Source organism: Pseudomonas sp. PB120, from assembly GCF_009761815.1.
GTDB lineage: Bacteria > Pseudomonadota > Gammaproteobacteria > Pseudomonadales > Pseudomonadaceae > Aquipseudomonas.
On sequence record NZ_RWIN01000028.1, the window covers coordinates 1 to 57,294 of the forward strand.

Here is a 57,294-nt window from a genome sequence, read left to right on the forward strand (position 1 = left end):
CTCCCGCTGGGCTGCGAAGCGGCCCCAAAAAACGGGAGCGCTGCGCACTCCAGCGGGAGCAAGCTCCCTCGCCACAAAAGCCCGCTTTTAACGGGCTTTGTGTTGCTTAGTTGGTCTGGGCTCCCTGAACAATCCACGCGCCGATCAGGTCACGTTCCTGCTGGGTCATCTGGGTGATGTTGCCCAGCGGCATGATCTGGCTGGTGACCGCTTGCGCCTGAATGCGCGGGGCGTTCTGGCGGATCTGCTCGGGGGTGTCGAACATCACACCGGCCGGGGCTGCGCTGAATAGCGGGCTGGTCGGTTTCGCCGAATGGCAAACCGCGCAACGTTCCTGGATCACGCTGTGAACCTTGTCGAAGCCGGGACCTGCATTGGACGCCTGTGCCGGTGCGGCTGCGGGCGCTTCAGCGGGTTTGGCTTCAGCCGGTTTCAGACCGCCACCCACTGCTGTTTCCGGCAGCGGCTGGTATTCGATCTTCGCCGGAGCCTTGGCCACGTCCGGGCTGGTCATCGGCGCAGGACCGGTGACGTACGCCAGGCTGATCATGCCGACGGCTGCGACAGGCAGTGTCCAGGCAAACTTGTGGCTGTCGTGACGGGTGTTGAAGTAGTGACGCACCAACACCGCCAGCACCGCGATCCCGGCCAGGATCAGCCAGTTGTACTGGCTGCCGTAGGTGCTCGGGAAGTGGTTGCTGATCATGATGAACAGCACCGGCAAGGTGAAGTAGTTGTTGTGCCGCGAACGCAGCAAGCCTTTGGCCGGCAGCGCCGGATCGGGCGTGCGGTTCTCGGCAATCGCCGCCACCAGGGCGCGCTGTGCCGGCATGATGATGCGGAACACGTTGCCGACCATGATGGTGCCGATGATCGCGCCGACGTGCAGGTACGCACCCCGACCGCTGAACACTTTGCTGAAGCCGTACGCGGCGCCAATGATCAGCACGAACAGGATGAAACCCAGCAGGGCAGGGCGTTTGCCCAGAGCCGAGTCGCAGAGGAAGGAGTAGACGAACCAGCCGATGAACAGCGAGCCGATACCGATGGCCACGCCTTCAGGACCGCTCAGTGTGCTGCCGGGAGCCAGCAGGTAGAGCGTCGGGTTGGAGTAGAACACCACGCACAGCAGCGCGATCCCCGACATCCAGGTGAAGTAGGCTTCCCATTTGAACCAGTGCAGGTTATCCGGCATGGTCGGTGGAGCCAGTTTGTATTTTTCCAGGTGGTAGATACCGCCGCCGTGGATCGCCCACAGATCGCCCGCCAGACCGCTTTTCGGGTTGACCCGATTGAGGTTGTTTTCCAGCCAGACGAAATAGAACGACGCACCGATCCAGGCCACGCCAGTAATCATGTGAACCCAGCGCACGCTCAGGTTCAGCCATTCCAACAGATGTGCTTCCACAGTCTTTACCTCACGCCTGTCACTCTGTTGTCGAGTGATCAGACCTTCTCTTATTGGTGGGGGGCGAGGACCAAACGCTCATCCTCTTTGAAAAAATGCTCATCGCAGTTATTGCCTGTGCCACTGCGATCAACCACCAGGAAGTCATCCCGCTTTTCGATCGTCAGCACCGGGTGGTGCCAGACGCCGCGATGGTAATTAATGCCCTGCCTGCCGTTGGTGACGAAGGCGCGGACCAAGCCTGATACCGGTTCATCGCCAAGTGGCGCGACCACGATCAGAAAGGGGTTGCCGAGCAGCGGAATGAAAGCCTGGCTGCCCAGCGGATGACGCTCCAGCATGCTGACCGTCAGCGGCATGTCCTGCGCGTCGGCGCGGAAGATGCTGATGATCGCGTTGTCCTCTGGCGTGGCGGTTTCCACCGTCGCCAGTTTGTGAAAGCGCATGGTCGAACCGTTGTTGATCATGAAGTGATCGCTGCCATCGGTCTCGATCACGTCACCGAAAGGGGCGAAAGCTTCTTTGGTCAGCGGTTCAATCGTCAGTGTGCGCATGCTGGTCTTCTTATCCGGATTCTGTGTTGTTGGTTCTGCTTTTGTGGCGAGGGAGCTTGCTCCCGCTGGAGTGCGTAGCGCTCCTGTTGTTTTGGGGTCGCTTCGCAACCCAGCGGGAGCAAGCTCCCTCGCCACAGGTTCAGCGCTTATCTAGCGACCTTGCCCAAAACGCGCAGGCGACTCACACCACCGTCCGGGAACACGTTCAGGCGGATGTGGGTGATCGGGCCCAGCGCCTTGATCTGCTCGGCGAAGGTGTGTTCGGCGTGCATTTCCAGTTTCTGCGCCGGCAGCAATTCGCGCCAGAACAGCGATTGGGTTTCGATCTGGCTGTCGGTGCCGCCCTTCACGAAGGCGCCCTGGATCGAGCACGTGTCCGGATAGTTGCCCTTGAAGTGCAGGGTGTCGACGATGACTTTCTCGACTTCACCGGCATGACCCAGCGCGACGATGACCCAGTCATTGCCCGGCGTGCGACGACGTGCGGTTTCCCAGCCATCGCCCATGTTGATGCCACGGCCCGGGTTGAGGATGTTGCTCATGCGACCGAAGTGTTCGTCGGAGCAAGCGAGGGCGCGGCCACCGTTCAGGGCGGCGGCCAGGTCGATCTGTTCGTTGTCGCCCACGGCCGACCAGTCGCGATGTGGCACGCCGTACACGCGCAGACGGGCCACGCCGCCATCCGGGTAGATGTTGAAGCGCAAGTGGCTGAAAGCCTGGTCGTTATTGATTTCGTGGTAGTGGTGGCTGTTGCCTTGCAGTTCGACGGCCGACAGCACTTCAACCCACTGGGTGTTTTCAGTCGGTTCGCCTTCTGCCAGGAAGCACGCTTCCAGGGAGGCCGACGGCGGGAAGTTGCCGGTGAAGAATGAGGTGTCGATGTCCACGCCTTTGATCGAGCCCGCTACACCCAGGCGGATCACGGCGCTGTCATAGCCTTCGAAGCGCTTGCGGCGCGATTCCCAGCCGTCCATCCACTTGCCGTTGTCATCGAACACGCCTTCTTTCCACACAGCCGGGGTCGGCTGGAACAGGCGGTTGGCATCAGCGAACCAGTCATCGGTGACCGAGATGATTTTGGTGCCCAGGCGGGCGTCGGCCAGGTTGACGAACTTCTCGAAAGGTACGGCGTAAGCTTTCATTCTTCTTGTCTGCCTTTAATAAGTTGGCTTGGGATGCTTGCAGTGCCCTGGGCATTCTCGCGTTTTGAACACTCGGGCAAGGCTCGCTATAGGGTCAGTAATCGGAACAGGGCGATCTTGTTGATCTCCGCCAGCGCGCACTTGAACTCGGTGTCTGCCGGGTTGTGAATGCGCGTTTCGAACGCCGCGAGGATCTGATGCCGGTTGCTGCCTTTTACCGCCATGATGAAGGGAAACTTGAACTTGGCTTTGTAGGCGTCGTTCAGCTCGGTGAAGCGAGAAAACTCTTCGGCCGTGCATTGGTGAATACCGGCGCCAGCCTGTTCATTGGTGCTGGCTTCGGTGAGTTGGCCCTGGACGGCGGCTTTGCCGGCCAGGTCCGGGTGAGCGTTGATCAATGCCAGCTGGCTGGCGTGATCGGCGCTCAACAGGATGTCGCTCATGCGCTGGTGCAGGGTTTCGATCTGGTCGATCGAAGCGTCCAGGCCCAGGTCGAAGGCTTTTTCGGCCACCCATGGCGAATGTTCGTAGATGTCGGCGAAGGCGTTGACGAAGGCGTCGCGGCTCAGGGTCGAGGGTTTGACGGTTTGAAAGGTGCTCATTTGGCAGCCCCTTGGTACGGGTGGGTTTCGTGCCAGTGACGGGCGATGTCGACGCGCCGGCTGAACCACACCTGTTCATGACTTTTAGCGTATTCGATAAAGCGCTTGAGTGATGCCAGGCGCGCCGGACGGCCGATCAGGCGGCAGTGCAGGCCGATCGAGAGCATTTTCGGTGCATCGGCGCCTTCCGCGTAAAGCACGTCAAAAGCGTCTTTCAGGTATTCGAAGAAATCGTCGCCTTTGTTGAAACCCTGGACCTGGGTGAAGCGCATGTCGTTGGTGTCCAGCGTGTACGGGATCACCAAATGCGGCTTGCCGGTCGGGTTGTTCGGTTCCCAGTAGGGCAGGTCGTCGTCGTAGGTGTCGCTGTCATAGAGGAAACCGCCTTCTTCCATCACCAATCGGCGGGTGTTCGGGCCTGTGCGGCCGGTGTACCAGCCCAAAGGACGTTCGCCGGTAATTTCGGTGAGCACGCGGATCGCTTCGAGCATGTGCTCGCGTTCCTGCGCTTCGTCCATGTACTGGTAGTCGATCCAGCGGTAGCCGTGGCTGCAGATCTCGTGGCCGGCATCGACCATCGCGTGGATCACATCCGGGTGGCGCTGGGCGGCCATGGCGACGGCGAAGATGGTCAGCGGAATGTCGAATTCCTTGAACAGTTTCAGAATCCGCCAGACGCCGGCACGGCTGCCATACTCGTAAAGGGATTCCATGCTCATGTTGCGCTCGCCTTGCAGCGGCTGGGCCGAGACCATTTCCGAGAGGAAGGCTTCGGACTCTTTATCGCCGTGCAGGATGTTGCGCTCGCCGCCTTCCTCGTAATTGAGCACGAAGGACAGCGCGATGCGGGCATTGCCCGGCCAATGTGGGTGAGGAGGGTTACTGCCGTAACCGATCAGGTCGCGTGGGTAGTCAGCGCTCACTGCAGTCTTCCTTCTTGTTCGATGACAGATTGTGCGGCGGCCTGGCGGTGAGATGACAGGCTGGCGTCACAGCGATGGGCTGATTGTATACAACTTTATATTCACTTTGTAAGCCTGAATTTTCGCATTTTTGATGAGCTGTCATCTTTATGTGCTTTAGAAGCGGAGAGTGCAAGAAACCTGCCTGAATGGTCAGCTAATGGATGAGAGGTCCGCAGGTCGCATGGTTTGGCGCCAGATTCGCTGCCAAATCCCGTAAGGCGGGGCCTGATCGAAAAATGTCGTTTTTATTGTGTACAATTTTTTTGAAAAGTGTCTTAATCAATCGCTCGCCGCAACGTTTCGTGCTCCGAATCGGTGCGGTCTCCTTTTCAACTGACTTCGGGAGGCGCGAGGTCTGACTGCTCCACGCAGCAGGCGCGCAGAATCAATGGGACGTTTGACTACTCACGTTTTGGACGCTGCACATGGTTGCCCGGGCAGCTCGATCAAGGTCGAGTTGTACCGTGTTGAAGGTTCGCAGCTGGAATTGGTTGCCAGTGCGATCACCAACAGCGATGGCCGTGTCGATGCACCGCTGCTGCAAGGTGATGACTACCGTACCGGGGTCTATCAGGTTCAGTTTCATGCGGGTGATTACTACCGCGCTCGCGGCGTTCAGTTGCCGGAGCCTGCATTCCTGGATGTCGTGGTGCTGCGTTTCGGCATTTCTGCCGAGCAGGATCACTACCACGTGCCGTTGCTGATTTCGCCGTACAGCTATTCGACCTACAGAGGAAGCTAGGACTTTCCCCCCAAGAATCCTGCGCATAAAGCTTCTTTGGTCTTTCGCCCGCTCACACTGCGGGCTTTTTTTTGCCAAAAAATCCGCGTGGAGTCAGGCCGCTCCTGCTGCTACATCGCACTCGCCCCGCCAAAACAGGGGGTGGCCAGTCAATTCAGTTACGTATTGAGCAGGCAAAAAGCCAATTCATGTAGTATAACTACAAGCGTGCTACATCCCCGGCGCCTGCCCATAACAAAGAGTCCAGCCCCTTGAATCTGCTGCAACACATCGCCCAGTCTCGCCACCTGTTACGCAAGTCGGAACTGAAGGTTGCCGACCATGTTTTGCTTGATCCTGCCGCTGTGATGCACAGTTCCATGGCCGACCTGGCCCACAGCGTGGGCATCAGCGAACCGACCATCGTGCGTTTTTGCCGCGCCATCGGTTGTTCCGGGTTTCAGGACTTGAAGTTGAAGCTGGCGCAGAGCCTGGCGGCGGGCGCGAGTTTCGGGCAGTTCGCGATCCATGAAGACGATTCGGTCGCCGACTACAGCCTGAAAATCTTCGACACCACCCTGCACACCCTGATGGAGGTTCGGGAGAAGCTCGACCCGCTGGAACTGCAGCGGGCGGTGACGCTCATGTCTCAGGCGCAGCGTGTCGAGTTCTATGGCTTTGGAGCGTCGGGCGCAGTGGCGGCGGATGCCCAGCACAAATTCTTCCGCTTGCTGCTGACCGCCGCGGCGTATTCCGATCCGCACATGCAGGCGATGTCGGCGGTCACCCTGAAGCCGACCGACGTGGCGATCTGTATTTCCCAGTCCGGGCGCTCCAAGGACCTGTTGATCACCGCCAATCTGGTGCGCGAAAGCGGTGCATCGCTGATCACCTTGTGCCCGAGCCAGACGCCGCTGGCAGAGTTGTCGACCGTCAACCTTGCGATCGATGTGCATGAAGACACCGAAATCTACACCCCGCTGACCTCGCGCATCGCCCACCTGGTGGTGATCGATGTATTGGCGATGGGCGTCGCCATGGCCCGCGGCCCGAGCCTGGTCAATCACCTCAAGAGCGTCAAGCGCAGCCTGCGCAGCTTGCGGTTGTCGCCCAAGTCGGTCAAAGCCCTGGACGATTGAGGGTTCAGCACGAGTCCTGTGGCGAGGAGCTTTTGTGGCGAGGGGATTTATCCCCGTTGGGCTGCGAAGCGGCCCCCTGAGGTTATGACCACAGAAACCTATCCATCCTGTGCGATAGTTTTACGACTGCTTCGCAGCCGAACGGGGATAAATCCCCTCGCCACAGAGTAACTATCCACCACTGAGTAACCTTCACCCCAAAGCAACTTTCATCACTCTGTAACGTCCGAGCCGCCAAACCGTCATCCCCCGCGCCTATCTTGAAGCTCCCGCACTCGCCTTGGGAGACCTGAAATGGCCCAGCCCTACGAAGAACGCAACAGTGCTGTCAGAACCCGTCGTCAGCAAGAAGATCAGCGCCGCATGGAGTTTCGTCGCGCTATCGAAGATCGCTGCGAACGCCGTCAACTGCTCGCCGAGATTGGCGATTTTCCTGATGATCTGGAACTCAATTACTGGCAGGCAGCATCGGCAACTTCCCGTCGAAACGCTCAACCAGCGCGCTGATCTGCACCCGCTCGCTGCGGATAAACGCAAGGAACGCGTGAGCCACCGGTGACAGCCGTTTTGCCTTGGCTTGCACCAGGCACCAGCTGCGATACAGCGGCAACTCTTCGATCGGCAGCTCAACCAGCGCGCCGGTCGCCAGCTCCAGGTTCAGGGCGTGGCGCGTCAACAGCGCCAGGCCCAGACCCGCCAACACGCATTCACGCTGGGCTTCGGCCGAGGCAACTTCCTGAATCTGGGTGAAGTGCACGCGTTTCTCTTTGAAATACTCTTCACACGCCAGTCGTGTACCCGAACCTGGCTCGCGCAGCAGCAGCGTATAAGGCTCCAGATCCTGCAAGCGCAGCGGGCCCATGTGGCTCAACGGGTGATCCGGCGGCGCCACGGCCACGATCGGGTTGTTGAGAAAGGGCAGGAACTCCAGCCCCATGTCCTGCGGGACCATCGACATGATCACCAGGTCATCGCGGTTGTCCGACAGGCGCTTGATCACCTGTCCGCGGTTCACCACCGTCAGGTGCAGATTCACTTCGGGGTGTTGGCGCTTGAACGCCGCGAACAGATGCGGCACGAAATACTTGGCGCTGGATTCCACCGCCAGTTTCAGTTGGCCCTGTAGTGATCCCTGCATGTCCGACAGCTGCATGTCGAGGTTTTCCAGACGGCCGAAAATGTCTCGGCTGGCGCGCTGAAGCGCTTCCGCTGCCTCGGTCATATATAGCTTTTTGCCAACGTAATCGAATAAAGGCTGACCGATCAGCTCTTCGAGTTGACGAATTTGCAGGCTCACGGCAGGTTGTGTGAGGGACATTTCGTCCGCCGCACGGCTGTAGGACCTCAGATCGCAGACCTCGTTGAAGATCTGTAACTGACGTAATGTCATACGCATCAAGGACTTACGCATTTTATCGTGACTCTGTCCGCAGGCTGATGGATCAACTATAAGTCTTTACTAATGCCTAACCCAATTATTATTCATTTTTGTTAATCCCTTGTGGGCGCTAGTGTGGTGACGCGACTGAATTGAAACATTTGGTCACGCGTCGACCTGGTCTAGTCAGGTCGTGGGTACCACCGGCTCAAGGGAACCTCCAAGTGATAAAAAAGATCCTGATCGCCAACCGTGGTGAGATTGCCGTACGAATCGTGCGTGCCTGCGCCGAAATGGGCATTCGCTCGGTCGCGATCTATTCCGACGCCGACCGTCATGCCTTGCATGTAAAGCGCGCGGATGAAGCCCACAGCATCGGTGCCGAGCCACTGGCCGGTTACCTGAATGCGCGCAAGCTGGTGAATCTGGCGGTGGAAACCGGTTGTGATGCCCTGCATCCCGGTTACGGTTTCCTCTCGGAAAACGCGGAGCTGGCCGATATCTGCGCCGAACGCGGCATCAAGTTCATCGGCCCATCGGCTGAAGTGATTCGCCGCATGGGCGACAAAACTGAAGCCCGTCGCAGCATGATCAAGGCGGGCGTACCCGTCACCCCGGGCACCGAAGGCAACGTCGCAGACATTGCCGAAGCCTTGATCGAAGGCGATCGCATCGGTTATCCGGTGATGCTCAAGGCGACTTCCGGTGGTGGTGGTCGTGGTATCCGTCGCTGCGACAGCCGAGAAGAACTTGAACAAGCATTTCCTCGGGTCATTTCCGAAGCCACCAAGGCCTTCGGTTCGGCGGAAGTGTTCCTGGAAAAATGCATCGTCAATCCGAAACACATCGAAGCGCAGATCCTCGGTGACAGTTTTGGCAACGTCGTGCACCTGTTCGAGCGCGACTGCTCGATCCAGCGCCGCAACCAGAAGCTCATCGAGATCGCCCCGAGCCCGCAACTGACCCCGGAACAGCGTGCCTATATTGGTGACCTGTCGGTGCGTGCAGCCAAAGCCGTGGGTTACGAGAACGCCGGCACCGTGGAGTTCCTGCTCGCCGAGGGCGAGGTGTACTTCATGGAGATGAACACCCGGGTGCAGGTGGAACACACCATCACCGAAGAAATCACCGGCATCGACATCGTGCGTGAGCAGATCCGCATTGCGTCCGGCCTGCCGCTTTCGGTGAAACAGGAAGACATCCAGCACCGCGGTTTCGCGCTGCAATTCCGGATCAACGCCGAAGACCCGAAAAACAACTTCCTGCCGAGCTTCGGCAAGATCACCCGTTATTACGCACCCGGCGGCCCCGGTGTTCGAACCGACACGGCGATCTACACCGGCTACACCATTCCGCCGTTCTACGATTCCATGTGCCTGAAACTGGTGGTGTGGGCGTTGACCTGGGAAGAGGCGATGGACCGTGGCTTGCGTGCCCTCGACGACATGCGTCTGCAAGGGGTCAAGACCACCGCCGCGTACTACCAGGAAATCCTGCGTAACCCGGAATTCCGTAGCGGCCAGTTCAATACCAGCTTCGTTGAAAGCCACCCTGAACTGACCAACTACTCGATCAAGCGCAAACCCGAAGAGCTGGCCCTGGCCATCGCCGCCGCCATCGCCGCCCACGCAGGCCTGTGAGGAATAGAACAATGAGCAAACAAATCCACGTAACTGACACAATCCTGCGCGACGCCCACCAATCGCTGCTCGCGACCCGCATGCGCACCGAAGACATGCTGCCGATCTGCGACAAGCTCGACAAAGTCGGCTACTGGTCGCTGGAATGCTGGGGCGGCGCGACCTTCGACGCCTGCGTACGTTTCCTGAAAGAAGACCCGTGGGAGCGCCTGCGTCAACTGCGCGCCGCGCTGCCTAACACTCGTCTGCAAATGCTGCTGCGTGGCCAGAACCTGCTGGGCTACCGCCACTACAGCGACGACGTGGTCCGGGCCTTCGTCGCCAAGGCCGCGGTCAACGGCATCGACGTATTCCGCATTTTCGACGCCATGAACGACGTGCGTAACCTGCGTGTCGCCATCGAAGCCGTGAAAGCGGCGGGTAAACACGCCCAAGGCACCATCGCGTACACCACCAGCCCGGTGCACACCATCGACGCGTTTGTGGCACAAGCCAAACAAATGGAAGCCATGGGTTGCGACTCGGTGGCAATCAAGGACATGGCGGGCCTGCTGACGCCGTACGCGACTGGCGAACTGGTCAAGGCGTTGAAATCCGAGCAGTCGCTGCCGGTTTTCATTCACTCCCATGACACCGCGGGTCTGGCCGCGATGTGCCAACTCAAGGCCATCGAAAACGGTGCCGACCACATTGACACCGCGATCTCCAGCTTCGCCTGGGGCACCAGCCACCCAGGCACCGAATCGATGGTTGCCGCCCTCAAAGGCAGCGAATTCGACACCGGCCTGAACCTGGAACTGCTGCAGGAAATCGGTCTGTACTTCTACGCCGTGCGCAAGAAGTACCACCAGTTCGAAAGCGAATTCACCGCCGTCGACACTCGCGTACAGGTTAACCAGGTACCGGGCGGGATGATTTCCAACCTGGCCAACCAGCTGAAAGAGCAGGGCGCCCTGAATCGCATGAGCGAAGTGCTGGCCGAAATCCCGCGCGTTCGTGAAGACCTCGGCTTCCCGCCGCTGGTGACCCCGACCTCGCAGATCGTCGGCACCCAGGCATTCTTCAACGTGCTGGCCGGCGAGCGCTACAAGACCATCACCAACGAAGTGAAGCTCTACCTGCAAGGTGGCTACGGCAAGGCGCCTGGCACCGTGAACGAAAAACTGCGTCGCCAGGCCATCGGCAGCGAAGAGGTGATCGACGTTCGTCCAGCCGATTTGCTCAAGCCGGAAATGAGCAAGCTGCGTGCTGAAATCGGCTCGGTGGCCAAGTCTGAAGAAGACGTGCTGACCTACGCCATGTTCCCGGACATCGGCCGCAAGTTCCTCGAAGAACGTGCTGCCGGCACCCTGGCGCCGGAAGTGCTGTTGCCGATTCCGGAAGCAGGCGGCGTGGCATCGGCGGGTGGCGAAGGTGTACCGACCGAGTTCGTCATTGACGTCCACGGCGAAACCTACCGCGTCGACATCACCGGTGTCGGCGTCAAGGCGGAAGGCAAGCGCCACTTCTACCTCTCCATCGACGGCATGCCGGAAGAAGTGGTGTTCGAACCGCTCAATGAGTTCGTCAGCGGCGGCAGCAGCAAGCGCAAGCAAGCCACTGCCCCGGGCCACGTCAGCACCACCATGCCGGGCAACATTGTCGACGTGCTGGTCAAGGAAGGCGACACCGTCAAGGCAGGCCAGTCCGTGCTGATCACCGAAGCGATGAAGATGGAAACCGAAGTCCAATCGGCCATCGCCGGCAAAGTCACCGCCATTCACGTGGCCAAGGGCGACCGGGTGAATCCGGGCGAAATCCTGATCGAGATCGAAGGCTGACTTAACAGCCTAGATACACCGCTTTAAACCTCGGGGGGGCATGTGCTCCCCTTTTTTTTTGCCCCGGTTTCATGGCGCTTAGAAGCTCATCCGCCATTGGCCCATCACACCATGGGTTCGGCTGTCGGTCCCCATCTCACCGGTTACGCCAACTCCAAGTGTATGGTGTGCCGAAAGGCCCAGATCCAGGCCTGCGTCGACTTTCAGGCTGTTGCGATCCAGTGGCGCACTGTAAACACTGAAATCTTTGCCACCTGTCACTAAACGTTGGCGGGTTTCGGTATAGACCTCGCCGTAGTTGTGCTTCCAGCCCGCACTGAAACGAGGGGTCAAACGCAGGCCATTTTCCAGCGTATTGAGTTTCGCCAGTCGCAGTCCGAATGTGCTGCTGAGGTTTTCCTCGGTTTGACTGTGGACGTTCAGCGCCGCTGCACCGCCTTTTTCTGTGAAATTGTCACGCTGATAACGTTGGTAGCCCAGGCTGGCAAATGGCTCGATGCTGACGTTGCCGCGGCCCAGGTTGTATCCCGCTTCTGCAAAAACTTGCTGGGTGTTGGCATCGTATTGGCCTTTTGGGCGGTCACTGAACCCATAGAAGTCGACCCGGCGTTTGCTGGTTCCATCGTGGCTGTTGTAGGTCGCGCCCATGCGCAATGACATCGGTCCGTCCTGACGCAGGGCGTAGGCGCCCAGGTGCCAACTGTCCAGATCACCGTCGAGTTCGTTGCTGTTCTGGCGAGTCCGGGATTGTCCTCCCATCACGCCGATCCGCCATTGCTCATCGACGCGCCAGTCAGCACCCAATACCAGTCCTTGGGTTGAATGTTGCAAGGTGTCAAATTCGCGATCCAGTTTTCCGCTGTGCCCGAGCGCCTGGACCCAGACCCTGCCATCGGACTCATTTCCGGCAGCCACGCGTGGCGCGTTTTTCTGATGGCTGGACCCTGCGGTGGAATCGAGTTGGCGCATGGCCGAGAGCATGGTTTCGCTGACCGGGCCGTCACTGTTCAAGGTGGCCCTGGCGAGGTTGGCGTTGCTGTCGCCGGACAGTATTTCCAGCGCATAAGGGGCTGTGGTTGTGTTGGTGCCGAGGAGGGCGGTGATAGCGGCGTTGGTGGAATTTACATTTTCAAGACTGCGGGCAAGCTCTCGACTGTTGCCGTCAGTTGCGAATTTCTCGAAAGGTAACCCGTTGCGCGTGAAGGTCAGGCCGACAGCGTTGGGGTCTTCGTAGTGCAGCTCATATTCCATGTACGCCAGGTCATTCTCGACCCTACTGAATTCACCTTCAATCCTGTCGGCCTCGATAACGGTGTATCGAGTACTTTGCGGGTATCCAATCGTTGATGTGACAAGTTTGAGAGTTGCGTTGCCGAGTTTGGCCGTGCCCTCGACTTTGATCGTTTCTCCGCGACCGTCGGGCGCAACCTCATAGGCCAGTATGGCGGTTTCATGAAGTGTCAGGTCGCCTTTGACCGATGGGGCGCCGTGCGTTCTATCGACGTACAGCAGGCCATGCACCTCCAGCCCCCCGACCGTGCCTGAGCCCGCAAAAACACCGCCATCCTCGACGGTCACATGCCCCTTTATGTCGCCGTAGTTGAAAAACTTTCCGGCCGCAATTGCGCCGCCTTCGATTATTCCGTTATTGGTCAGAGTGGCGCCACTCAGCACGCCAACACCTACTTCTTTGAAATCTCCTGTACTTGTCAGCGTCCATTCACCTTGCGAAATATAAAGTCCGTCGAAATTGCGAGTGAGCTCCAGCGTACCGCCATCCGATGCATCCAGGTGAATGAAGTTCGTTCCACCACCACCATCGGCTTGACCTTTGATGCTGCCTCCGTTTTTGACGACGATGAGGTCGTTGACGCCTTTGCCTTTCACAGCTGTCTGCGGTTTGTTGATTACTTTTGGAACTGTGTCGCTAGCGTTTAAAAAGGCGGTAAACCTATCAAACGGATGAATTTCCGGTTGAGCAACGGGCTCGGTTATATCAGCGGACCCGGCGGGTTCGGTAGGAGCAGGCAGCGATTGAGCTGTTGTAAATTCAGCACAACCCAGCGCCAGCGCTATGGCCAAAGCCAGGTGATGTGGGCGGTTTTTATGTTTGACGGACATCGAGTACGGCCTCTGTTTTAAGGAGGCCAAACTCTAATTAGAAGGCTATGGCTGCCGATGTCAGCTGCTTCCGGCAGGATTGCAGGCGGCGTCAGATAGTTTTGAAGAAAATTGGCGACTACTTGGCCTCGGTCGTTTTTATCCGTGCGAACCGACGAACTTTCATACAACCCATCGAACCATCGCCTGCTATCAAAAGATCAGAAACTCATCTGCCACTGCCCAATCAACCCATGATTACGGCTGTTGCTCCCAATCTCCCCGCTGTACCCAACCCCCACCGAATGCCGTGCAGAGATCCCCAGGTCCAACCCCGCCTCTAGCACCAGGCTGTCGCGATCCAGTGAACTGCCATCGACGCTGAACGCCGTACCGCCCACCACGAACGCCTGTCGCGTTGAACTGCTGACATCGCCATACGTGTGCTTCCAGCCCGCAGTCATGCGCGGGGTCAGGCTCATGCCGTTTTCCAGCGAACTCAGGTGCGCCAGGCGCAGGCCGAAGGTGCTGCTGAAGTTGTCCTGGGTTTGTTCATCGACCTGCAGCGCAGCAGCGCCGCCTTTTTCGGTGTAGCTGTCGCGGTGATAACGCTGGTAGCCGAGGGTGGCGAACGGTTCGGCGCTGAGCCGGCCGCTGCCCATCGCGTAGCCGAGTTCAGCGAAAGCTTGTTGGCTGTCGGCGTCGTAATCACCTTTTGGGCGATCGCTGAAACCGTTGAAGGCGATGGTGCGTTTGCTTTCTCCCTGATGGCCGCTGTAGGCCGCGCCCAGGCGCAGGGCGAACGGGCCGCTTTGGCGCAGGGCATAGACACCGGCGTGCCAGCTCTCGACATTGCCATCGACACCCGTGGCATCCAGATCGGTCTTCGAGTAGCCGCCCAGCAGGCCGAGGCGCCATTGCGGATCCAGCGCCCAGTCGGCACCGATCACGCTGCCTTTGGTGCGTTGCTCCAGGCCGCTGCTGCCGTGCTCGCCGTCGAGTTTGCCGTAGCCGCCGATGGCTTGCAGCCAGAGTCGTCCCTGGGCGTTCGGGTCGTTGAGGTTGCGGGCTTCGGACGGAACGCCGTTGGATGCAAGCACCGGGGTGTCTCGTTGATCCAGGCCGACCAGCAAACCTGAAGTGCCCCCCATCTGCTGCATGGCCGACAGCATGCTGCCACCGACCTGGCTGCTTGCGCCGAGGGTGGCGCTGGTCAGGTTGGCGTTGCTGGTGCCGGCCAGTTGCTCGATGGCCGCGCCCGCCGACGTGGTCGTTGTGTTGAGCAGCGCGTTATACAGCGCATTGTTTTTGCCCAGGGAGGTGAGGCTGTTGGCGGCACTGTTGCCGTTGCCGGTGACCGCAAAATCATTGAAGGAAACGTCATTGCGCGTGTAAGTCAGGTCGACCTGGTTTGGGCTGTAGGCCAGGGTCGGCGTGATGAATGCGTAGTCGCTGGTGACCTTGCCAAAGGTGCCGTTGATGGTCGCCGCTTGTAATACGGTGTAGTGGCTCTGCCACGGATACGTGCCGCTGCCGGGGTTCACCGCCAGGGTTGCGCCATTCAGGTTGGCGACGCCGCCGACCTTGATCGGGGCGCTGCTGCCGTCGGCATTCACCCCATACGCCAGGGTTGAACCGCTGCCCATTGTCAAATCATGGGTGATGGTCGCGGTGCCGAGTCGGGTGTTGGTCTGCAACGTGCCGTTGACCAGCAAGTTGCCCACCGCACCGCCGCCGGCATACACACCGCCTGCGTCGACGGTCAGGTTGCCGGCGATCCCACCCTGGTTGATCAGCGTCGCGCCATTACGCACTGCGCCGCCGTCGCTGAAATCATCGCTGCCGTTCAGGGTCCAGGCGCCTTGCTTGACCTCCAGCCATTCGAAATTGCGGCTCGCCCCGAAGCTGCCGCCCGCCGCGTCGTCCATCACCACGCGGTCGTAACCGGTGCCACCGTCGACCACGCCGACAAAGCGGCTGCCATTGCGCAGCGTCAGGCTGTCGTTGCCGCCGCCCAGGTCGAGGGCCAACCCGTTACTGCCGGTGATTGTGCCGCCGTTGATCACGCTGTCGGCAAACTCGCCGACGAACTTCACGCCGAAACCGTCCAGGCCCTGGATCGTGCCGAAGTTTTCCAGTGTGGTCGCTGCAACGCCCGTTCCTCCACTGCCGTCATCCACGAGGATGGCGCTGTTGGCGCCGCTGATCAGCGCGCCCTTGGCGTTGAAAATGTAGCCACCGCCCAACGCGATGCCTTCGCTGCCATTGGCGAACCCGCCCTTGTCCACGCCACCTGCGCCGACACCCTGGATGATGCCGTAGTTTTCGATGTGGGCCAGCTTGTCGATGTCCACGCCATCGCCGTCGCCGTTCGGTTGCAGGCCCGAGTAGGCGCCAGTGATGGTGCCATGGTTGATCACCGTGCCGTCACCGTCGGAACCGAAACCTGAGCCGTTGCGGCCGGTGATTTGGCCGTAGTTGGTCAGGGTCGCGCCAAGGTCGGTGGTGATGCCATGACGGCCGCCGGAAATGCTGCCGTAGTTGGTGACCGTCACGCCGGTGGCGGTGTCGATGTCGATGCCGTCGAACTTGTCGTCGGCGGTTCTGGAATCACCGGTAGAAATCTCGCCGTAGTTGGTGATCGTCGCGTTGGCGCCGGTCTTCATGCCATCGCTGGCGTCCCCGCGAATCAAGCCACCCTCGCGGTTAATGATGGTGGTGGTGACGCCGGCACTGCGCAACGCATCCAGGTCCAGCCCCTGGCCGGTGGTGGAGCGGATGATGCCGCTGTTGTCGATCAACAGACTGCCGCTGGCGAAATTGCTGTTGATGCGCAGCGCATCGTTGGCGCCGAGGATCTGCCCATTGGCCCGGTTGTAAATGCGGTAGGTGCGCGCTTGGGTAATGTCCCCCGAACTGTCGATGGCCCGACCCGTGGTGGCGATAATCTTGCCCGAGTTGTCGATGACCACGCCGGCACCGCTGGTGCCGTCCTTCAGGTTCACGACCTTGTCCGTGTTGGTGATGCTGCCGGGCGCCGAGATCGTCAAGGAGTCGCTGCCGCCGAGGCTTTGCACGGTCGTCGTGGCGGTATCGACCTGCACGGTTTTCGCAGGGGCAGGGACGGCATTGGCGCTGGCGCTGCCAAGCAGGGCGATGGCAAGCGTCAGGCGCTGGGGCGTGAGGGACATGGGTGAACGGCCTTTTTGTTATAAGCGGGCCGTCTGGTATAGCGGAAGGTTTTTACAGAATGATGTATTTGGGAAGCCGTACGTTAACGATCACCAAAAGCTTCGCGGGCAAAACCTTGACCGCGAAGCTTCGATTCAGGCGCAGAAGACTAAACGCGGCACTCCGCCAACGTCTTCACCTGCCCCGACCCCGCCTGATTCTCATCGCTCAACCACCGCTCAAACCCGGCCCCGATCGCCGGCCATTCCGAGTCCAGAATCGAGTACCACGCGGTGTCGCGATTTTGACCTTTCACCATCATGTGCTGGCGAAACACGCCTTCAAAACTGAAGCCCAGCCGTTCGGCCGCGTACTTGGAGCGGGCGTTGCCGTTGTTGCATTTCCATTCCAGGCGGCGGTAGCCCAGGGCAAAGGATTCCTTGGCCAGCAGATAAACCGCCTCGGTGCTTTTCGGCGAACGCTGCATCGGTGCGCCGAATGTCACGTGGCCGATTTCGATGCGGCCCTGTGCCGGGACGATCGACATCAGGCTGAGGATGCCTTGTACGTCGCCGCTGGCACGGTCGATCACGCTGAAGAAATACGGGTCGCTGGCGGCGGCATGATTGTTCAGCCAGTCGTTGAAGGCACTGCGCTCCGGGAACGGGCCGTAAGGCAAGTAATCCCAGAGTTTCGGGTCCGCGCCGGGGCCTTGCAGGGCTTTGAACAAACCGTCGGCGTGACGCGCCGGGTCGAGTTTTTCCAGGCGGATGAAACGCCCTTCGATGGTTTGAACCGTCGGTGCGGGGACGCCTTTCCAGTCCGCGAGTGAAGTCGACATGGTGTTCTCCTTGAACGTTAGATGGATTTGCGAAACTGGATGAAACCGCCGCGTTCGGCGATGCGCTCGTAGAGCTGGATCGCGGTGGCGTTGGTTTCGTGAGTCAGCCAGTGAACCTTGCAGCAACCGTCCGCCTTGGCAGTGGCGTAGACGAATTCGATCAGTTTGCGCCCGATGCCGGTGCCACGGGTTTCAGGCGTTACCAGCAGGTCTTGAAGGTAGCAGGAGTTTTCGATGCTCCAGTTCGAACGATGGTAGATGAAGTTGACCATGCCCACCGCTTTGCCATCGACCCAGGCCAATGCCGAATGTGTCAGTTCGCTTGGGTCGAGCAGGCGCTGCCAGGTGCTTTGGGTGACGGCTTCTGGCAATTCGGTGTTGTAGAAGCGCAAGTAGGCTTGCCACAGCGGCAGCCACGCGGCGTGATCGTCGGCGGTGACCTGGCGAATGTCGATCTGACTCATGTTCATTCCTTAACGCATCAAGTGGGCGAGGGCCTGGTCGTGCACGTCGGGGCTGGCGGCCAGCCCTTCGCGCACGCCGGCGATGTCGGCGGTGTTGCGGTTTTGGCTGAGCTTGCGTTTGCCTTCCAGGCGCTGGATCGGCAAGGCAAAACCGACGATGGCCTTGAGCATGCCGTCGATGTAGTCGGCCGGTGCATCGGCCACTTTCCACGGTTGGGCGCGGCCGGCTTCATGGCGATCGGTGAGCGCGTTGACCAGGTTGCGCAGGCGCTCGGCGTCGGTGAACACCTCGGCGGTGCCATATGCGTGCACGGCGACGTAGTTCCAGGTCGGCACGACTTTGCCGTGCTCGGCTTTGCTCGGGTAAAACCCGGGGCTGACGTAGGCATCGGCACCGGCAAAAATGACCAGCGCTTCGGCGCCGTTCTGCAGTTCCTTCCATTGCGGATTGGCCTTGGCAAAATGGCCATACAGCGTGCCATTCGGACCTTCGTCCGTGTTCAGCAGCAAGGGCAAATGGCTGGCTTGCAGGCCTTGGTCGCCATGGGTGACGAGCAGGGCGAGGCGGGTGCCGAGTATCTGTTGCTGCAGTTCTTGCAAATCTTCGAGGGCAAAGGCGCTGGGCGTGTACATGGAAAATATTCCTTGGCGAATGCCTGCATCCTAGGCAGGCTATTGGTCTGTTGTAAGAGCCATTAACGACGATTTTTATAGGTCCATTGTCATGCAAGACGCGCCGCTGTCCCTGTCTTTCAATCCGGCGGGTATTGAACTTGATCGCCGCCAGGGTTTGAGCCGTCAGCTGTATCAGGCGTTGCGGGTTCGGGTGCTGGACGGGCGACTGGCCAGCGGAACGCGTTTACCGGCCAGTCGGGATCTGGCGGCGGCGTTGGCGATTTCCCGCAACAGCGTGGTGCGTGCCTACGATCAGCTCTACGCCGAAGGGTTTATCGAGGGGCGAGTGGGCGATGGCACCTACGTTGCGCAATTGCCGCAGGCGACGGCTTCTGTGAAAAAGCCATCGGCGAAAATACCCGCGAAGGATTCCACGATTGTGCCCGTAGTGCTGCCCACCAAGACCCTTTACAGCGGGGCGCTGGAACGGGTCGAAAAGAACCATTTGCCGACACCACCGAGCGGGCCGCCCCGGGCATTTCGGGTGGGTGTCCCGGCGTTCGATCTGTTTCCGTTCGAGGTGTGGGCCAAGCTGAATGCGGCGTTCTGGCGTAAACCGGATTTGCAGCAGCTGTGTTATGGCGCGCCGCAAGGTGACGAGCGTCTGCGCGGGATGATCGCGGCGTATTTGCGCAGTTCGCGCGGCATGCAATGCACGGCCGAGCAGATCGTGGTCACCAGTGGTGCGCAACAGGGCATCAGCCTGTGCGCGCAATTGCTGGTGGAACCGGGGGATGGGGTGGCGATTGAAAATCCGGGGTACCGCGCGGCCGGTCACGCGTTCGCCGTGGCCGGTGCGCGATTGCACGGGGTGGCGGTGGACAGCGAGGGTATCGATTGCAAGGCGTTGGCGGGGCTGGGCGATTGCCGTCTGGCCTATGTGACACCGTCGCACCAGTACCCGTCCGGGGTGGTGATGAGCCTGGCGCGGCGCCTCGAATTGCTGGCCTGGGCTGAGCGCGCCGACGGCTGGATCATCGAGGACGATTACGATGGCGAGTACCGTTACAGCGGAGCACCACTGGCGCCGCTGGCCGCGCTCGACCGGCAGGGGCGGGTGATTTACGTCGGCACGTTCGGCAAGGTGGCGTTCCCGGCGCTTCGCCTCGGGTATCTGGTGTTGCCGCCCGCGCTGGTGAATGCCTTCTCCCAGCGACGCGCGGTTGATGTCCGGCATTCCGAGGTCAGCACTCAAGCGGTGATGGCCGAGTTCATGGCTGCGGGGCACTTTCAGCGACACATCCGCCGCATGCGCCGCGCTGCACTGAGCCGACGCAACGCATTGTTGGCGGGTTGGCCGCAGGGCATCGCCGGTATCGGCAGCCTGCCAGTTGTCACGACAGGGCTGCACTTGACGGTCAGGGTCGATTCCCATGCCCGGGAGTGCGAGCTGGTCGAGCAAGCGGCCAGCGTCGATGTTGAGGTCAATGCGCTGAGCCGACATTGGTTGCCAGACTCGCCAACACCGCTGGACCAGCGTGCCGGGCTGGTCCTGGGGTTTGCGGCAGTACCCGAGGTGGACATCAGCGCAGCACTCGGGCGACTGGAAAAAGTCTGGCGCCGTTGAGTGGCTACTCAGGTTGTTCAGGCTGTGGCTCCAGGTCCAGAAAAAGTTTTCGTAGCGCAGGATCGTCAATCTTGCGCAACACGCCATCGATCGGCTCGACAATGTTCAAAACCCTTTGTTGCTCCAGCGCCAGGGTTTTCAGATAGTCATCCGCGACTTTCAAATGGGCCGCCGTGGGCGCACTCGCCGGACTCGACCGGGTTTCGTAATGGAAGTGCGCTACCCACAACGGCTTGTCGCGGGTTTTGTCGGCAATCCGGTACTCCTGGAAAAAGTCGCCAAGCCCTCGAGTCTGGATGCGGCCTCGTTTATCGCGGCTAATGTCGAGCTGAACGTTTTCGTGCATCCATTTGAAAGTGCTCTGGGTCGGTTTGCGTCGCGTGTACAGGTCGGCCCGAACGCTGACACCTTCTTTGCGCAAGCGGCTGGCGCCGTCACGCAGTTCGGCGCTCAGCGAGGCCACCGGGATTGGGGCGCCTCCGTTTTTTGTGCTGTTGATCACGGCTTGATCAACGCTGCTGGCTACCTGCTCCAGTTTCAGGGCCTGTTGATCGAACATGTCCTGCATTTCGGCAGGGATGCGTCGTGGCAGCAGCGCGTCTTTGCGGGTGCGTTCAATGAACTTGGTCGTGTCCAGATTCAATTCGAGGCCAGCCGCGACCGTTTCCAGGTCGTCCAGGGTCGGAGCCGGTTGCTGATAAAGAGCTGGCGAAATTCGCTTGAGTGAATCCTCCCCGATCCTGTCCGGCTCGTGTTTGCTACCGTCCCGTGGCCGGGTCTTGCGCACTTTAATCGGTTGGCGTGACGGACCTGGCTGTTGTCGATCGACAGTGGGCAGGGCGTCTATGGGTTCCGGTTCTGGCAGCAACGCCTGCAGGCGGTTTTGGGCCAGTGTTGAAAACTCATCGATCAGGTTGAGCAGGTGGTTGAGTTTGGGCTGCCTGACGAGACCGGGGTAAGTGGCCGGGAGCTCCTTGATACGCTGCTCGGCGTCGGCCAGTGTCTCCACGAGAGCGCTCAGGTGCTCGATGAGCGCGTGCACATCGAAAGGCTCACCTTTGACTTTCATCAGGTCGGCTATTTGAATGGCCGCCTTCGCTGCACTGACCACGATCTTGCCCACCGCAACACGAGCCTGCTGCATCAGCGGGCTGGTCTGCTCAATGAGGCACAACTCCTGGGCCATGCCGATCTCATTGGCCTTGAGATCCAGCTCGGTAAACGAAGGTGCCAGCTTGCGGATTTTCATCGCACTTTCGACGCCTGATTTGCCGGCAGCGCGCATCCCTTCGAGGGTCGATGTCGACAGGCTTACTTTCTCCGCCATTTCCTGACCGAGGGTGGAGGCTTTCTGGATTTGCTCGACATAGTCTTGTCTTGGCACCGGGTCGGCTTGCGCAGTTCGGGTCATGATGTTGATGGCCTGGGCATACTCGGACCGTTTGACGACAAACCACAAAGACAGACTTCGCTGCAACGCAATGCTCATGCGCAGCAGGTTTTCCTGATAGTTCTCCGTCCCTCCGAGGGTGCGCCATTCGCGAAGTTGTTCCAGCGCGTGGCGATAGTCTTCGATACTCGCGTCCAGTTTTTCAATATAAGCCGCGGTTTTTTGGTCGTGGTCTTCGGTGCTGGCCTGCTGCATATCGTTCTGCGAGCGGTTCAGTTCGCCTTCCTTGACCTTTTCTTGGGACCTGAAGGCGATAAGCGCGTCATCCAGATTGCTTCTACGTTGCTCGTTGGCCGCTTCCTGGTGACGGCTCATTGCATTCCCGGCACCGCCTCGCAAGCGCAGGCGCAGGTCGAGCACCCATTGCCCCTTGCCACTGTCCATCAGATACGGTCCCTGCCGTGCCGGCTGGTCCGGGTACAGGATGTGAACGTCTTCATCGCCTGGATGGTTGACGTGAAACCAGCGATCCCCGACCTGGGCGTAGTAATGGTCGTCATGTTGATAAACAGGCGGGGGCGACGCTTTTACCTTGGTGACGCTTGTGCTGGAAATATCCGGTGCCGCCACTTTCAGCGTATCGAGAAATGCGCCCAACGCCGTGGGTGAGCGACGTGGAACCGTACCAGCCAGATCCAGCGAAGAGAGGTGGCTGGGTGGAAGCTCCGGGGACAGCGGGTCGGGATTGAGCGTAATGGTTGCAGGCTCTGCTTCCAGTGCTGGCGATTCATCCATTGGCAATGGTTTGGGGCGCGGTTTGCTCGAAACTTTTTTCCGTCGCATCGCCGCGTGATGGCTGAGAATGATGCCCACCGTCAGCAAGATGTCCGACACGGATGTCCACTCGACGAACTTGTCACCCCGTTCGTGGGCATCGAGCGCCTGCTGAATCTCGTTGATGGTTTGCCAGACCCAGACGGCGGTGCCGACTGCGCCGCTGAGGAAGTTCGAGGCGACGTTGAACAGCGCCCAGCCACTTTCTTTCAAAACGCTCCAGCGTCGTTCGGCATTGGATTGCGCTTGCCGATCGGCAAGGTCCACCAATGCCTTGGCGTTGCTTTTGAACAGGGCCGACAGCACGTCGCCGGCGACCTCGATGCTTTCGAGCGCAACGCTGCCGAACTTTGCTGCGCGCTGGAACGGATTGACCACTTGTTCCGCGACCAGCCACGGAGAAGGCAGCCCGGTGGGGAAAACATATTGGGCGTATTCAAAGCTCAGGGCCTTGTCAGGCAGCCAGGCCAGCACCGAATTCCTGAGGTCGCCGGGCTGGTGAAAGGCGTACAGCAGGTTTTGCCTTGAGGGAAATTGCAGAAGGGGCTCGTCGAACATCGGTCGGTACAACAAGCAAGGTGCGTTGACGGTGCCGCGAGGGCTGATGATGAACATGTTGGCCACGGTGTCGCTGGTGCTGATCAAGCGATGGTGCGGGGTCATCGTCAGCGGGTACAAGGCAATGGTTTTGGGCGTCAGGTCCGAATCGAGCAACTCGTTGATGTATTGGTCCCCGCGTCCGTCCACACCGGTTTGCGGCTTGAGCCGGGCTTCGAGGGCCTGGAGTGGCAACAGCAGACGTAACTGGTCGCGATAGAAATGCTCCTGACGCAGGGAGGACACCCGATCATCCACCAGCTTGGGCTTGATCAAGGCGGGGTAAGACTTGCCGACGTCCACCTGCGCGGCCAAGGTGGTGAGAAAATCAGCGGTTAGCCATTGCGGGACGGTATCGCCGCCCTTGAAATAGACCGTCGCTTGATAGGGCGCCTCGTTCTCCAAGGCAAAGTCGGCCAGTGATTCGATGCGCTGGTCGAGCGGGTTGGGGAGGGTGAGGTTCCCGGCCGTAAAGCTGTTAGTGATTTTAATCTGCAGTTCATTCAATGGAAGGCTCGCTGCGCCGATTGCCAGTGGATCAGCAATGATCGCTTCGCGCATCCGGCGTTGGGCATAGTCGGTGATGGACGGTATTTCAGCCCTGGCCTGGAGGCTGGCAGGTTGGCGATACAGCTTGCCCAGGGAGCGGATGTAATGGCCGTAGTCCTGAATATCGTTGGCCGAGCCGTTACGCAGCCAGTCGGGAATCGCGGCGTTGAGTTGCAGGAGTCGCGCTTTTTCTTCGAGGTCGAGCCCTGATTCTGGCTCGAAGTCATCGTCTACCGGGGTCTCCAGAATGCGCAATTCGTTGATGGCATCCAGTTGTGACGACACCAACGCCCACGCCATGTGATCGAAGATGTTGCCGTGCGGCTCGTACAGCCGCCATGTCAGGGCGCGGTTGTCTGCCAGTTCTTGCAGGCGTTCGGGCAGCGAATTGCCCAGTTCTTCCATCGAACTGAACGACTCGTAGGCGCGTTCGATGGTGTACATCACCAGCAATGAACGTTGGCGATAGGTGGCCTTGAGGACCAGCGCGCCACCGATCAGCAGATGGCCGTTGACCTGGGCGCCCGCGATGTCGATGTCGATCAGGCAGGCTTGAATCGCGGAAAATTCGCCGTTCACATTTTTTCGGGTGGCCCGGTCCGGGTCGCGGAACACTTCGAGGGCCATCGCGCATTCATCGGCGTCCCAACCTTTTACCTGCTGCACATTCAGCATCTTGCGCAAGGTGTCGGAGAGCTCTTCCCAACGGGTAATCTTGTGCCCTTTGGCATTCCAGAAGGCCAGTTGCCGAACCTGAAGTTCGACAAACAGCATGGCCGTCAGGTTGTTGAGCGTCTGGGCAATCTCTTCGATGCTGACGGCGAGGTGCACCGGGTTTTTACTGTCCGGTTCCAGGGTCAGGAAATGCTCGCCTTCGAGGAAGTTGGCCCGGGTGCCATACAGGCCCTGGCGTGCGAGGGCCAATGTCAGTGATTCGAACCGGGTCGGGCCAGCCTCGAGCTGGTCTTGCACTTCGAGCCACTGAGGTGCGGCGATGAAGGTGTTGTCAGGGTCGATTTGCAGTGCCGGGTAGGACTTTGCCAACGCCTGGCGCAGCAGGTGCGAGGCCACTTCACTGAGGGCGGGGCCTTGGCTGGTCTGGCTCACCAGGTCGCTGGTTTCCACTAAGGGCGTCGTGTCATTTCTGGGTGTAAGGTTGGGGCTCATGGTAGCTACCGGGGGAAATATCGAGGCTGGGAAAGCCTCTGGGTGCACCGAAGGTAAAGAGGCGCTCCACTGCCCGGGTGGTACATATTTATCGCAGGCAAAAAAAGACCCGCGTCTCGGCGGGTCTTTTGTTTCCAGGTTTGTTTCAGGTCCCGGACTTGATTTTGGTCCAGGCCCGCGTGCGCGCACGTTCGGCATCGCGCGGCAGGGGTTGCAGAGTGTAAAGCGTGCTCATGGCCGCTTCAGTCGGGTACAGGTTCGGGTTGTTGCGGATCGCCGGGTCGACCAATGCCGTGGCGTCCTTGTTCGGGTTCGGGTAGCCGACGAAGTCGCTTACCGGCGCGATCACCTGAGGTTGCAGCAAGTAGTTGATGAAGGTGTAGGCATCTTCGGTGTCCTTCGCGCCCTTCGGAATCGAGAGCATGTCGAACCAGATCGGTGCCCCTTCTTTCGGCAGGCGCATGTCGACGACTACCCCATTCTTGGCTTCCTTGGCGCGGTTGGCGGCCTGGGAGAAGCTGCCTGAGTAACCGACAGCGACGCAGATGTCGCCGTTGGCGATGTCGGCCATGTACTTGGACGAGTGGAAATAGGTGACGTACGGCCGGATCTTCATCAACAGCGCTTCAGCCTTTTCGTAGTCCGCCGGCTTTTTGCTGTTGGGGTCCAGGCCGAGGTGTTGCAGGGCCAGGGGCAGGATCTCCGACGGCGAGTCGAGCAGGGCGACGCCGCACTGTTTGAGCTTGCTGATGTTTTCTTCCTTGAAAATCAGGTCCCAGCTGTCCACCGGCGCGTTGTCGCCCAGCGCGGCCTTGATCTTGTCCGGGTTGAAGCCGATCAGGATGGTGCCGTACATGTAGGGCACGGCGAATTTGTTGCCCGGGTCGTTGGCTTCGATCAGCTTCATCAGCTTCGGATCGAGGTGGTTCCAGTTCGGCAGTTTGCTGCGGTCCAGCGGCTGGAACACGCCGGCTTCGATCTGCTTGGCGAGGAACACGTTGGACGGCACCACCACGTCGTAGCCGGAGTTGCCGGTCAACAACTTGGCCTCCAGGGCTTCGTTGGTGTCGAAGATGTCGTAGACCAGTTTGGTCTGGGTGTTCTGCGCCTTGAAATCTTCCAGGGCCTTGGGGGTGATGTAGTCGAACCAGTTGTAAACACGCAACGTTCGCTCTTCAGCGTGAACGGCGCCGCTGAGCACGGTGGCGCACAGGGCTGGAGCGATAAAACGCTTGAGTCTGTTCATTGTTCTAATTCCTCATTGGGCGCTTTCAAAACCTTCGAGAACATTCACGGCGTTGATGCCGATTTCTTCAACCGCATAACCGCCTTCCATCACGAACAGGGTCGGCACGCCGAGCTTCGCAATGCGCGCGCCCATGGCCAGGTAATCCGGGCTGTCGAGCTTGAACTGGGAGATGGGATCGTCCTTGAACGTATCGACGCCCAGGGACACCACGACGATGTCGGCGCCGTAGCTTTCGATCTCCTTGCAGGCACGATCAAGCGCCGCACTCCAGGTGTCCCAGCCACTGCCGGCGGGCAAAGGGTAGTTGAAGTTGAACCCTTCGCCTGCACCTTCACCCAACTCGTCTTCATAGCCGAGGAAGAAGGGGAACTCGGCTTCCGGATGGCCGTGGATCGAGGTGAAGAGCACGTCGTTGCGCTCATAGAAAATCGATTGGGTGCCGTTGCCGTGGTGGTAGTCGACGTCGAGGATCGCGACCTTTTTGTGACCCTGGTCGAGGAAGGCCTGAGCGGCGATGGCGGCGTTGTTGAGGTAGCAATAACCGCCCATCAAGTCGCTGGCGGCGTGGTGTCCCGGTGGACGGCACAGTGCAAACGCGCTGCGGGCACCGCGTTGAATCGCGGCCTGGGCGGTGAGGGCAACCTGTGCTGCGCTGTACGCGGCTTGCCAGGTGCCGGCCGTGATCGGCGCGCCGCCGTCGAAGCTGTAATAACCGAGTTGGCCATGCAGGCTGGTGGGCATGATCCGGCGCAAGGTGCGGGCCGGCCAAGTGTAGGGCAGCAAATCGCCGTCGGTACCGAATTCAGTCCAGCGGTCCCAGGCACCTTTGAAGAAGTCGAGGTAGTCGCGGCTGTGGATGCGGGCGATCGGGTCCAGGCCAAAATCCTGTGGCGCTTCAACGGGACCAAGTTCCTGGTGCTGGACGCGTTGCAGCACATGGTCGGCCCGCGAGGGCATTTCGAAGCAGGGCATCAGTTGCCCGTCCATCAATTCACAACGGCCGTGGTGCAGGTGGTGATCGTCCGAGTAGATCGTCAGCATTTCTTGTTCTCCGCAGGGCTGATTCGGTTGAACACAGTCTTACGGTGGGCGGCGTTTCGGAGAACGGCAGGAAAGGCCAAAAGGGGATCGATATGGCCAAAAAGTTTGACCTGAATTCGCCCCTTGATGGCGCGGGTTGCTCCAGTTTGGGGCGTGATAATTTGATTCTTTGGTCAGATTTTTGTAACTGGTTGTTTTCGGCGAGCTCATAAACCTTTAAAGTTAACCCTTCGGTCAGCTTTGCACTGTCATTTCAGCCCTTTGCAACGTCAAAAAGGGTTTCTGCAAGACTCGAGATTTCCAGAACATAACCAGAAGGGTGGGTTCATAACCGCCCAGAGGATGATCCATGTCCAACCGTGATATATCCCGGCGCTCCTTTCTACAAGGCGGGCTGGTGGCGGGTGTGAGCGTGACGCTTACACCGCTCAGCAGTCAGGCGCTGGCAGCCCTGATGGAAAACAGCGTGACCGTGCCTTCCGAGCAATGGCTCGGTAACAATGGCAAGGCGCGCTCGCGCAACGATGCCTTGTCCAAGGTCTGCGGCAGCAAAGTCTTTGCCCGCGACATCCGCGCCAAAGATATGCCGGGTTGGCCCCAGCAGCAGGGCCATGCCTTGTTGCTGAAAATCACCAAGGCCGACCGGATCTATGCCGGTTATGACCTGTCGTGGCTCGGCGCCGAGTTGCAGCCGGACCGCATCGTCACCGCCGCCGACCTGGACAAGGACGGCATCGTCTTCCCGGAAGAACACGCGCCTGATCCGCTGCTGCCGGAAGGCAAGGTGCCGATGTTCATCGGGCACCCGGTGGCGATCCTGATCTGGAACGATTTCGAGCGTTTCCGTCAGGCCAAGGCCAAACTCAAATTCAACGACAAAGCGATTCGTTACGGTGCCCAGGTGCCGTTCTACGAAGGTGACCCGTACGGCAGCTTCCGCTACGTGCGTGTCGGCGGCGCGACCTCGGCGGACGAAGACGAGTTCGCCAGCCTCAAAGACTCGATCCTGTTCCCGATGCTGAAAAATCGTCGTCCGGTGTGGAATTCCCAGCCTGACCTGCACGGCAACCTGACCGAGCGCGGTCTGTTTTACGCCGATCGCATGAAGCAGCAGATCGACACGCCGCCAGACAACTGGCTGGTGTTCGACGAGCGCTATAAAACGCCGTCGATCGAACCCGCCGCGATGGAGCCGGACAACGGCAACGGCTGGTACGACCCGGCGACCAAGACCCTGCATTTCGTGGTGGCGACCCAGTGCCCGCTGGAAGCGGCAACCGAAACTGCGAAGATGATCGCGCCGTCGCGTTTCGGCCTGGCCAACCTGAACATGCACCCAGGTTACACCGTGGGCTACGGTTCCAAAGACCACAACATCTTCGTCTACTACGCGGCCCTCGCAGCGTTATACGGCGCCGGTGTGCCGGTGCGTCTGGCGAATGATCGCTATGAACAATTCCAGAGCGGCATCAAGCGTCATCCGTTCGACATCCGCTATCAACTGGCGGTGGACAAGACCGATCACAGCTTCAAGATATTCCGCGCCGAGATGAGCGTCGACGGCGGCGGACGGGTCAACTACAGCCCGTCGGTGGCGGCGGTTGGTGCCACGGCAGCGCAGTCGATCTACTACATGCCGCAGAACGATTTGCAGGTCACGGCCTACCATTCCCGCGCCGTTGAAGCCGGGTCAATGCGCGGTTACGGTACCCTGCAAAGCATGGCCTCGACCGAAATGATGGTCGATGAAATCGCCGGTCGCCTCGGCATCGACGCCATCGACCTGCGCAAGAAAAACGCCATGGTCTCGGGCATGAAAAACACCCAGGGCGCGGTGCCGGCGGGTGCGTTGCGCCTGCACGAAATTCTCGACAAGGCCGCCGTGCACGACGTCTGGAAAAACCGCGACGCGATCAAGAAACAGCGCGAGTCCGCGGACCCTGATAACTGGTACGGCATCGGCTTCGCCATCTGCCAGAAAGACTTCGGCACCGGTTCCGAAGCACCGATGGCGAGCATCGAATTCACCGCGCAAGGGCACATCACCCTGCGTCATATCGGTATCGAAATCGGCACCGGCATGTCCACCTCCCAGGCGCTGGTCGTGGCCGATTTCCTCGGCGTCCCGGCGACTGAAGTGAAGACCGGCCAGACCGAATGGAAGGAGCTGCAGCTGATCAGCGGCGGCAACCCGTACATCATGAGCCAGGCCGAGCAGGACAGCCTGCTGCGCAACCCGCGTTGGGTCGGCAAACTGGCCTCGGCCTCGTCGGCGACCAACTCCGCGTACTACTTCAGCCACGCCACCCGCGAGGCGGCACGCGTGCTGTTCAACCACGGCCTGTGGCCGGCGGCGTTGCAGATCTGGGGGCAGGGCCCTTACGGCGGGCAAGCCAACCCGTACGTGGTGCGCCGCGAAGACGCGCATTGGGTCGACGGCAAACTCACCGCCAACGGCATGCAGCCGCTGAGCTTTGAACAATTGGCCAAACACGCCCACGACAAAGGCCTGGTGACCGGCGCGACGGTGCACGGTTTCAACCGCTGGAGCTGGGCTGAGGCCGAGTTCAGCATCGACGGCGTGCGCGAGCGTCTGCCCCTCGATGGCCTGGCGGTCAAGTACGGCGATGGCGCTCCGAACGTGAAAAAGGCGCAGATGACCAGCGCCGGTTTCCACCTGCTGGATCGCCAGAACGTGCACTACCCGGACACTCAGCTGAACAACGCGGCAGTGACTTACTACAGCCCGGTCGCGACGCTGGTGGAATTGAAAGTGAACAAAGGCTCGGCCGAGGTTCAGGTGCTCAACCATCACTCGTGGGTCGAGTGCGGTCGTGTGCTGGTGGAAGAGCTGGTCAAGGGTCAGGTCGAAGGCGGGATCGCCATGGGCATCGGTCATGCGTTGATGGAAGAGATGCCGCTGTACGAAGGTGGCCCGGGGGAGGGTGACTGGAACTTCAACCGCTACCGCCTGCCGATGGCGCGCCATGTCGCGGTCTGGAAGCAGACGGCGGAGATTCTGCCGCCGCTGTCGCCAAGCGATCCATCGAAGGGCATTGCCGAAGTGGTGATGATCCCGGTGGTCGGTGCCATCGGTAACGCCGTGGCGCATGCCATTGGCAAACGGGTCCGTGACCTGCCTATCACTTCTGCACGCATCAAGGAGGCCCTCAATGGCTAACCGTCCGCTTCAACTGACCCTCAACGGTCAATCCGTCGGCCCGGTGGACATCCCTGATGACCTGCCGATGATCGACTATTTGCACGAATACAAGAACCTCACCGGCTCGCGCCTGGGCTGCGGTCAGGGCATCTGCCATGCCTGCGTGGTGATCGTCGACAACCCCGACGGCACCAGCGAAGAAGTGCGCACCTGCATCACCGGCGCGCATTACTTCGAAGGCAAGAAAGTACGGACCATCGAAGGCCACGCTAAACGCGACGAGGCCGGCAAGGTCACCGAGCTGAACCCGATCCAGCAGCGTTTCGTCGACGAATTCGCCTTCCAGTGCAGCTACTGCGCGCCGGGCTTCGTGAATGCCGCGACGGTGTTGGTGGAGAAGCTGCAACGCCAGCCGATCGTGAAAAGCCAGCTGGAAAAAGTCATCGAGGACAGCCTCGGTCACCACATCTGCCGTTGCACTGGCTACGTGCGTTATTACAACGCGACGCGCAACGTGCTGACCGATCTCGGCCTGGTCAAGGAGGGTTAAGCATGAAGGCTCTACTTTCCCGCCTGGCGCTGGCGGTCGGCCTGGCTGCGCCGGTGTTGCTGGCGCATGCCGATGATCAGGTCAAGCGTGGTGAATACCTTGCTCGTGCCGCCGATTGCATGGCGTGCCACACCGCGCCGGGTGGCGCGCCGTTCGCGGGCGGCCTGCCGATCGTCTCGCCGTTCGGCACGATCTACGGCACCAACATCACCCCGAGCAAAGAGCACGGCATCGGCCTCTACAGCGACGATGAGTTTTTCGCCGCGCTCACCGAAGGCAAGCGTCGTGACGGCGCGAACCTGTACCCGGCGATGCCGTACACCTCGTATCACTTGATGCCGCGTGAAGACTCGGACGCGATTCACGCCTACCTGAAAACCATCGAGCCGATTGAACGTGCAGCGCCCGTCACCAGCCTGAGCTTCCCGTTCAATGTGCGCCTGGGGTTGATGGGCTGGAACATGCTCTATGGCAAGGACGTGAAGCTGTCGCCTGCCGAAGGCAAAAGCGAAGCCTTCAAGCGCGGCCAGTACCTGGTCGATGTGCTCGGTCACTGCGGCGAATGCCACACCCCGCGCGGCTTGCCGGGTGCGATGCAGCAGGACAAACGCCTGACTGGCGGCCTGCTCAACGGCTACCTGGCGCCGAGCCTGCTGGCCAATGACCTGGCCGCTCGCGGCTGGAATCATCAGGACTTGAGTTCGTTCCTCAAGCACGGCATGAGCGCCCAGGGCACGATGTTCAACGAGATGTTCCCGGTGTTCCACAACAGCACCCAAGGCCTCAATGATCCGGACCTGGCGGCGATGGCGACTTTCCTGCTGGGCGATCAACCGCCGGCCGCGAAGCTGTTGACGGACGTGCCGCTGGACACGCTCAGTGCCAGCGCCCAGCGCGGCCGTCAGGAATATTTGAACGTCTGCGCCGGTTGCCATGCGGTCGGCGGTGAAGGCAAACCACATATCGCCGTGGCCATGCGTGGCAATACCACGTTGCGCCTGGAAGACCCGCGCAACCTGGTGCGCGTGATCGACGACGGTATCGGCGAGCAGAAGTTTTCCGGCTTCGAACACATGCAACCGATGCCGGGGTTCGCCGAGAAGCTCAGTCACGAGCAACTCACCGACCTGCTGAACTACCTGCGTCAGGGTTGGGGTGGTCAGTCGGGTGATCTGGCGGTAAACGACGTGCAGAAGCTGCGGGCCGATGCGCCGCCGCTCGAGCACAAGGCGCACTGACATGCAGCATCTCGATCTGCAAGTCGTGCGTCGGGCGCTGGAGTGGTCGACGGCGGACCAGCGCATCTGGCTGTGCACGGTGCTCGCCACCTACGGCTCGGCGCCGCGCGCGCCGGGCTCGCTGCTGGCGGTGAACACTGACGGGCAATGGATGGGTTCGTTGTCCGGTGGCTGTGTCGAGGAGGACTTTCTCGAGCGCGTTGCCGAGGGCGCCTTTCTTGATGCGGTCAGCGTGGTGCGTTACGGGGAGGGCGATGATCCGCGTTCGCGGGTGAGCCTGCCCTGCGGCGGCGTGCTCGATGTGCTGGTCGAGAAGTTTGAGCCCGATTGCGAGGTTCAGGCGCATCTGCGGGAACTGGAGTCGGCGCTGTTGGGCCGGCGTCGGTTGATCCGTGAAGTCGATCTGGCCAGTGGCGCGCGCAGTCTGTTCGATGATCGGGAGCAGGGTGTGCGCGTCGAGCGCGAAATCGACCGGGTACGGTTGCGGATCGGGGCAGCTCAGCGCTTGCTGTTGGCCGGGTATTCCAGCGTCGCTCATGCCTGTGCGGAGTTTGCGGTGGGTTTGGGATTCGAGGTGATTCTCTGCGACCCCCGCGACGAAGTGCTGGAAGGTGTTGTACTGGAAAACATCGAGATTCGCCGCCAGCTGCCATCGGTGTTCATCGCCGACGGTGGCTGCCACAGCGATACGGCGGTCGTGGCGTTGACCCACGATCCGCGTATCGATGATCTGGCGATGATGGAAGCGGTGCGCACCGATGCGTTCTACATCGGCGTGATGGGCTCCCTGCAGACCTCGCAAAAGCGTTTCGAGCGGTTGCGCAGGATTGGCGGTTTGGGCGATGCGGAGTTGGCGCGGATTCATGCACCCATCGGGTTGAATCTCGGCAGCAAGACACCGGCGGAAATCGCGTTGGCGGTATTGGCCGATATCTTGCGGATGCGCAGCGGTATCGCGCGGGATCGGCTCTGATTAGAGGTTAAGGGGTCTTGTAATCGACCCCTCTGCCTGTGTTGTTAAAACCCGAACTTGTCCCGCAAGCCGTAATACCACGCCCCCAGCGCCGCAAACGGCGTGCGCAGCAATTGCCCGCCCGGAAACGGATAGTGCGGCAAGTCGGCAAACGCATCAAAACGCTCGGCCTGCCCGCGCAACGCTTCAGCCAGCACCTTGCCCGCCAGGTGCGTGTACGTGACGCCGTGGCCACTGCAACCCTGGGAGTAGTAGATGTTGTCGCCCAGCCGCCCAACCTGCGGAAGACGCGATAGGGTCAGCAGGAAATTACCGGTCCATGCGTAATCGATCTTCACATCCTTGAGCTGCGGAAATGCCTTGAGCATCTTCGGTCGAATGATCGCCTCGATGTTCGCCGGGTCGCGCGCGCCATACACCACGCCACCGCCGAAAATCAGACGCTTGTCGCCCGTCAGGCGGTAGTAGTCGAGCAGGTAATTGCAGTCTTCGACGCAGTAGTCCTGCGGCAACAGGTTGTTCGCCAGCGCCTCGCCCAATGGCTCGGTGGTGATCACCTGAGTCCCGCAAGGCATCGACTTGGCAGCCAGCTCCGGCACCAGATTACCGAGGTAGGCATTGCCGGCAACAATGATGAACTTGGCCCTGACCTTGCCCTGTGGTGTGTGCACCACCGGATTCGCACCACGCTCGATACGCACCGCCGGCGACTGCTCATAGATAGTGCCGCCCAACGACTCCACGGCCGCCGCTTCACCGAGCGCCAGGTTCAGCGGATGAATATGGCCGCCGCTCATGTCGAGCATCCCGCCGATGTACTGATCGCAGTTGACCACTTCACGGATGCGCTTTTGATCCATCAGCTCAAGCTGCGTATGACCGAAACGCTCCCACAGCCGCTTCTGCGATTCCAGATGCCCCATCTGCTTGGCAGTGATGGCGGCAAACACGCCACCGTCCTTCAGGTCGCACTGGATCTTGTACTTGGCGACCCGCTCACGAATGATCCGCCCACCCTCGAACGCCATCTGCCCCAGCAACTGAGCCTGCTTGGGACCGACACTGCGCTCGATCACATCGATATCACGGCTGTAGCTGTTGACGATCTGACCGCCATTGCGACCCGAAGCGCCAAACCCCACCTTGGCGGCCTCGAGTACCGTTACCTTGAAACCGCTCTCCAACAGAAACAGGGCAGAGGACAGCCCGGTGTAACCGGCGCCGATCACACAGACATCAGTCTCTACGTCATCCTGCAAAGCCGGGCGCGGCGGGACCGCATTGGCCGATGCGGCGTAATAGGACTCTGGGTAAGGTGTGTTCGCCATCCTGCAGCCTCTGTTTAATATATTTTACGAGTGCGTCGATCCTACCCGAGTTAAAAATCGACCGCCAGCTACCGGAAAATCTTCTTTGCAGACGCAAAATTAAATATTTTGCATATTCATAGGGTTAGCTCGAAAAAAGGTGTTGACACCCCTCCGGAATTCCGTAGAATGCCGCCTCACAGCAGGCACGTAGCTCAGTTGGTTAGAGCACCACCTTGACATGGTGGGGGTCGTTGGTTCGAGTCCAATCGCGCCTACCAAACAAAATCCGCTCTGCTGGGCGGTCTAGAAGGGCTCACCGAAAGGTGAGCCCTTTTTTGTTGTCTTGAATTCACACAGAACGTTCACAAATTATAGGGGTCGTTCACACTGAGCAATGTGAACGGACAATAGAGGGCGGTGGTGACGGGGAATTACGTGCCAGCAGGTGCCGCACCGCGCTGTAGATCCATGTAAAACTCTCGCCCCCGTCGAGTAAGGTCGATGTATTCGTAGCCCATGTTGTCCGAAGCACCGGTGATCAACTGATAGCCCATCAGTACATCAAGGGCGCTATGGGTGGCAATTCTCGACAGGCGTGTAAGCTCCGCCAAGCCACTGAACGTGATGTTGTTCCCGCTATTGACCGATCTTCCTATGCACAGGAACACCTGCACCTGATCGTTATTCAACGGGTGTGAATCGACTTCGTTCGTGTCAGTCTCATGTCCGGCGAATATGAGTATCAGCAGTGGTATCAACAGCAAGCCCGCAGTCAAAAGCAGTAGCGAGATCGCCCAGATTGGCAGAGAGACGTCCCGCATGAACCATTCTTCGAGAGCTGATATCCAGTTCCATAACCCGGTAATCGCTGGACTGATGAGCGATAGATTCAGTTGTGTCTCTACCCATTTTGTTATCGGTACCGCGACCACTGTACCTAGTCCCCACCCAAACACCTTTTTCACCAACTTCAATTTAGCCTTTCGCGTTGCGCCGTTGGGTTGCATCTCATCACCTGTACCCGACCGATTTCGCGGATGTTAACTGAGTCATCCGTCTGAAAGCCAACCAGAAGCGCGCATCCCAGGAACACAAGTGTTGAGTCTCGCCGACGCAAACTGTACTGTTTGTATATACAGTGTCTGGTGCGTAGTGATGAAAGACGATTTGATCGATGACAGCGGGTTCGAACTGGGCCTGCCCTCTCGCGAAGAGATGCTCAAGCACCAGTGCGACTTGCTGTGTTCTGAGCTCGACGTAACGCGGCGTGACCTTCGGCAAGCCCACAAGAACCTCGCCGGGATGATCGTCATGTGGCGCGACTGTTCCAAAGAGTTGGCAGCCTTGAAGCTGGAACACGAACGGCTGCGATGGACGTTAAGCGATATGTATAGGCGAGAGACGGAGCGAGAGTCGGTGAAGATGGTCTACGCGTACGGCGACCACGCCAAAGGTACTATCTAACCTCAGGTCAGCCGAGCGTTGTGATAGTGATCGGCGATGCAGCCAATCGATTGAAATGCGGGCTATTATTGCTCGACAACCACACTCACATGGAAAGAAGGACAAACGGGGTGATTTCAACATTGGAGCTACGGCACATCATCGAATGTGGCTTTTTACCGCTTTCCTGCACCTGCCAGATCAATCCGGATGGTTCATTGTTGATCAAGGTATTCGACCCTTCCACTGATCGTGTTGAACTGTTGGTCACTGCTGTATCGACGGCGAACCTGACTTCGAGTCGGGCGATTGCGAATCTGATTGGCGAACTTCGAAGCGAAATGAACTCTCGGCAAACTGCTTTTCAGTGATTTCCGAGTTTCAGAGCTGGATGATCGGGATGAAGCAGCGTTGCTACCGCCATCACCAAATCGTCCATTGACCACGGCTTTTGCAGATAGATTGTGGAGGCAGGCACCGCTGACGGGTCTAGCTCGTAGCCTGAGGTTAGAATCGCGGCGGTCAAGGGCCATTTCGACTTAACCAACTCAATGAATTCCGTGCCCTTGAGCTTGCCCGGAAGGCTTTGATCAACGACTACCAACGGACAACCATCGGGCATCCCCAGCAAGTATGTCAAAGCGTCATCGGCAGATTGGAAATCCAACGGCCTGAGTCCGACCTCGGTTAGAATTTCCACCGTCAACATCCTCAGTGCTGGTTCGTCCTCGACAACGACTACCCATCCAGTCAGCGGAAGCAGCTTTTCCCACTTTGCCTTCATGCTCGGGCCTCATTCGGGTATCAGCACAGGTTGCGATCAAGGCAAGATTACGCGGTTTTCGAGCTGTAACTAGCGAGACAAGTTACAAGGCGGATCGAAGGACCCAACTCGAGGCTGGATATGTTGTTCTTTCTACCCCTTGGCACTCTGAACGAAAGCGGAATTAGTCTCGATGTCGGCACCCGTATCCGGGAACGGCCGCACTGTTGGCTGCCCCACTATTGGGGAATCTCACCTGAAGGGTTATGCCCCTGCCGTGAACAAGCAACTCACTACCCGTTGGCTTAGTTTTTGCTCCGCTGCTCGTACTCATCATTCGTTGATCATCGAACCGGAGATTAAAGCCTTGTGGAAACATCCGCTTCTGCTTGGAATTACGTGTGCTATCGCGATCCTTACATTGGGGTTGGCCATGAGCATTACCCTAATGCTGTGGCAGATGAGATAAACGACTTCTTTAACCGATCTCTGTCTACGGCCTGTTGCAAAGCCTAGCTGGTTCCTAAGACTGCCGTAGCCGCATGATGGCGTCTGTGATCGCTTGTGCGTTCGTGTCCAGCGTTTCCATGGCCGCCATTGCGTTAGCGGCAACATTTTCCACGCCATTTTCTGACAACCACTTGGTCACCTCTTCAATGGCAGCACCCAGGGCGTGCTGGTTGTGCAAGAGCAATGTCAGTGCGTCCGCTGTGGCGATGTTGGCATCTGAATTATCTGGCATGTCTACCGTCCTTGAGTGGTGGTGCTGAAAGCCTAGATCATTACGCTGCTGGCTGGGAAGGGGTAGGTAATTACTCAACAAGGTTGCTGATTTTGACCGGCAGATTCCGGCCTAAGGCAGTCAATCGCCCAAGGTCTGTCGGGATTGCAAGCGGTCGGTTACAGTAGAACTCGTGCAATTCAGAATTTGGGAGAATTGGATGACTGGTAAGGTGATAATTGTCCTAAAATACAATTTGCTGTCCTTTTAAGATGCTACCGCGCGTGGGAACTCGGTTGCCAACAACTCGAAGTATCTCTCGTAACAGCGTACTGTTAATTAAGGATTTTGGATGAGTAAGAGACGGATTTTAACCATCGGACTTGATTTGGCTACCGATGATACCGAATATGTTGAGTTTTCATCTAAGATTTCTCTCTTAGATTGGGATATAGTTCTATTCAAGCCTGAAATAGATGATTTTGTCCGTGGCTGCACGCGGAGTTATCAGGGGCGGCCAAGACTTGATGAAGTTCAATCATTTCAGCTAAAAGAGAGTTGCGAACATTGGCGGCGAGAGATAAAGCAAGCCGTTGAAGCGGGTAAAACCGTCTTTGTATTCCTGCCGATACCGCTCGACGTGTATGTTGATACGGGAAGCCGTCAATACTCAGGTACTGGAAGAAATCAAAAAACTACTGTACTGGTTGAGCCTTACAGTAACTACGAAGCTTTGCCAATGGACATCCCAAAAGTTATCGCAAGCGGAAGCTCTATGAAGGTTGCACCGAAAGGTGGGGACATTATTTCTGCTTATTGGGCACAATTTGAATCATTGTCTACCTATCAGGTAACAATGAGTGGTTCCGATGTTCCAGCATGCTTAACGACAAAGGCCGGAGACAAACCGGTCGGAGCAATCTATCGAATGGGTGCCTCACATGGCACGTTGCTGCTTCTTCCCGATTTGGATTTCTACGACGAGAGTTACATGCTCGACGATGACGAGTGTTCTTGGAGCAAGGAAGGGGAGCAATTTGCGAGTCGGATGATGGCGTGTGTGGTAGGGATAGATAAAGTTCTTCGTTCAAGTTCCGAGAAGACTCCGGAGCCGAAGTGGGCGTCGGATTCAGAGTTCGTGCTCAAGGCTGAATTAGAGTTAAGGGTTCAGCTGTTACATGCCGAGCATGTCCTTGAGGAAGCCCAGAAAAATAAGGAAATAATAGTTGATAGCCTAGCGAAGGCTGGATCCTTGCGAGCCTTGCTATTTGAAAAGGGCAAAGCTCTTGAATTCGCAATTATTGACGCTTTGCGGCTGTTAGGGTTTACCGTTTCAAATTTTCAGAACGCAGAGTCAGAGTTTGATGTGGTTTTTGAATGCGATCAGGGAAGATTAGTAGGCGAGGCTGAAGGTAAGGATACCAAAGCAGTTAATATCGAAAAACTTCGACAGCTTGCAATGAATATACATGAGGATTTGGCGCGGGAAGAAGTCAGCATACCCGCGAAGCCAGTGCTTTTTGGAAACGGTTATAGGCTATTGGCACTCCATGAAAGAGCCGACCCGTTTACCACGAAATGCCATAGTGCGGCTGCTAGCTCGTCAACAGCATTAGTATTTACTCCGGATCTCTTTCCAGTGGCGAAATATATTCATTCTAAAAATGACTCAGCCTATGCTCGGCTGTGCAGGGAGGCGATCTTGTCAAGCACTGGGCGAGTAGTATTTCCAATAGCACCCGCTCTAGATGACGCGAGTGAGGCGACGAGCTTCATCGAAGAACCTGCGAGCTAGTGCGTCCAGCGGGCGGCGGTAGGTTGGAGTTGAATAGCCGGTTACGCCTTTAAATCGCCGGAAAGCAAGTCAAAGACTAGCGGCTACCCAAATTTTCAATCTTTACGTTAGCCCCTGCCCGAAACTACCCGTAAATCTGGGTGGAAATATTGCAGCGCCTATCCGGTGCAAGACGGAATCCTTGGTCTGTCTGGGTCGAGGTTAAGAGCCAATTCCGTGCCACCTCGCTCTCAGCATTTTTGTTTATGAAATATGGTTGGCACTAAAAAGCCGCCCGTAGGCGGCTATTAGTCACGCTGGCAGAACTTACAGCGCCTAGAACACGAACTCATGGTAGGTGGCGTTGACCTCAGCCTGAGTGATGCCTATGTACGCCATGGTGACAGCGGGGCTGGAGTGGTTCAGTACCTTGCAAATCTTCTCGATTGACACCCCGCCGTTGTACATCAGCCAGCCACGAGTCTTTCGCATCGAGTGAGTACCAAGTTGCAGGCTCATTTCCTCACCTACGGCCTTGAAGGCGTTGGCTACAGCGATGCGGCTTACTGCCTTGCCCTTGGCCCGGTTGCTGTCCACCTCGAACAGGTAAGTGTGCGTGGGGTGAGCAGCCCTGCGGCGGCCTACGATGGTTTTAACAGAACTGTTCAGGTCAATGATGCGGGTCTTACCGGTCTTGCCTTCTTTGATCACCAGCTTGTCGCCTTGCACATCTTCGAAGGTAAGGCTGAGTAGGTCACTGATGCGAAGGGCAGTGTTGACCCCGAACCGCCAGATGTCCGCGTACAGAGAATTGCCCCTGGCGTTCTTGGTCAGCTTGCGGGAAATGGTTTCGGCTTCACCCTGTGTTTTCACGGCTTCTACGATGTTCATCTCTAGTTAACACTCCATGGAGTTTCCCGCTGATGTGTTAAGTAGAGCACGTTCCTTTGGATGGAGTCCAGTGTTTCTGTGGGGTCGCTTATTAACACAATACTATTCTGTTAATTAGACACGATCCTGTGACCTTAACAGGCAATTATCTCCTGAGCAGAAAGTAGCCACGGTTGATAACTAACGAACAAAGGCTGGTTGCCGAGTGGTTGGCTAGCCCCGATGTATTGCAGGAAGTGGCGATTGTTGGTTGAGTGAGCGAGGGACAGCGGGAAATTTGCAGTTGCGAATAAACCTTCGTGTGGCTGGCGTTCGGCTTAGCCCCTCCGCTCGCAATTCCAACGTTTCCGGGGCTTTCGACAAGAGTAGAGGCTTGGGTGCGAAGCAAGGCAGGGGGGGCGAGGGGGAGTTTTGCATTAGTTCCGGCAATAGCTTCTGCATTTAGATCAGCTGATTTTTCAATCACTTCTTTCGTGAGCAGGTCGTGAAAGCATCTGGTGAAGTCGCCAAGCTTCACCGACCCGCCCCCACACCGACTCTGTTGACTGGACCGGTTGCTGGCCCTGCTCTCATTGCAGACGTGGTAGCGATTGCCAATTAATATCTACTCGCGTTGGGGAAAAGTGACGGGGCTCGTTCGGGGGAGGCGTCCCGTAGGCTACTGCGATCAAACACTTTCCCTGCTCTTGCGGTAGAGCTTCGAATGCTGACTAGTCAGGCATCAGTAAATCATTGTATTTGCTGGGCACTAGCGCAATCTCACCCCAAGCAAGTCTGTCTACGGCCAATCCGCTGCCATTCTGAGTGATGACCCCGTAGAACATAACGATCCGTCCCGTCGAATCGTCGTTTATACCCTTTTCTCTACAGAACCCATCTTGAAGCTTGATAGTGAAATCCCCAATTGCTGAATCGCACTCGAGCCGAGTCATACGTATGTTGCTGGAGTGACTTCCCGCGTTCCGGCTGCTCTTGACTCTTCCGAAGTACAGGCAGGGTGACTGTTCCGTGCTAAGAATGTTGGACGGCAGCTCGTTTACATTTGTCAGCAGATCGGCCAGCTGTACTGCGTGCTGAGCTTCCGGGAGGAAAAAATACTTGTCTTTGTTGACTTCAAAGTTGGAGCAAATCCCTGCAACAGTAGTGATTACGCTTGGCAGCTGGAAAGTTTCTCCCTGATGACGGCCTATCGGTACCGCTGCCAAGGGCCCACTGACGTCCTCAACGGCAGTTTCATCATAGTCGACACCTGGTGTGCCCAGAATTTCCGGTTTGGACTGGAGAAATCCTTTGATAATTGTTATCTGATTATGATCGATTGCTCGCTTAGCTTCCTCCCATGTGTCGTAGCGTTTACCTTTGGGCTTTTTGGCCCTCAGAACGCAAGCAACATGCTGCCATCGACTTAGGTGACGATAGAAGGGATCGCGCAGGTTGGTAAAACGATCTTTTACCTTAGGGGTACGCTCAACGTTCGTACAGCAGCAAGGGCAGAAAAGGTTACCCGCCATCTCTTCTTCGTACTCGTCCGGCGTGACTCTCCGACTCGCCTTCAAAGCGTCTCGGTTACCGCCATCGTATTTCCAGTCGAGCAGATGATGAGCGTAGGCAATTTTTCTCTTGGTAGACATCAGGTAATCCCATGGAGGTTGGTACTGTCAACTAGCCGTACCGATAAACGAAAATTAAGAAGGTGGGGCACAAGATTGGTGCTTGGCAAAACAATCTCCGTATGTTCGATAAATTTCACTGACGGAGGCTTCAGTGCAGCGGCTGCATACTAAGAACCTTCTAATGAGCGACCTCTAGCCCATCTGGTTAGCTATTTAAATGGCTTGTCGATGGAAAAACATTGCACGTTAGCGATGAGTTTATTGACGCTCCTTATGCGGTGCTGCATGGTTAACATCAAGGTCACGGGTGATGCAGCACCACTCCACCCTAGAATAGAAGTGTTATTTTGCCTCACGGCTAACATGTGATCATTGGGCTAGGGGCAGAAAAGCCCCACAAGCTTTTGATTTTAACTGTGTGGTGTAATGTGACGTGCCGTCACGTAATAATAGTCAGTGCAATTCTCAGCACAGCTGGAACTGCTTATTATCGTGGAAAAAACCTCTTAAAGAATCTTTAAGAAGAAATTTCCGACTGGTCTGTTTGCTGCAACTGTCGGTGCGGGCTGAGCCAGCTACTTACCGTTCTCGGGGTCTTCCCGATCTCTTTGGCGATGTCATCGATGTTGTGCTTCTGCTCCCATAGGCAGATGGCCTTCTGCTTTAGACTCTCTCTCTTAATTCTTGAGGCCGACTCCGGTGCTATGTAATCTTCAGAGAAAGCTTCGTTAATCTCGCAATTACCTATCTTTTCTGCGAGGAAGTTTGCGATATCTAGGTCTTGCACAAATAACAAGATATTGGATAGGCTTGTTCTTGACCTCAGGGCGGTTCTGCAAACAGATTGAAGGGTGGACTCGTAAAACCGTTCATACTTCACTGCTTCCTTGATTTCAGTGGAGGTTACTGCGCTCTCGATAGAGAGTAGTTCTGCAAGTGTATTTAAGCTCCTGATTTCGATTGGGGTTATGTTGCCGTGCTGTAGGCAAATGGCAATGTTGTATTCGGAGTATTCGTTGATGCCTCTGTTGTCGATGGGGATGAATTTTATATTGCTCTCGTCATGGCCTAGTGGAACTGGTAGTTCAGGTTCGCACCACTTATGTGCCACTAGAATCGCTTTCCTTTTTCCGATGATTCTAAATACATCGACTCTCAGCCAAGCATCTAACAAGCAATCTTCTTGATAGTCTGGGTAAAGCTTACCTGCCTTCATTAGTGCTGCGCTTTTAGAGTAAGACCTGTTCCTGAAGAAAGGGTGTATCTCTACCTTGTTTCCATACCCAGAAAAATCTATGTTTGCCTCGATGGGGCGAATGCACCATCCTGCTCCTTTCAGAGTAACTCCAAGAAGCGTTTTTTCTACTTCAGCCCCCATGATCACCGCTTCCTCTGCTGCATCGAATGCAGGGATGTAGTGTTTAACCCCAATGATTCTAACGGTTCGCTTCAGCTTGGAGTCGAGTTCTTCAACTTCAACAACATACCTGCAATCTAGTAATGCCTTGAGAATGCTGCGTGCATCAGAGGTAAGAGTTGAATCGTCTCCGTTGGCCAGTCCTTCAATTAGCGTAAGGCAATCGTCTTTCGCATTTACTCTGTTCTTGTCGCCTACTTTGGTCACGTCGGTGATGCTGCCAAACGCTTTACGGTAGGAGAGATCGGTAAAGTTGTGTGTCGAACAATCCCAAGTTGTCGGGACCTCATCTAGGTATAGTCTCCATCCATGCAGGGTTTCAGGGTTGATCAGCCTCAGTGACTCGTGTGTACAAATGAGAATCCTGTGCGTGCGGTTGATCAGGCTTTCCTCTAGACACTGCACGACAGAACCCTCTACGGTACTGCTATCGATGGCATTGAAATCCATCTTCAGTTCTCGCATTCGGTTTTGCACTTCCGCTGAAAGAATCTTGGTTGGAAATACAAGTACAGAGCATTGATCGTCTATCTTGGTGAGTCGGTTAATTAGCCAAGATGTTTTTCCTGCTCCTGGCGGTGCAATTAATGCGTGTATAACTTTCATAAATAGTTCGGATTTAAAGTGATTAACTGATTTCAGGACGTAGCAATGCACTGCCAGAGCTGTGATTCTCTGGTTAAAGGTATGTGAAGTCTCAACAACGCTCTGGCAGCTTTTGATGAAGCGTGTCGCTGGGGAATGATCGTAAACCAAATTTTCCCGATTCTGCGACCTTTTAGAGCTAGGGCGGCGTTTGACGAAGGTTTGATTGATAGTGTGGGGCGATATTAATCATCATTGATGATGTTTTCTTTTTCTTGGTCTACCTGTTCCTTCCATTTGGTCATCCGGTATTTACGATAGTCTAGTAGGTCTGGCAGCGTGGGTTTAACCTGAGGGTAGTGAGTGGAAAATGCTTTTAGAAACTCAACGTCGGAATGACTCGCAGTTACCGAAAAATACTCGGCATGTTCATCGTAGTCACGTGTTACACCTCGTACTTCTCCGCTGGCCGTGACCTGAAGAAAATATTCTGGAGAGGTAATAAAGTCATCGTAATCCTCGTTGGTAGGGGGCATTAGGTTGATGTCAATTACGAAGGCCCACTCAATTGGGTGGAGCTCTCCATGTTCAGGGTTAATGAATGGTAGGTTGTCATAGAAGAAGTGGTCTTTGAGGTTTTCTGTGGGGAGTAGTGTTTTATTTGTCATAAGGCAATACCTGTCAGTCTCTCACAAAGCTTCATGGTTGAGCATGATGTGGGAGTGGTTAATGACTGTTGTTAACGATGTATCTTAAAGGTTAGCTTGGTGCGTGCGTATATGGAGCTGGCTCGCTCTTAAAACGAGCTTGCAGTTGTTTAATTAATTTTTCTGTCTCCGGTTTTTAGGTTTTGTAACTTTGGCTATGAGAGGTGGTTAGACAAAGAGCTTTGCTGTTTCATGGTTTTCCTTCGCCCTGCGGATGTCGTTTCGTGGCTTCATCAAACCCATTTTTTTTCGCTCGTCAACCCCCCGGATCCACATTTTTTTTGTGTTGGCATAGTTGGTGTTATGGCGTTAGTTAGTTAGTGTTCGACTTTTCCTAAGTTAGTGTTTGACTTTTCGTATATTAGTGTCCGGCTTTTCGTTTTTTAGTGTCAGACTTTTCGTTGGTAAGTGTTCGACTTTGCGACGGAAAGTGTTTGAGTTTTATTTTGTTGCTGTTTTGATTCTGGTTGATTGATGTTGGTCTATATCGTTGTGTGATTTGTTGGTTTTTTTGTACGTGTTGATCGTTGTATGTGCAAAAAGTCTTGATGTCGGTATCCCGCAAACAGTGGGTCTTCTTTGGTATTGCTAATTTTCTAGTGCATGTAGTAGCGGACCCAAATCTATCAGGGCAGGGTGCAATGGAAGAATGCGTCGGCTACTGGAGGTCTTCAGGTTCTGGCCTTCGCGGCTGTCATCAATCCGGATGCACTGGATGCCCTGTTTCTCGATAAAGTCATCCACCCGCAGTTGGCAGAGTTCTTCCAGTCGTGCCCCAGTCGCTCGCCCTAGGAGCGCCAACCAGTAACGCCAAAGGCTTCCTAACATTTTTCAAGGCAGCCAACCAAGAAACTTAACTGGCTGCCCATCCGAATCAATCAGTCGATCAGGTGCAAAACGTCCCTGACGTTGAGGTGGGAGTATCGCGCTACGGATCGTGTATCCCGATGGCCTGACACGATCATTATTTGGGCGTTGTTGAACCCCTTTTTTGCAACGTTCGTTATTCTGGTGTGCCTGAGCTGGTGCAGTCGAACGCTACTGTCCAAGCCTGCCTTTACTCGTGCCAATCGCACTGCCTGAGAAACTGCGTGCGGAGTGACGGGGAAGATTAGGTTGTTCGAGTGACGTTCTACGGTGGCACATAGTTGAGCGAGCTGGAGTATCTCCACGGCACGGCGGGTGAGTGGAACAGATCTCGTACCGTTCTTACCGTCAATCACGTCGGCAATGCGATCCCTGAGGTGCAGGCAGTCCTTTGTCAGTCTCAGGATTTCTGACCGCCGCATGGCAGTTTCGTAAGCCAGTTCAACAATCAGTTGCATGGTGGGTGACAGCTTTGCGAGCAACCGTTCAAGTTCGCTCGCACTAATCACCTTGTCGGAGGATCGATCAGGCTTTGGAAGTGCGATATCGCTGACGGGGTTGTGGATGTCGATCAATAGGCCACGTTTGGCGAACCTGTAGAAGCGGGACATGAACGCAAGCTGCGTCCTGCATGTGGAAGACTTTACCTTCTTCAGCCGCATAATCTTGAAGTCGTTGATCATTTGCGGTGTGATTTCGTGGATGGGCTTGGTGAAGTGTCTGCCCAAATGCTCCACGATTTTAAGTGCATGGTCGTAGCTGCCTTTCCCCTTGAGCATGGTTTCGCAGTAGGTCATGCCCAGCGTATATATAGTGTGATGCTTGTGATCCGACGTCACGGCTTCAATCTGTTTTGCCCATGACTCTGCTTCGGCCTTCGTGTTGAAGGTTTTCGATTGGGAAGATTTACCTTTAACCCGTACCTGAGCGTTCCAGTTGCCGGACGGGAGTAAGCGGAAATTAGCCATTTTTAACGCCTCATGATGTGAATGGGCGTTCTGTGAAATCCAAGAGCAGCAGGGCTTGGAGCTTGCTCCTAGCAGACCTTGACATGGTGGGGGTCGTTGGTTCGAGTCCAATCGCGCCTACCAAACAAAATCCGCTCTGCTGGGCGGTCTAGAAGGGCTCACCGAAAGGTGGGCCCTTTTTTGTTGTCCTTGTCCCGTCCTGAATAAGGTTTACACCTTCTGATCTATTTTCAGGAGGACGTAATGGAATCAGCAAAAAGGCGTAGTCAGCGAGACTACACGCTGACTTTTAAATTGTCGGTCGTCGACCAGGTCGAAAAAGGCGAGCTGAGTTATAAAGAGGCTCAGGAGCGCTACGGGATTCAAGGCAAAACGACCGTTCTGACGTGGTTACGTAAGCATGGTCGACAGGATTGGAGCCCAGGCACATACATCGGCTCGCCGAGGACGGGGTCTATGCCCGACAAAAACCGACCATTAACACCAGAGCAGCGCATCAAAGAGCTTGAGGAACAGTTGGCTCTGTCCAATCAGAAAGCGCAGTTTTTCGAGGCGGTCGTGGATGTCTTGAAAAATGACTACGGTCTCTCTGTCGTAAAAAAGCGTCCCGGCAAGTCCTCGCGCAAAAACGAATCCAAAACCTGAGCATCAGCAGGGCTTGCCAGTTCATGGGGATAAGCCGACAGGCTTACTACAAACGCAATCGCTCCGATGCTGCTCGTCTGGTTCTGGATCAGAAGGTTGCCGACTTTGTTGAGCAAAAACGTCAGCGGCAGCCGCGTTTGGGCACCCGAAAGCTGCATTACTTGCTGCATTGCCAGCCTCAACTTGAGTTGCAAGTGGGTCGAGATCGGCTGTTTTCGATTCTGCGGGAAAGACGTTTATTGGTGGCTCGCAAGCGGGCGTATCACAAGACAACCAACAGTCATCATCGCTTTCACCGCCACCCGAACTTGCTCAAGCCCGGACCTGATCAAATCGTGCCAAGCCGCCCGGAACAGGTCTGGGTGGCGGACATCACTTATCTACCAACGCAAGCAGGAGTGGCGTATCTGAGCCTTGTGACCGATGCCTTCTCGCGCAAGATCGTGGGTTATCACGTTGTCCCGTCCTGAATAAGGTTTACACCTATTTCAGGACTAGACACCTGGATTTATTGCAGGGCTTTGAGCGGCATCTATCAATGGATAGAGCGGGCAGTCATCGCGACTACGTATGTGGATTGATCAGCTTCGCCGGCCTGTCGCAATGGATGCGACAAGCCGGTCGATAGGCGTACTCGCAATCAGAGCGAATAGGCCGCTGCCTGCCCGAGGTTGCTGTCCTGCGCACCGGCGATGAGGTGCAGCGGAATATGCTGCTGTTCTTCCATGGACGGCATTTCAAAGCTACCTACTATCTGCAGGTGTCGCTCAGCCGGCCCGGTCGACTCTTCTTCCTTTGCCTTGGCCATTCTCGCGTGGTTCGCTGCGATTTCATTGAGAGTTGACACGTTGCATCTCCGGTGACTGACCAGACGTTTCGCTGGAGTCCTTAAGCGTTGATTTGATGGCTGCCGCGTCAGAATTACGTCGTTCTCGGGCCGCTAGAGGCGTACTTAGCAATCCTTGAGCCAGCGAAGTGACGTAAATCGTTTCACATTTCCGTAAGCGACGAATGGTGGCAGGGAAGCGGGGCCAGGACGCCTTACGCAGGTCGTGCTCTCGGGATTCGGGCGTAAACTGGCAAGTGCTTCCTCATCAAAAAGGAGCCGCATATGATCGCCAACCCAGTGAACAAGCCGTCAACCGTGGATAAAGCGGTTTGGGACCAATATTTCTGCGCCGCGTTGATCGCCGAGAGCAACCTGACGGCACCCGTGGTCGGGGGGTCGAATCACGAAGACAGGCAAAACCTGTTGATCGAAAGGGCCAAAACCCTCGCCGACAAAATGATGGAAAACAGAAGATAACCGGAGCCCAGCCATCGAGCTGGGCTCTTTTTATCTGGAGCCTGATACCTGGGCGACACATGACGTTTTACCTTCGCAATGCAGGCCCGCGTTTCATCGACTACTACTGACAGGCTGACTCAACCTTGTCCTGACAGGAGTATCTCGATGCTGGTTCACTGGTTTCTTGCGGCCATTCACCTTTTGGCGTTGGTCCTTGGGTTTTGGGCGGTGCTATCTCGCGGCGCCGCATTTCGGCGTCTCGCTGCCGGGGTTGGAGACTCTCGTAGCGTATTGATCGCGGATAATATGTGGGGGATCTCTGCGGTCATTCTCTTGATCACCGGTGGGATGCGCGCGTTTGGCGGGTACGAAAAAGGCACTGACTACTACCTTCACCAACCGCTGTTCCATCTCAAGATGACGCTGTTCATCATCATTCTGGTGCTGGAAGTCGCACCCATGGTGACGCTGATCAAATGGCGGATCGCGTTGGCACGTGGCGCAGCAATAGAGGCCGGGCGCGCGAAGCTGTTTGCACGGATCAGTCATATCGAAGCGCTGCTGGTACTGCTGATGGTTGTGGCGGCCACGGGGATGGCGCGGGGTGTGACGTTTGGTTAGCTGAATGGGATCCAGCTCTTTCCAGGAGTGAGCCTGGTCACGTCATGAGGATAGCCAGTAGTGCCGACTTTACAGGGCGGGTCATTGGCCTCTCAGGCGGAGGCAAAACCCAAACGAGGGGCGATGCGGCGCTTGAATCTTTAGCCAGCCGTGATTCCAGAGTGAACAGGCTGGCTACTGACTGCAGAAGGGCTCAGGGCGTCTGTGGCTTGTCCGGAGCGGTCAGGCCGGCCTGGATGCGCTGATAAATTTCTTCGCGGTGCACCGCAACGTCTTTCGGGGCGTTGATACCAATCCTGACTTGTTGGCCGCTGACGCCGAGGATGGTGATCGTAATATCGTCGCCAATGTTTATGCTTTCACCGACTTTGCGGGTGAGTATCAGCATGGTCTTCTCCTTGATTGCTTTTGTAGGGCACCTGATTCGAACAGTGCAGAGGTCGGTGGTATGTATAGATTAGTGCGAAGTCTCACGGTTTGGGTGCCTCTTTCTGACGCGCAGATGCTGCATTAATTCCCAAGGCGTAACTATACAGAGGCCGCAACCATCATTCTCGTTGTTTTGAGCCCATTTTGCGGCACTCGGGAAGTATTCATGAATGTTAAAATCGCCGCTTTAAGCATTCGGAGGGAAGCGTTGTGCGCAAAATGGTCTTGGTAATCGCGGTGCTGGCGTTGGCGGGCTGTGGTGAAGGCAAGAGTGTAGACGCTCAGAAGCCGAAAACGGCGGCCGTTTCCGCATCGGCCGCAACAACAGCCGGACCTCAGTGGGACCTGGAAGTCCGGGGCGAGACCACGCAGGCAGTGAGCGACTTGAGCGGCTGGTTGCTCGAGCACAGCTTTATTTCCAATGTGATCACGGAAAATGGCAAGACTCGTATCCTGATGGGGCCGTTCAGCTCGAAAGCCGAGGCCGAGGCCAAACAGGCTGAAGTCGATGCCGCGCTCATCCGGGCGAAAAAACAGAACATTCAATTGCTGGTCCTTGAACGTCCAGCGGTCCAGTAGAAACGAACAAAGGCCTCGGGTATCACTCCCGAGGCCTTTATGTTTTCAGTGCCGACTTTCAGCCACAGGCCTTCAGGTTCACCGGGCCGACAAATTCGTTGCCGCGTCCCATCACACACGCCACGCTCTGATTGCGTTGTCGCTCCCAGGCTTGTACGGGATAGGTCTTGTTCCAGGCTTCGTACAGCTGGCGATCCTGTTTCGACAAACGCAGGCCGTACTGTTTGCTCATGTAGAAGTAAGTCCGGGCAATCATGCCGCGAATGGAAGGGCGGGGCATGACCTTCTTCGCCTTGAAGTCGACCTGGGTCAGGCATGAACCATATTGTCCCGACTGCACGGGCAGCCAGCCGAAACTGAAGTTGTTTCGATCGCCGTTCACCTCACCGATGCTCGGCACCAGGTTATGCAGGTCGGCCTCAGCCTTCTGATACACCGGATCGTGGCGCGTGCAGTTAGTGCGCCCGCCTTCTTGCCAGCATTGACGCTGATGACCTATCTGCCAGGCCGGGACGATGTGTTCCCATTCAATGCGCGAGGCGCGCTTGGCATTTTTGCGCGGCACATAACCGCAGGCCGAAAGATTGACCTTGTTGCCCGTGTACTTGCACCCGCAATAGAACTCGGTGGATTGCGGGGCGTACAACTTCCAGGCGACTTTCTTGGCTTCGCTGAAGGTGCGCGGGGCGTCGGCTTGGGCGCCGATGGCAAACAGCAAGAACACTAAAGCGAAACAACGGACGCTCATCGACTCAATCTTCCTTCGGCACAACCCAGAAAATCTGCACGCCACCGTCGTCGCGATAGGCGAGCGTCACGTTGTCGTTCTCGTCGATTTCTTCGAGCAACTGTTCCCACTCATCCACGGGTTCGTCCGGCAGGCGGAAGATCAGTGCGGCTTTGGCTTTCTGAGCAGTGGGGGAGTTGATGATTTTCTGAACGCGCATGCCCATGCGTTCATAGGAGGAAGGAGAGACAGAGGTAGAGGCCACGGAGTTATCCTTATTAAGCTGTACGTGCATACAGTATTTAACTGTAGGCATTTTCGCAACTGCTTAAAATTCAAGAAAATCCTCTGACAGCGTTTTTTTCTGTTTTATGTAGGACGCAGGAGTTTTTTATTCAGCTTATGGCCCCTCGCGAGGAGGGCGAGGGGCTCCGATGCCCGACCTGAACCGGCCGGGCGAGGGCGAATCAGTATTCCCAGAACATCCGTTGCAGCTCTTTGCTGTCGTTGGTCTTGGTCAGTGCGACCATCGCCAGGATGCGAGCCTTCTGCGGGTTCAGGTCGTGTGCCACGACCCAGTCATATTTGTCGTCAGGCTGTTCGGCGTTACGCAACACGAAGCCGCCAGCGTTGACGTGGGAAGAACGGATGATTTGCACGCCATCTTTGCGCAGCGCTTGCAGGGCAGGCACGACCCGCGAAGAAACCGAGCCATTGCCGGTGCCGGCATGGATGATGGCTTTGGCGCCGGATTGAGCCAGTGCTTTGTAGGCGGTGTCGCTTACGTTGCCGTAGGAATAGGCGATTTCGACGTCAGGCAGGCTCTTGATGTTCTTGATGTCGAATTCCGAATCCATGGTATGGCGCTTGGCTGGCAAGCGGAACCAATAGGATTTGCCTTCGACCACCATGCCGAGCGGACCCCAGGCGCTTTTAAACGCTTCGGTCTTGATGTTGATCATTTTGCTGACATCACGACCCGACTGGATTTCATCATTCATGGTCACCAAAACGCCTTTACCGCGTGCCTCTTTGCTGCTGGCCACGGCCACCGCGTTGTACAGGTTTAACATGCCGTCAGCCGACATGGCGGTGCCCGGGCGCATGGAGCCGACGACGATGATCGGCTTGTCGGTTTTTTCCACCAGGTTCAGGAAGTACGCCGTTTCTTCCAGCGTGTCGGTGCCGTGGGTGATGACGATGCCATCGACGTCCTGGCTGTCGGCCAGTTCAGCCACGCGACGGCCCAGTTGCAGCAGGTTGTCGTTGGTGATGCTTTCGGAAGCGATTTGCATGACTTGTTCGCCGCGAACGCTAGCCAGTTGACTCAGTTCCGGAACGCCAGCGATCAATTGTTCGATGCCGACTTTCGCCGCTTGATAGGTCGCACTGTTGGCGGCGCTGGCGCCCGCGCCGGCGATGGTGCCACCGGTGGCCAGGATCACCACGTTCGCCAGTTTTTGTCGGGCTTCGACTTCTTTCGCCTGAAGGGCGGTAGGCAGGAGGAGCAGCAGGGCCAAAGCGCCCGGAACGAAGGTCTTGAAAGCAGATGTCATTATTTTTCTCTCTAGTAGTGAGACGGTGCTGATGCAGGTTCATCTAGATGCGCCCCAGACGATCTGAACGCCGGGGGTGAGGGGAAGAGAGCAGGATCTGTACCAGTCATATCCGAAGTTGAAAAATATGTTTAACCCAATGATTTGTATCAATTATTTTGATTTTTGTGAATGCGACTTAAACATCGTGTTGTCCGGGTTTCCGAATATGTTTGGGATTGGCGTTCGGCTCTCCGAAAGGGACTGCTGACCCTGTAGAGCGCCTTGTCTTGCCAGATTGCCAATCATCACTAAAGAAACCCGTGTGCGGGTCGATGCCTCTCTAAAGGATCTTTTTTTAGGGAGTTCACATGTCGTTTTCCGTTGGTTTTCCAAACGCAACTGCAGTCCTGATCGGGGGCAAATCGTCGTCGGCTGTAGACGCATCGAGTGACGCGACCTCTGAGACGGCAGCGCTGCCGGGCAAGGAAGAAAACAAGGACAACCGGGTCAAGGCGGGGGGCGGCGCTCAAGGCGCGGGCAAGTCCGAGGCCAGCAGCAATCAAAGTGTCGCGGTTCAGGTGCTGCTCAAGCGAATGGCGGAGCTTCAACAGCAACTGCGCGAACAACAGCAGCAACTCGCGGCAGCTCAGGCGGCGCCTTATTCTACGCCGGAAGCCAAGACCACCGCCGTGATGTCCATCCAGGGCCAAATCGCGAATACCAACGGTGCGCTGTCACAAGTGGCGGGCAGTCTGCTCAGGGAATTGGCCAAGGAATCCGGTTCCGGCAGCCTGATCAGCACCACGGCGTAATACCCGCTTCGCGCAAACGAAAGTACAAAACGTTATTTTTCGACCGTTGACAAATGTCGGCAGGGTTCCCATAGTTCGGTCTACGCAAACGTTTGCGCAGTGCTGCTGATGGCTTGATCCGTCAGCAGATCTGCTGAAGCCTACGCCAGCGCAAGCGTTGCTCACAATAATCATAAGATCGGAGTGAACCCATGAAGCTGCCATTCGCTGGACGTCTTCTCGCTGTCGCTATGCTGGCTGCCGCATCCGCCGCGCTGCCCCTCTCTTCGGCCTTGGCCGACACCCCTGAAAAACCTAAAGTCGCGCTGGTCATGAAATCCCTGGCCAACGAGTTCTTCCTGACCATGGAAGACGGCGCCAAGGCGTATCAGAAAGACCACTCCGGCGAATTCGAGCTGATTTCCAACGGCATCAAGGACGAAACCGACACCGCTGGCCAGACGCGAATCGTCGAGCAGATGATCCTGGCCAAGGTCAATGCGCTGGTCATTGCGCCGGCAGACTCCAAGGCCATGGTTCCGGTCATCAAGAAAGCCATCGATGCCGGTATCACCGTGATCAACATCGATAACCAGCTCGACCCAGCCGTGGTCAAAAGCAAAAACCTGACAGTGCCGTTCGTAGGTCCGGACAACCGCAAAGGCGCGCGTCTGGTGGGTGAATACCTGGCCAAGCAACTGAAGGCGGGCGACGAAGTCGGGATCATTGAAGGTGTTTCCACCACCACCAATGCCCAGGCCCGCACCGCTGGATTCAAGGATGCAATGGAAGCCGCGCAAATCAAGGTCGTATCGTTACAGTCCGGTGACTGGGAAATCGACAAGGGCAACAAGGTGGCCGCCTCGATTCTCAGCGAGTACCCGGAAGTCAAGGCACTGCTGGCCGGCAACGACAGCATGGCCGTCGGTGCCGTTTCTGCCGTGCGTGCGGCGGGCAAGGCCGGCAAGGTTCAGGTGGTGGGTTACGACAACATCAACGCCATCAAACCAATGCTCAAGGATGGCCGCGTCCTGGCCACAGCGGACCAGTTTGCTGCCAAGCAAGCGGTGTTCGGCATCGAGACCGCGCTGAAGATCATCAAGGGTGAGAAGGTCGACAGCGGCGCCAACAACGTCATCGAAACTCCGGTAGAGCTGGTGACCAAGTAGTCCTTCTGGCGACACAACGGTGCTCGCCCGCCCGGGCGAGCGCATGGAGAGTTTTTTATGTCAGTTTCCGCCCCGAACGCTGTCCTCTCGGTCAGCGGTATCGGTAAGACTTATGCTCAACCGGTCCTGACCGGCATCGACCTGACGCTCATGCGCGGTGAGGTGCTGGCACTGACGGGTGAGAACGGCGCCGGAAAAAGCACGCTGTCGAAAATCATCGGCGGTCTGGTCACGCCGACCACCGGCCAGATGCAGTTTCAGGGGCAGGATTACCGCCCCGGCAGCCGTGCTCAGGCTGAAGACCTGGGCATCCGCATGGTCATGCAGGAACTCAATCTGTTACCGACCTTGTCGGTGGCGGAGAACCTGTTTCTCGACAACCTCCCGAGCAATGCCGGCTGGATCAGCCGCAAGCAACTGCGCAAAGCGGCAATCGAGGCCATGGCGCAGGTCGGGCTCGACGCAATAGACCCGGACACCCTGGTCGGCGAGCTGGGCATCGGTCACCAGCAAATGGTCGAAATCGCTCGCAACCTGATCGGCGACTGTCATGTGCTGATCCTCGACGAGCCGACGGCGATGCTGACCTCTCGTGAAGTCGAGATGCTGTTCGAGCAGATCACCCGGTTACAGGCTCGCGGGGTGTCGATCATCTACATTTCCCACCGTCTCGAAGAACTCGCCCGGGTAGCGCAGCGCATCGCGGTATTGCGCGACGGCAACCTGGTGTGTGTCGAGCCGATGGCCAATTACAACAGCGAGCAACTGGTGACCTTGATGGTCGGCCGCGAGCTCGGTGAACACATTGACATGGGGTCGCGCAAAATCGGCGCGCCGGCATTGACGGTCAAGGGGTTGAGCCGTTCCGACAAGGTGCGCGATGTGTCTTTCGAAGTACGCGCCGGCGAGATCTACGGGATTTCCGGTTTGATCGGGGCAGGGCGCACCGAGTTGCTGCGCCTGATCTTTGGTGCCGACGTGGCTGACAGCGGCACGGTTGCGCTGGGTTCGCCGGCACAGGTCGTGAGTATCCGCTCGCCTGCGGATGCGGTCGGTCACGGCATTGCCCTGATCACCGAAGACCGCAAGGGTGAAGGCCTGCTGCTGAGTCAATCGATCAGCGCCAACATTGCGCTGGGCAACATGCCGGTGATTTCCAGTGGCGGTGTCGTCAATAACGGTGACGAGATGTCTTTGGCGCAGCGGCAGATCGACGCCATGCGCATCCGCAGTTCCAGCCCGACGCAGCTGGTCTCGGAACTGTCCGGGGGCAACCAGCAAAAAGTCGTGATCGGCCGTTGGCTGGAGCGTGATTGTTCGGTGTTGCTGTTCGACGAGCCGACTCGTGGCATCGACGTGGGCGCCAAGTTCGACATCTATACGCTGCTCGGCGAGCTGACCCGTCAGGGTAAAGCGCTGGTGGTGGTGTCCAGTGACTTGCGCGAACTGATGTTGATCTGCGACCGGATCGGCGTGTTGTCGGCGGGACGTCTGATCGACACCTTCGAGCGTGACAGCTGGACCCAGGATGATTTGCTTGCTGCCGCGTTCGCCGGCTACCAAAAACGAGATGCGTTGCTCAATGAAGCCGCGCCTAGGGATTTACCATGAAAACTGCAACGTCTGCCGGTAAACGTAGTGGCAATTTCTACGGCCTCGGCACCTATCTGGGCCTGGCCGGTGCCTTGCTGGCGATGGTCGCGCTGTTCTCGGTCCTGAGCAGCCATTTTCTGTCTTACGACACATTCAGTACTCTGGCCAACCAGATCCCGGACTTGATGGTCCTGGCGGTTGGCATGACGTTTGTGTTGATCATCGGTGGCATCGACCTGTCGGTGGGTTCGGTGCTGGCCCTCGCGGCGTCGACGGTCAGCGTGGCGATTCTTGGCTGGGGTTGGAGCGTGTTGCCCGCGGCGCTGCTCGGCATGGCCGTAGCGGCATTGGCCGGTACCATCACCGGTTCGATCACCGTGGCGTGGCGGATTCCGTCGTTCATCGTGTCCCTCGGCGTGCTGGAAATGGCGCGCGGCGTGGCGTACCAGATGACCGGTTCACGCACGGCCTACATCGGTGATGCCTTTGCCTGGTTGTCCAATCCAATCGCCTTTGGCATTTCGCCTTCGTTCATCATTGCTTTGCTGATCATTTTCATCGCGCAGGCCGTATTGACCCGCACTGTGTTCGGTCGCTACCTGATCGGGATTGGCACCAACGAAGAGGCCGTGCGCCTGGCGGGGATCAATCCAAAACCCTACAAGATTCTGGTGTTCAGCCTGATGGGACTGCTGGCCGGGATTGCCGCACTGTTTCAGATTTCTCGCCTGGAAGCGGCGGACCCGAATGCCGGTTCCGGCCTCGAACTGCAAGTGATCGCGGCTGTCGTCATCGGCGGTACCAGCCTGATGGGCGGGCGTGGTTCGGTCATCAGTACGTTCTTCGGTGTTCTGATCATTTCCGTATTGGCGGCCGGCCTGGCGCAGATTGGCGCAACCGAGCCTACCAAGCGCATTATCACCGGCGCGGTGATCGTGATCGCGGTGGTGCTAGATACTTATCGCAGTCAGCGCGCAAGCCGGCGGACCTGAGTCATGGCAACGATCAAGGATGTAGCAGCCCTCGCGGGGATTTCCTACACCACGGTGTCCCACGTGGTGAACAAGACTCGGCCTGTCAGTGAAGAAGTGCGGGTCAAGGTCGAGGCCGCCATCAAGAGCCTCGATTACGTGCCCAGTGCCGTGGCTCGCTCGTTAAAAGCCAAGACCACAGCAACCATCGGCCTGCTGGTGCCCAATAGCCTCAACCCGTACTTCGCCGAGCTGGCGCGCGGTATCGAGGATTACTGCGAGCGTAACGGCTACTGCGTCATCCTCTGCAACTCCGACGACAACCCGGACAAGCAGCGCAGCTACCTGCGCGTGTTGCTTGAGAAACGCATCGACGGGCTGATCGTTGCCTCGGCCGGTGGCGACGCCGGGCTGGTAGAAGGGCTGGCGGCCGTACGCACGCCGATGGTCATCGTCGACCGTGGGCTGGACGGCGTGAATGCCGACCTGGTGCGCATCGATCACGAATACGGCGCCTATCTGGCAACCCGGCACCTGCTGGAGCTGGGGCATCGGGACATTGCCACCATTGGCGGGCCGGCAAGTACCAGCGTGGCGCAAATGCGTCTGGCGGGTTACTGCCGCGCCTTGAAAGAGGCGGGTATCGAAGTGCCTCGCGAGCGCATGCTGGAAAGCGATTTCACCAGCACTGGCGGCTACAGTGCTGCTGCGATTTTGCTGGAAAAGAACCCGCCCAGTGCCATTTTTGCGGGCAACGACATGATCGGCATCGGTGTGCTGCGGGCGGCTGCCGAGCGCAATATTCGTGTGCCGACAGAGCTGTCGGTAATCGGTTTCGATGATATTCAGATGAGCCGTTACGTCTATCCCGCGTTGACCACGGTCGGCCAATCGATCCTGCAACTGGGGGAGATGGCGGCAGCGGTGCTTTTGCGGCGGATTGCAA

49 protein-coding genes, 2 tRNA genes and 2 pseudogenes (1 of these 53 only partly in view) are annotated in these 57,294 nt (G+C 57.4%); 24 read left to right on the plus strand and 29 right to left on the minus strand.

Translation table 11 applies throughout. The features are described from left to right. Positions 1-106 precede the first annotated feature (106 nt). The 5 genes from EJA72_RS04040 to puuE form a co-directional block, all read right to left on the minus strand. Positions 107-1,408, minus strand: a complete 1,302-nt coding sequence (locus tag EJA72_RS04040; RefSeq protein ID WP_178129040.1) for a urate hydroxylase PuuD — start codon at positions 1,406-1,408, stop codon at positions 107-109. Between the two features lie 50 nt (positions 1,409-1,458). Continuing rightward, positions 1,459-1,962, minus strand: coding sequence for an ureidoglycolate lyase (locus tag EJA72_RS04045; RefSeq protein ID WP_157710253.1), 504 nt, complete (start codon positions 1,960-1,962; stop codon positions 1,459-1,461). Between the two features lie 146 nt (positions 1,963-2,108). Further along, positions 2,109-3,104, minus strand: coding sequence for an allantoicase (gene alc, locus EJA72_RS04050; protein WP_157710254.1), 996 nt, complete (start codon positions 3,102-3,104; stop codon positions 2,109-2,111). An 86-nt stretch (positions 3,105-3,190) separates the two neighbouring features. After that, positions 3,191-3,706, minus strand: coding sequence for a 2-oxo-4-hydroxy-4-carboxy-5-ureidoimidazoline decarboxylase (uraD, locus tag EJA72_RS04055; protein ID WP_157710255.1), 516 nt, complete (start codon positions 3,704-3,706; stop codon positions 3,191-3,193). Beyond that, complete coding sequence (gene puuE, locus EJA72_RS04060; protein WP_178129041.1) at positions 3,703-4,629, minus strand: allantoinase PuuE; 927 nt, start codon at positions 4,627-4,629, stop codon at positions 3,703-3,705. The genes uraD and puuE overlap by 4 nt, the downstream gene beginning before the upstream one ends. A gap of 430 nt (positions 4,630-5,059) precedes the next feature. On the opposite strand from puuE, the gene uraH reads away from it, so the two are divergent. The 3 genes from uraH to EJA72_RS04075 all read left to right on the plus strand — a co-directional run bounded on the left by uraH (position 5,060) and on the right by EJA72_RS04075 (position 7,038). Beyond that, the gene (uraH, locus tag EJA72_RS04065; protein ID WP_008031462.1) at positions 5,060-5,413 is read left to right on the plus strand and encodes a hydroxyisourate hydrolase; all 354 of its coding nucleotides are present in this window, start codon (positions 5,060-5,062) and stop codon (positions 5,411-5,413) included. 251 nt (positions 5,414-5,664) lie between these two features. Next, entirely contained in the window at positions 5,665-6,531 is an 867-nt protein-coding gene (gene hexR / locus EJA72_RS04070; RefSeq protein WP_007954250.1) for a transcriptional regulator HexR, read from the plus strand. A gap of 294 nt (positions 6,532-6,825) precedes the next feature. Beyond that, on the plus strand, positions 6,826-7,038 hold the full coding sequence (locus tag EJA72_RS04075) for a PA3496 family putative envelope integrity protein (RefSeq protein WP_157710256.1): 213 nt from the start codon (positions 6,826-6,828) through the stop codon (positions 7,036-7,038). Here the strand turns inward: EJA72_RS04075 and EJA72_RS04080 are convergent. Next, complete coding sequence (locus EJA72_RS04080) at positions 6,980-7,942, minus strand: LysR family transcriptional regulator (RefSeq protein WP_157710257.1); 963 nt, start codon at positions 7,940-7,942, stop codon at positions 6,980-6,982. The two genes, EJA72_RS04075 and EJA72_RS04080, sit on opposite strands and share 59 nt — an antisense overlap. A gap of 191 nt (positions 7,943-8,133) precedes the next feature. On the opposite strand from EJA72_RS04080, the gene EJA72_RS04085 reads away from it, so the two are divergent. After that, positions 8,134-9,549, plus strand: coding sequence for an acetyl-CoA carboxylase biotin carboxylase subunit (locus EJA72_RS04085; protein ID WP_008156643.1), 1,416 nt, complete (start codon positions 8,134-8,136; stop codon positions 9,547-9,549). A gap of 11 nt (positions 9,550-9,560) precedes the next feature. After that, positions 9,561-11,369 carry a sodium-extruding oxaloacetate decarboxylase subunit alpha gene (gene oadA / locus EJA72_RS04090; protein ID WP_157710258.1) on the plus strand — a complete coding sequence of 603 codons (1,809 nt, stop codon included), beginning with the start codon at positions 9,561-9,563 and terminating at the stop codon, positions 11,367-11,369. A gap of 78 nt (positions 11,370-11,447) precedes the next feature. On the opposite strand, the gene EJA72_RS04095 is transcribed toward oadA, so the two are convergent. The 5 genes from EJA72_RS04095 to EJA72_RS04115 all read right to left on the minus strand — a co-directional run bounded on the left by EJA72_RS04095 (position 11,448) and on the right by EJA72_RS04115 (position 18,578). Next, positions 11,448-13,490: an autotransporter domain-containing protein gene (locus tag EJA72_RS04095; protein WP_157710259.1), complete on the minus strand. Its 2,043-nt coding sequence runs from the start codon at positions 13,488-13,490 to the stop codon at positions 11,448-11,450. Positions 13,491-13,690: 200 nt separating this feature from the next. Continuing rightward, positions 13,691-16,660: an autotransporter domain-containing protein gene (locus EJA72_RS04100; RefSeq protein ID WP_157710260.1), complete on the minus strand. Its 2,970-nt coding sequence runs from the start codon at positions 16,658-16,660 to the stop codon at positions 13,691-13,693. 149 nt (positions 16,661-16,809) lie between these two features. Beyond that, the gene (locus EJA72_RS04105) at positions 16,810-17,481 is read right to left on the minus strand and encodes a GNAT family N-acetyltransferase (RefSeq protein WP_157710261.1); all 672 of its coding nucleotides are present in this window, start codon (positions 17,479-17,481) and stop codon (positions 16,810-16,812) included. Positions 17,482-17,498: 17 nt separating this feature from the next. Continuing rightward, positions 17,499-17,945, minus strand: a complete 447-nt coding sequence (locus EJA72_RS04110; protein ID WP_157710262.1) for a GNAT family N-acetyltransferase — start codon at positions 17,943-17,945, stop codon at positions 17,499-17,501. 9 nt (positions 17,946-17,954) lie between these two features. Then, positions 17,955-18,578 (minus strand): FMN-binding negative transcriptional regulator, encoded by a 624-nt coding sequence (locus tag EJA72_RS04115; protein WP_157710263.1) that lies wholly within the window; start codon positions 18,576-18,578, stop codon positions 17,955-17,957. A gap of 91 nt (positions 18,579-18,669) precedes the next feature. On the opposite strand from EJA72_RS04115, the gene EJA72_RS04120 reads away from it, so the two are divergent. Beyond that, the gene (locus EJA72_RS04120; protein ID WP_157710264.1) at positions 18,670-20,187 is read left to right on the plus strand and encodes a PLP-dependent aminotransferase family protein; all 1,518 of its coding nucleotides are present in this window, start codon (positions 18,670-18,672) and stop codon (positions 20,185-20,187) included. Between the two features lie 4 nt (positions 20,188-20,191). Here the strand turns inward: EJA72_RS04120 and EJA72_RS04125 are convergent, their stop codons facing one another. The 3 genes from EJA72_RS04125 to EJA72_RS04135 form a co-directional block, all read right to left on the minus strand. Next, positions 20,192-24,724 carry a DUF6543 domain-containing protein gene (locus EJA72_RS04125; RefSeq protein ID WP_157710265.1) on the minus strand — a complete coding sequence of 1,511 codons (4,533 nt, stop codon included), beginning with the start codon at positions 24,722-24,724 and terminating at the stop codon, positions 20,192-20,194. Between the two features lie 145 nt (positions 24,725-24,869). Then, positions 24,870-25,970, minus strand: coding sequence for a polyamine ABC transporter substrate-binding protein (locus EJA72_RS04130; RefSeq protein WP_157710266.1), 1,101 nt, complete (start codon positions 25,968-25,970; stop codon positions 24,870-24,872). 12 nt (positions 25,971-25,982) lie between these two features. Beyond that, positions 25,983-27,014 carry a histone deacetylase family protein gene (locus EJA72_RS04135; RefSeq protein ID WP_157710267.1) on the minus strand — a complete coding sequence of 344 codons (1,032 nt, stop codon included), beginning with the start codon at positions 27,012-27,014 and terminating at the stop codon, positions 25,983-25,985. A 349-nt stretch (positions 27,015-27,363) separates the two neighbouring features. Here EJA72_RS04135 and EJA72_RS04140 point away from each other — a divergent pair, with 349 nt between their 5' ends. Genes EJA72_RS04140 through EJA72_RS04155 form a run of 4 tightly spaced genes read left to right on the plus strand, consistent with a single transcriptional unit; the run spans position 27,364 to position 32,938 of the window. Then, a complete protein-coding gene (locus tag EJA72_RS04140; RefSeq protein WP_157710268.1) occupies positions 27,364-30,195 on the plus strand; it encodes a xanthine dehydrogenase family protein molybdopterin-binding subunit in 2,832 nt (943 codons plus the stop codon). Further along, the gene (locus EJA72_RS04145; RefSeq protein WP_157710269.1) at positions 30,188-30,727 is read left to right on the plus strand and encodes a (2Fe-2S)-binding protein; all 540 of its coding nucleotides are present in this window, start codon (positions 30,188-30,190) and stop codon (positions 30,725-30,727) included. The genes EJA72_RS04140 and EJA72_RS04145 overlap by 8 nt, the downstream gene beginning before the upstream one ends. A gap of 2 nt (positions 30,728-30,729) precedes the next feature. Next, on the plus strand, positions 30,730-31,965 hold the full coding sequence (locus EJA72_RS04150; protein ID WP_157710270.1) for a cytochrome c: 1,236 nt from the start codon (positions 30,730-30,732) through the stop codon (positions 31,963-31,965). Position 31,966: 1 nt separating this feature from the next. Further along, on the plus strand, positions 31,967-32,938 hold the full coding sequence (locus EJA72_RS04155; RefSeq protein ID WP_157710271.1) for an XdhC family protein: 972 nt from the start codon (positions 31,967-31,969) through the stop codon (positions 32,936-32,938). A gap of 44 nt (positions 32,939-32,982) precedes the next feature. On the opposite strand, the gene EJA72_RS04160 is transcribed toward EJA72_RS04155, so the two are convergent. Further along, positions 32,983-34,266 carry an FAD-binding oxidoreductase gene (locus EJA72_RS04160; protein ID WP_157710272.1) on the minus strand — a complete coding sequence of 428 codons (1,284 nt, stop codon included), beginning with the start codon at positions 34,264-34,266 and terminating at the stop codon, positions 32,983-32,985. A 183-nt stretch (positions 34,267-34,449) separates the two neighbouring features. Here EJA72_RS04160 and EJA72_RS04165 point away from each other — a divergent pair. Then, a tRNA-Val gene (locus EJA72_RS04165) sits at positions 34,450-34,526 on the plus strand. Between the two features lie 153 nt (positions 34,527-34,679). On the opposite strand, the gene EJA72_RS04170 is transcribed toward EJA72_RS04165, so the two are convergent. Next, positions 34,680-35,255 carry a hypothetical protein gene (locus EJA72_RS04170; RefSeq protein WP_157710273.1) on the minus strand — a complete coding sequence of 192 codons (576 nt, stop codon included), beginning with the start codon at positions 35,253-35,255 and terminating at the stop codon, positions 34,680-34,682. Positions 35,256-35,403: 148 nt separating this feature from the next. Here EJA72_RS04170 and EJA72_RS04175 point away from each other — a divergent pair, with 148 nt between their 5' ends. Together EJA72_RS04175 and EJA72_RS04180 are read left to right on the plus strand one after the other, a co-directional pair. After that, the gene (locus tag EJA72_RS04175; protein ID WP_157710274.1) at positions 35,404-35,712 is read left to right on the plus strand and encodes a hypothetical protein; all 309 of its coding nucleotides are present in this window, start codon (positions 35,404-35,406) and stop codon (positions 35,710-35,712) included. Between the two features lie 26 nt (positions 35,713-35,738). Then, positions 35,739-36,062 carry a DUF1652 domain-containing protein gene (locus EJA72_RS04180; protein ID WP_372240673.1) on the plus strand — a complete coding sequence of 108 codons (324 nt, stop codon included), beginning with the start codon at positions 35,739-35,741 and terminating at the stop codon, positions 36,060-36,062. On the opposite strand, the gene EJA72_RS04185 is transcribed toward EJA72_RS04180, so the two are convergent. Together EJA72_RS04185 and EJA72_RS04190 are read right to left on the minus strand one after the other, a co-directional pair. Then, a complete protein-coding gene (locus EJA72_RS04185; protein ID WP_157710275.1) occupies positions 36,056-36,475 on the minus strand; it encodes a response regulator in 420 nt (139 codons plus the stop codon). The two genes, EJA72_RS04180 and EJA72_RS04185, sit on opposite strands and share 7 nt — an antisense overlap. Before the next feature lie 502 nt (positions 36,476-36,977). Next, a complete protein-coding gene (locus EJA72_RS04190) occupies positions 36,978-37,196 on the minus strand; it encodes a hypothetical protein (protein WP_157710276.1) in 219 nt (72 codons plus the stop codon). A 331-nt stretch (positions 37,197-37,527) separates the two neighbouring features. On the opposite strand from EJA72_RS04190, the gene EJA72_RS04195 reads away from it, so the two are divergent. After that, positions 37,528-38,970, plus strand: a complete 1,443-nt coding sequence (locus EJA72_RS04195; protein WP_157710277.1) for a hypothetical protein — start codon at positions 37,528-37,530, stop codon at positions 38,968-38,970. A gap of 315 nt (positions 38,971-39,285) precedes the next feature. Here EJA72_RS04195 and EJA72_RS04200 read toward each other — a convergent pair whose 3' ends face one another. The 6 genes and pseudogenes from EJA72_RS04200 to EJA72_RS04225 form a co-directional block, all read right to left on the minus strand. After that, the gene (locus EJA72_RS04200) at positions 39,286-39,840 is read right to left on the minus strand and encodes a tyrosine-type recombinase/integrase (RefSeq protein ID WP_157710278.1); all 555 of its coding nucleotides are present in this window, start codon (positions 39,838-39,840) and stop codon (positions 39,286-39,288) included. 710 nt (positions 39,841-40,550) lie between these two features. Then, a complete protein-coding gene (locus EJA72_RS04205) occupies positions 40,551-41,471 on the minus strand; it encodes a hypothetical protein (protein WP_157710279.1) in 921 nt (306 codons plus the stop codon). A 499-nt stretch (positions 41,472-41,970) separates the two neighbouring features. Continuing rightward, entirely contained in the window at positions 41,971-43,320 is a 1,350-nt protein-coding gene (locus tag EJA72_RS04210; RefSeq protein ID WP_157710280.1) for a hypothetical protein, read from the minus strand. 380 nt (positions 43,321-43,700) lie between these two features. Beyond that, positions 43,701-44,123, minus strand: a complete 423-nt coding sequence (locus EJA72_RS04215) for a hypothetical protein (protein WP_157710281.1) — start codon at positions 44,121-44,123, stop codon at positions 43,701-43,703. Between the two features lie 642 nt (positions 44,124-44,765). Further along, positions 44,766-44,975 (minus strand): annotated as a pseudogene (locus EJA72_RS29095) (integrase); the annotation flags it as partial. 65 nt (positions 44,976-45,040) lie between these two features. Continuing rightward, a complete protein-coding gene (locus tag EJA72_RS04225; RefSeq protein WP_157710282.1) occupies positions 45,041-45,997 on the minus strand; it encodes a site-specific integrase in 957 nt (318 codons plus the stop codon). 23 nt (positions 45,998-46,020) lie between these two features. On the opposite strand from EJA72_RS04225, the gene EJA72_RS04230 reads away from it, so the two are divergent. Next, a tRNA-Val gene (locus EJA72_RS04230) sits at positions 46,021-46,120 on the plus strand. Positions 46,121-46,240: 120 nt separating this feature from the next. After that, a pseudogene (locus EJA72_RS04235) lies at positions 46,241-47,100 on the plus strand (IS3 family transposase); the annotation flags it as partial. 182 nt (positions 47,101-47,282) lie between these two features. Here EJA72_RS04235 and EJA72_RS04240 read toward each other — a convergent pair. Then, the gene (locus tag EJA72_RS04240; RefSeq protein ID WP_157710283.1) at positions 47,283-47,489 is read right to left on the minus strand and encodes a hypothetical protein; all 207 of its coding nucleotides are present in this window, start codon (positions 47,487-47,489) and stop codon (positions 47,283-47,285) included. A gap of 264 nt (positions 47,490-47,753) precedes the next feature. Here EJA72_RS04240 and EJA72_RS04245 point away from each other — a divergent pair, with 264 nt between their 5' ends. Beyond that, positions 47,754-47,948 (plus strand): hypothetical protein, encoded by a 195-nt coding sequence (locus EJA72_RS04245; RefSeq protein WP_157710284.1) that lies wholly within the window; start codon positions 47,754-47,756, stop codon positions 47,946-47,948. A 147-nt stretch (positions 47,949-48,095) separates the two neighbouring features. Then, positions 48,096-48,551: a DUF2214 family protein gene (locus tag EJA72_RS04250; RefSeq protein WP_157710285.1), complete on the plus strand. Its 456-nt coding sequence runs from the start codon at positions 48,096-48,098 to the stop codon at positions 48,549-48,551. A 193-nt stretch (positions 48,552-48,744) separates the two neighbouring features. Here EJA72_RS04250 and csrA read toward each other — a convergent pair whose 3' ends face one another. Further along, positions 48,745-48,939, minus strand: a complete 195-nt coding sequence (csrA, locus tag EJA72_RS04255) for a carbon storage regulator CsrA (RefSeq protein ID WP_007938114.1) — start codon at positions 48,937-48,939, stop codon at positions 48,745-48,747. A 251-nt stretch (positions 48,940-49,190) separates the two neighbouring features. Between csrA and EJA72_RS04260 the strand changes: the two genes are divergently transcribed. Further along, on the plus strand, positions 49,191-49,559 hold the full coding sequence (locus tag EJA72_RS04260; protein WP_178129044.1) for an SPOR domain-containing protein: 369 nt from the start codon (positions 49,191-49,193) through the stop codon (positions 49,557-49,559). Positions 49,560-49,617: 58 nt separating this feature from the next. On the opposite strand, the gene EJA72_RS04265 is transcribed toward EJA72_RS04260, so the two are convergent. From EJA72_RS04265 to EJA72_RS04275, 3 genes are all read right to left on the minus strand, one after another. Beyond that, positions 49,618-50,307 (minus strand): endonuclease, encoded by a 690-nt coding sequence (locus EJA72_RS04265; protein WP_157710286.1) that lies wholly within the window; start codon positions 50,305-50,307, stop codon positions 49,618-49,620. Between the two features lie 4 nt (positions 50,308-50,311). Then, the gene (locus EJA72_RS04270) at positions 50,312-50,602 is read right to left on the minus strand and encodes a DUF1654 domain-containing protein (protein ID WP_157710287.1); all 291 of its coding nucleotides are present in this window, start codon (positions 50,600-50,602) and stop codon (positions 50,312-50,314) included. A 151-nt stretch (positions 50,603-50,753) separates the two neighbouring features. Continuing rightward, on the minus strand, positions 50,754-51,842 hold the full coding sequence (locus tag EJA72_RS04275; RefSeq protein ID WP_157710288.1) for an asparaginase: 1,089 nt from the start codon (positions 51,840-51,842) through the stop codon (positions 50,754-50,756). Between the two features lie 350 nt (positions 51,843-52,192). Here EJA72_RS04275 and EJA72_RS04280 point away from each other — a divergent pair, with 350 nt between their 5' ends. The 5 genes from EJA72_RS04280 to EJA72_RS04300 all read left to right on the plus strand — a co-directional run. Further along, positions 52,193-52,636, plus strand: a complete 444-nt coding sequence (locus EJA72_RS04280; RefSeq protein ID WP_157710289.1) for a hypothetical protein — start codon at positions 52,193-52,195, stop codon at positions 52,634-52,636. Between the two features lie 191 nt (positions 52,637-52,827). After that, on the plus strand, positions 52,828-53,784 hold the full coding sequence (locus EJA72_RS04285) for a sugar ABC transporter substrate-binding protein (RefSeq protein WP_157710290.1): 957 nt from the start codon (positions 52,828-52,830) through the stop codon (positions 53,782-53,784). 57 nt (positions 53,785-53,841) lie between these two features. After that, positions 53,842-55,395 carry a sugar ABC transporter ATP-binding protein gene (locus tag EJA72_RS04290; RefSeq protein WP_157710291.1) on the plus strand — a complete coding sequence of 518 codons (1,554 nt, stop codon included), beginning with the start codon at positions 53,842-53,844 and terminating at the stop codon, positions 55,393-55,395. Continuing rightward, a complete protein-coding gene (locus EJA72_RS04295; protein WP_157710292.1) occupies positions 55,392-56,369 on the plus strand; it encodes an ABC transporter permease in 978 nt (325 codons plus the stop codon). The genes EJA72_RS04290 and EJA72_RS04295 overlap by 4 nt, the downstream gene beginning before the upstream one ends. Positions 56,370-56,372: 3 nt before the next feature. Further along, positions 56,373-57,294: the 5' portion of a LacI family DNA-binding transcriptional regulator gene (locus EJA72_RS04300; protein ID WP_157710293.1), read on the plus strand. Its footprint extends 98 nt past the window's final position; only the first 922 of its 1,020 coding nucleotides appear in the window; the start codon lies at positions 56,373-56,375; its stop codon lies beyond the right edge, outside the window.

Bases quoted from the DNA above. Each gene is read 5' to 3' on its own strand.
- EJA72_RS04045 (WP_157710253.1), bottom strand. From the start codon at position 1,962: ATGCGCACACTGACGATTGAACCGCTGACCAAAGAAGCTTTCGCCCCT.
- alc (WP_157710254.1), bottom strand. From the start codon at position 3,104: ATGAAAGCTTACGCCGTACCTTTCGAGAAGTTCGTCAACCTGGCCGAC.
- uraD (WP_157710255.1), bottom strand. From the start codon at position 3,706: ATGAGCACCTTTCAAACCGTCAAACCCTCGACCCTGAGCCGCGACGCC.
- uraH (WP_008031462.1), top strand. From the start codon at position 5,060: ATGGGACGTTTGACTACTCACGTTTTGGACGCTGCACATGGTTGCCCG.
- EJA72_RS04075 (WP_157710256.1), top strand. From the start codon at position 6,826: ATGGCCCAGCCCTACGAAGAACGCAACAGTGCTGTCAGAACCCGTCGT.
- EJA72_RS04080 (WP_157710257.1), bottom strand. From the start codon at position 7,942: ATGCGTAAGTCCTTGATGCGTATGACATTACGTCAGTTACAGATCTTC.
- oadA (WP_157710258.1), top strand. From the start codon at position 9,561: ATGAGCAAACAAATCCACGTAACTGACACAATCCTGCGCGACGCCCAC.
- EJA72_RS04095 (WP_157710259.1), bottom strand. From the start codon at position 13,490: ATGTCCGTCAAACATAAAAACCGCCCACATCACCTGGCTTTGGCCATA.
- EJA72_RS04100 (WP_157710260.1), bottom strand. From the start codon at position 16,660: ATGTCCCTCACGCCCCAGCGCCTGACGCTTGCCATCGCCCTGCTTGGC.
- EJA72_RS04105 (WP_157710261.1), bottom strand. From the start codon at position 17,481: ATGTCGACTTCACTCGCGGACTGGAAAGGCGTCCCCGCACCGACGGTT.
- EJA72_RS04110 (WP_157710262.1), bottom strand. From the start codon at position 17,945: ATGAGTCAGATCGACATTCGCCAGGTCACCGCCGACGATCACGCCGCG.
- EJA72_RS04115 (WP_157710263.1), bottom strand. From the start codon at position 18,578: ATGTACACGCCCAGCGCCTTTGCCCTCGAAGATTTGCAAGAACTGCAG.
- EJA72_RS04120 (WP_157710264.1), top strand. From the start codon at position 18,670: ATGCAAGACGCGCCGCTGTCCCTGTCTTTCAATCCGGCGGGTATTGAA.
- EJA72_RS04125 (WP_157710265.1), bottom strand. From the start codon at position 24,724: ATGAGCCCCAACCTTACACCCAGAAATGACACGACGCCCTTAGTGGAA.
- EJA72_RS04130 (WP_157710266.1), bottom strand. From the start codon at position 25,970: ATGAACAGACTCAAGCGTTTTATCGCTCCAGCCCTGTGCGCCACCGTG.
- EJA72_RS04135 (WP_157710267.1), bottom strand. From the start codon at position 27,014: ATGCTGACGATCTACTCGGACGATCACCACCTGCACCACGGCCGTTGT.
- EJA72_RS04140 (WP_157710268.1), top strand. From the start codon at position 27,364: ATGTCCAACCGTGATATATCCCGGCGCTCCTTTCTACAAGGCGGGCTG.
- EJA72_RS04145 (WP_157710269.1), top strand. From the start codon at position 30,188: ATGGCTAACCGTCCGCTTCAACTGACCCTCAACGGTCAATCCGTCGGC.
- EJA72_RS04150 (WP_157710270.1), top strand. From the start codon at position 30,730: ATGAAGGCTCTACTTTCCCGCCTGGCGCTGGCGGTCGGCCTGGCTGCG.
- EJA72_RS04155 (WP_157710271.1), top strand. From the start codon at position 31,967: ATGCAGCATCTCGATCTGCAAGTCGTGCGTCGGGCGCTGGAGTGGTCG.
- EJA72_RS04160 (WP_157710272.1), bottom strand. From the start codon at position 34,266: ATGGCGAACACACCTTACCCAGAGTCCTATTACGCCGCATCGGCCAAT.
- EJA72_RS04170 (WP_157710273.1), bottom strand. From the start codon at position 35,255: ATGCAACCCAACGGCGCAACGCGAAAGGCTAAATTGAAGTTGGTGAAA.
- EJA72_RS04175 (WP_157710274.1), top strand. From the start codon at position 35,404: ATGAAAGACGATTTGATCGATGACAGCGGGTTCGAACTGGGCCTGCCC.
- EJA72_RS04185 (WP_157710275.1), bottom strand. From the start codon at position 36,475: ATGAAGGCAAAGTGGGAAAAGCTGCTTCCGCTGACTGGATGGGTAGTC.
- EJA72_RS04190 (WP_157710276.1), bottom strand. From the start codon at position 37,196: ATGCCAGATAATTCAGATGCCAACATCGCCACAGCGGACGCACTGACA.
- EJA72_RS04195 (WP_157710277.1), top strand. From the start codon at position 37,528: ATGAGTAAGAGACGGATTTTAACCATCGGACTTGATTTGGCTACCGAT.
- EJA72_RS04200 (WP_157710278.1), bottom strand. From the start codon at position 39,840: ATGAACATCGTAGAAGCCGTGAAAACACAGGGTGAAGCCGAAACCATT.
- EJA72_RS04205 (WP_157710279.1), bottom strand. From the start codon at position 41,471: ATGTCTACCAAGAGAAAAATTGCCTACGCTCATCATCTGCTCGACTGG.
- EJA72_RS04210 (WP_157710280.1), bottom strand. From the start codon at position 43,320: ATGGATTTCAATGCCATCGATAGCAGTACCGTAGAGGGTTCTGTCGTG.
- EJA72_RS04215 (WP_157710281.1), bottom strand. From the start codon at position 44,123: ATGACAAATAAAACACTACTCCCCACAGAAAACCTCAAAGACCACTTC.
- EJA72_RS04225 (WP_157710282.1), bottom strand. From the start codon at position 45,997: ATGGCTAATTTCCGCTTACTCCCGTCCGGCAACTGGAACGCTCAGGTA.
- EJA72_RS04245 (WP_157710284.1), top strand. From the start codon at position 47,754: ATGATCGCCAACCCAGTGAACAAGCCGTCAACCGTGGATAAAGCGGTT.
- EJA72_RS04250 (WP_157710285.1), top strand. From the start codon at position 48,096: ATGCTGGTTCACTGGTTTCTTGCGGCCATTCACCTTTTGGCGTTGGTC.
- csrA (WP_007938114.1), bottom strand. From the start codon at position 48,939: ATGCTGATACTCACCCGCAAAGTCGGTGAAAGCATAAACATTGGCGAC.
- EJA72_RS04265 (WP_157710286.1), bottom strand. From the start codon at position 50,307: ATGAGCGTCCGTTGTTTCGCTTTAGTGTTCTTGCTGTTTGCCATCGGC.
- EJA72_RS04270 (WP_157710287.1), bottom strand. From the start codon at position 50,602: ATGCCTACAGTTAAATACTGTATGCACGTACAGCTTAATAAGGATAAC.
- EJA72_RS04275 (WP_157710288.1), bottom strand. From the start codon at position 51,842: ATGACATCTGCTTTCAAGACCTTCGTTCCGGGCGCTTTGGCCCTGCTG.
- EJA72_RS04280 (WP_157710289.1), top strand. From the start codon at position 52,193: ATGTCGTTTTCCGTTGGTTTTCCAAACGCAACTGCAGTCCTGATCGGG.
- EJA72_RS04285 (WP_157710290.1), top strand. From the start codon at position 52,828: ATGAAGCTGCCATTCGCTGGACGTCTTCTCGCTGTCGCTATGCTGGCT.
- EJA72_RS04290 (WP_157710291.1), top strand. From the start codon at position 53,842: ATGTCAGTTTCCGCCCCGAACGCTGTCCTCTCGGTCAGCGGTATCGGT.
- EJA72_RS04295 (WP_157710292.1), top strand. From the start codon at position 55,392: ATGAAAACTGCAACGTCTGCCGGTAAACGTAGTGGCAATTTCTACGGC.